The sequence below is a fragment of the Nocardia sp. NPDC058640 genome (assembly GCF_042716995.1).
In the GTDB taxonomy this organism is placed as follows: domain Bacteria; phylum Actinomycetota; class Actinomycetes; order Mycobacteriales; family Mycobacteriaceae; genus Nocardia.
On sequence record NZ_JBHXRG010000030.1, the window covers coordinates 1 to 55,504 of the forward strand.

The window sequence follows — 55,504 nt, forward strand, 5'->3', positions numbered from 1 at the left end:
CCTCAAGCAACGGTGGCTAACTCGCGGCCCCTCAGGGGCCGCGCTCGAGCGCGCCAGCGCTCCAAAAACACAGCCCCAAACAATCTGGGACGACTCAAACCCCCGGGTACTCCATGTAGAACGGCTCCCACTGGTACCCATCCGGATCGACAAACGTCCGCCCGTGCATCCCCACCTGAGCCTCCTGCGCCTTCTTGTCGTCATTGACCTCCTCGATAGCCCCCGCAGCCACAGCAGCATCGGTGAGCACATCCACCTCCCCCGCACTCCCCAACGACAGCGCATACGCCGCCCCGATCGAACCCCGCGTATCCGCGATCGGCCGCTTGCTGAACGTGGTGAAGAAGTCCTTGGTCAGCAGCATCAAGCAGATGTTGTCGTCGACCACGATGCAGGCCGCATTCTGATCGGTGAAGTCGTCGTTCACCTTCCACCCCAGCGCCTCGTAGAACCCCTTGGACCGGTCGAGGTCGGCGACGGGCAGGTTGATGAAGATCATCTTGTTGCTCATGGGAATCAGCCTTTCGGGGCGTGGTGTGCGGTCTCGTTCATGTAGACGCGGCGGCCGATCCGGATTCATCGCACCCACGCAAACTTCGCGAAATCCCGATAGTCCGCACTGACCCCTGTCAGCTGTCGGACCCCTGTGGCATCGTGAAACTATGAGCGACGCCACAACCGCGACCACGGGCCCAGACCCCGCCGTACTCGCCGAATTCGAGACGCATCGGCGCGAGTTGTGCGCGTATGCCTACCGGATGCTCGGCTCCTCGTTCGAGGCCGAGGACGCGGTGCAGGAGACCTTCACCCGCGCCTGGCGCTCGTACGATTCCTTCGAGGGTCGCGCGAGTCTGCGGTCGTGGCTGTACAAGATCGCCACCAATATCTGTCTTGACATGCTCGACCGTCCACAGAGCCGCGCCAGACCGATGGATCTGAACGGTCCCGGCCGCCCGGATTCGCCGCTGCCGATGCCGCAGCCGGACTACGTGTGGATCGAACCGATCCCGAACGCGCTGGCCTTCGGCGCCGATCCGGCCGATCACGCGTCCACCAAAGACACTCTGCGCCTTGCCTTTGTCGCGGCTTGCCAGCATCTGCCCGCCACGCAGCGCGCGATCTTGATCATGCGCGAAGTGCTGCGTTTCTCCGCGGGTGAGACCGCCGAGGCGTTGATGATGTCGCCTGCGTCGGTGAACAGCGCGCTGCAGCGGGCCAGGGCCACCATGTCGAAGGTGCAGCCGACTGTCGCGGACAGTTTCGACTCCACCGATCCCGATCAGGTCAAGCTGGTCGATGATTTCGTGAAGGCGTTCGAGGCGTACGACATGGACGCGCTCACGACGTTGCTGAAAGCCGATGTGGCACTGTCGATGCCGCCGTTCGATCTGTGGATCTCCGGTCCGGAGAACGTGGCCGCGTTCATGCTCAGCACGGGCAGCGCCTGCCGCAACTCACGAATGGTGCCGGTGCAGGCCAACGGTTCGCCCGCCTTCGGGCATTACAAGCCCAGCGACGAACCCGGCGTGTGGGTGCCGTGGTCGATCACGGTGCTCGAGCTCGAGGGCGACACCATCGCCGGTCTGAACTTCTTCCTCGACACCCAGCGCCTGTTCCCGCTGTTCGGGCTCGAGCCGGAATGGCGCGAGCCCGTCTGACGGTTACAGCAGGCGGCGTTTGTACAGCTTGCCGTTGGGGTCGCGGGGCAGCTCCGCACGGTATTCCACCGTGCGGGGCAGCTTGTACTTCGCCAACTGCCCGGCGGCGAACTCGAGCAATTCGTCGGTGAACTCGTCGGCACCCTCGACCGGCTGCACGAACGCCTTCACCTGCTGACCCCAATCCGGGTCGGGCACACCGAGAACCGCCACGTCGGCGACCTTCGGATGACTCATCAGCACGCCCTCGATCTCGGCCGGATAGATGTTCACCCCACCGGACAGGATCAGGTCCGACCGCCGATCGCAGAGGAACAGGTAGCCGTCCTCGTCGAGGTAACCGATGTCGCCGACGGTGAACAGGTCACCGACGCGCGACTCCTCGGTCTTCTCCTTCGCATGGTGGTACTCGAAGCTGGAGGCCCCCATCCGCATGTAGACCAGACCTTCTTTGCCCGCGGGCAGTTCGGTCCCGTCGGCCTCGTCGAGCACCTTGATCACCGACCACGGCCACGCTTTACCCACCGAACCGGGCTTGTCCAGCCACTCGGTCCCGTTGATCACCGTGCCGCCACCTTCGGTGGCCGCGTAGTACTCGGTGACAACCGGACCCCACCATTCGAGCATCTGCCGTTTGGTCTGCGGCGGACACGGCGCGGCACCGTGCACCATGCTGCGCAACGACGACACGTCGTAGCGTGCACGCACCTCGGCAGGCAGCGCGAGCAGCCGATGGAACTGGGTCGGCACCATATGACTGTGCGTCACCCGATGCCGCTCGATCAGCGCCAACATGTCCTCGGCATCCCACCGATCCATCAGAACGAGCTTGTGCCCCAACTGAATCGAGATGGTCGAGAAGTTCAGCACGGCCGTGTGATAGAGCGGCGACCCGCAGATATGCACGTGATCGTCATAGGGCGCGAGCTCGAACAGGCTGAAGAACGCCTTGTTCGGCGCCGGAACAACGTCGGGATCCGCACCGGTGAGCGGACGACGAACTCCCTTGGGCCGCCCCGTAGTTCCCGAGGTGTACAGCATCGGCGCACCCACCGACCGCTCCGAAGGCCGACCGGTATCAGCGGCACCCAACCACGACACCGGCCGGAAGCCGGGCACCGCACCAACAGCGAACCGCGCGTCGGCAGGCAATCCGGCCAGGTCAGCGGCTTCGGCGGCGGTTGCGGCGAACCGCTCGCTGGCCAGGAACGCCGCAGCGTCACTGTCGCTGAGAATGTAGGCGATCTCCGGCGCGGTCAGATGCCAGTTCACCGCGACGATGTACAGCCCCGCCTGGTAGGCGGCGAAGTACGCGGCGATCGCCTCGACTCCGTTGTGCAGCATGCTGACAACGACATCGCCGGTCCGCAATCCGATGCCGCGTAGTCCGTTGGCGTAGCGGTTGGCCAGGGTCGCCAATTCGCGGTAGGTGATCTGTCTGCCGTCCGGGTCGATCACGGCGATCCGCTCGGGATCGGTCGCGGCGATATTCCAGAGTCCGAGGACTTCCGTTGTCTGCTGGCTCACCCCTCGAATTTAGAACGTGTTCTACGTGGCGACAAGGGGTTGGAGCCTACGCATTTGTTCGGCATCGGAGACCGAGATCAGCATCATCGTCACCCCCGCGTCCTCCCATTCCTTCAGCCGCGACCGCACGTGGGCTTCGTCGCCGAAGATCGCGGTGTCGGTGATGAGCTCGTCGGGCACCGCCGCGGCCGCCTCGGCCTTGCGCCCCGCCTGGAACAGCGCGCAGATCTGGTCGACCTCGCTGCCGTACCCCATCCGCCGGTACACCTGCGCGTGAAAGTTCAGCTCCGGCGCACCCATCCCGCCGATGTACAGCGCACTGATCCACCGCATCCGCTCGATCTCGGCCGCCGGATCGTCGGTGATCACCACCTGCGCGCTGGCCGCGATCTCGAAATCCGCGCGCGACCGACGAGCGCCCGGCCGCGCGAACCCCTCGTCGAGCCACTCGTTGTACATCCCCGCAAGCCGCGGCGCGTAGTAGATCGCCAGCCACCCGTCGGCGATCTCGGCGGTCTGCGCGATATTCTTCGGACCCTCCGCACCCAGCCAGATCGGCAGATCAGCACGCAGGGGATGCACGATCGGCTTGAGCGATTTCCCGAGCCCGGTAGCGCCGGGACCGTCGTACGGAAGCCCGTAATGCGCGCCGTCGGAGGTCACCGGAGCTTCCCGCGCGAGCACCTGACGCACGATGTCGACGTACTCCCGCGTGCGCTTGAGCGGCTGCGCGAACGGCTGCCCGTACCAGCCCTCGACCACTTGCGGACCCGAGACGCCGAGCCCCAGAATCGCGCGCCCGCCGCTGAGATGATCCAGCGTGAGCGCGTGCATCGCGGTGGCCGCGGGCGTGCGCGCCGACATCTGCGCCACCGAGGTGCCCAGCCGCACCCGCTGCGTCGACGACCCCCACCAGGCCAGCGGCGCGAACGCGTCGGACCCCCACGACTCGGCCGCGAACACCGCGTCGAAGCCCGATTCCTCCGCCGCGATCACCAGCTCGCCGACGCCGGCGGGGGGTTGCGCACCCCAGTATCCGAGTTGCAGTCCGAATTTCATGATCGGCGCCCTTTCGGCGAATCCTTGCGAGCAGAATAAGAACCTGTTCTACTCGATATCGTGATCCAGGGGAATACCGCAGTGGAAGTATTGAGTGCACCCCTGAGGGTGCGATTCGACTACACCAGGTCCGTCGGACCTATCATCGGCGCTTTTCTGACCGGATTGCGCGAACGCCGGATTTTCGGTGTGCGCGGCAGTGACGGTCGGGTGCTCGTGCCGCCACCCGAATACGATCCGCTGACCTGCGCGCCGCTGACCGACCTGGTCGAGGTCGCCGCGAGCGGGACCGTGCAGTCCTGGACGTGGGTGGCCGAACCGCTGCCCGGCCAGCCGTTCGACCGGCCGTTCGCGTGGGCGTTGATCCAGCTCGACGGCGCCGACACGACGCTGCTGCACGCCCTGGACGTCGACAGTCCCGACCGACTCAGCACCGGAATGCGCGTCAGCGCCCGCTGGGCCGACGAGCGCACCGGCCGCATCCAGGACATCGCCTGCTTCGAGCCCGGCGAAAGTACAAGCACCGCAGACTATTCCGAGCAGGCACCGGTCACCATGCTGACCACCCCGGTCGCCTTGGACTACAAGCACACCGCCTCCCCGCAGGAGAGCGTGTACCTGCGCGGCCTGGCCGAGGGCAAGCTCATCGGCGGCCGTTCCGAAGAGGGCGGGCGCGTGTATTTCCCGCCGCGCGGCGCCAACCCCACCAACGGCCTGCCCACCAACGACCTGGTCGAACTGCCCGACAAGGGCACGGTGACCACCTTCTGCATCGTCAATGTGCCGTTCCTCGGCCAGCGGATCAAGCCGCCGTATGTGGCCGCCTATGTGCTGCTCGACGGCGCCGATATCCCGTTCCTGCACCTGATTCTCGGCTGCGAGGCGAGCGAGGTGCGGATGGGAATGCGGGTCGAGGCGGTCTGGAAACCCCGCGAGGAATGGGGCCACACGCTGGCCAATATCGATCACTTCCGGCCCACCGGGGAGCCCGACGCTTCCTACGAGTCCTACCAGCACCACCTCTAGAGAGGCGACGTTGACCACATCAGCATCGGCAGCACCCCCCGTGCCCGAGATCGCGGTGGTGGGGTTCGCCCACGCACCGCATGTGCCCGAAACCCACGGCACCACCAACGGCGTCGAGATGCTCGTGCCGTGCTTCCAGCAGCTGTACGCCGACCTCGGCATCACCAAATCCGACATCGACTTCTGGTGCTCGGGTTCCTCGGATTACCTGGCGGGACGGGCATTTTCGTTCATCTCCGCGATCGACGCGATCGGCGCCGTCCCGCCGATCAACGAATCGCACGTGGAGATGGACGCGGCCTGGGCCCTGTACGAAGCGTGGGTGAAACTACGTTCCGGGCAGGCGCAGACCGCGCTCGTATACGGCTTCGGCAAGTCCTCGGCAGGCACTCTTCGCCAGGTCCTGACGCAGCAGCTCGACCCGTATCTGGTCGCGCCCCTGGGTGTCGATGCCGTCTCGCTCGCCGGACTACAAGCGCGGGCCGGACTGGACTCGGGCCGGTGGTCCGAACAGGACATGGCGGCTGTCGCAGGCGGTGACCTCCAATCCCCTTATGTCGCAGATCCTTTCCGCGCGCACGACATCGCGCCGATTACCGACGGCGCCGCCGCCATCGTCCTCGCCGTCGGCGACCGTGCCAGGGAACTGTGCGAGCGCCCGGCGTGGATCACCGGCATCGCGCACAACATCGACGCCCAGGCACTCGGCGGCCGCGACCTGACCCGCTCCCCCTCCACCACCGCGGCGGCGAAGGCGGCGACCGGCGGCAACACCGCTTTCGACATCGCCGAACTGCACGCACCGTTCAGCCACCAGCAGCTGATCCTGGCCGAGGCGATCGGTCTGTCGGCGAGCACCGTGGTGAATCCGTCCGGCGGCGCGTTGGCCGCCAACCCGATGTTCTCGGCGGGCCTGGAACGCATCGGCCACGCCGCCGCCGCGATCATGTCGGGTGCCGCGAACCGCACTCTCGCCCATGCGACCAGTGGCCCTGCGCTGCAACAGAATCTGGTCGCCGTTATGGAGGTCCAGTGAGCTTCCCCGCCGCCGTGCTCGGCACCGGCCAAACTCATCACGTGACAAAGCGGACCGACGTGTCCATGGCGGGCATGTGCCGCGAGGCGATCGATCGTGCGCTCGAAGATTCCGGGCTGACCATCGCCGATATCGACGCCGTGGTCGTGGGCAAGGCGCCCGACCTGTTCGAGGGCGTGATGATGCCCGAGCTGTACATGGCCGAGGCGTTGGGTGCGGCCGGGAAACCGCTGCTGCGCGTGCACACCGCCGGTTCGGTGGGCGGCTCGACCGGCATCGTCGCGGCCAACCTCGTGCAGGCGGGCGTGCACAAGCGCGTGCTGGCTATCGCGTGGGAGAAGCAGTCGGAGTCGAATGCCATGTGGGCGTTGTCGATTCCGGTGCCGTTCACCATGCCGGTCGGCGCGGGCGCGGGCGGCTACTTCGCGCCGCACGTGCGTTCCTACATTCGACGGTCGAACGCACCTATGCACATCGGTGCACAGGTGGCTGTGAAGGACCGGCGCAATGGTGCGAAGAACCCGCTCGCGCACCTGCATCAGCCCGACATCACCCTCGAATCGGTGCTCGCGTCCCAAATGCTGTGGGACCCCATTCGTTTCGATGAGACCTGCCCGTCCTCCGATGGCGCTTGCGCGTTGGTGATCGGCGATGCCGAGGCCGCCGCGGTGGTCGAGGCCGAGGGCAAGAAGGTCGCGTGGATCCACGGCACCGCCATGCGGACCGAGCCCACCACCTTCTCCGGGCGTGACCAGGTCAATCCGCAGGCAGGCCGTGACGCTGCCGCGGCCCTGTGGAAAACGGCCGGCATCACCGATCCGCTCGAGGAAATCGACGCCGCTGAGATCTACGTGCCGTTCTCCTGGTTCGAGCCGATGTGGCTGGAAAATCTCGGCTTCGCCGCCGAGGGCGACGGTTGGAAGCTCACCGACAAGGGCGAGACCGAGATCGGCGGCCGGATCCCGGTCAACCCGTCGGGTGGCGTGCTGTCGTCGAATCCGATCGGCGCTTCGGGGCTGATCCGGTTCGCCGAAGCGGCCAAGCAGGTGATGGGCCGGGCGGGTGCATACCAGGTTCCCGATGCGCGCAAGGCGCTGGGTCACGCGTATGGCGGTGGCTCCCAATACTTTTCGATGTGGGTTGTAGGAAGCGAGCGTCCGGCATGAAGTTCACTCTCGGGATCGCACTGAGTCCCTTGGAACAGCTCACCGAGCTGGCCCGCACGGCCGAGGAATGCGGGTTCACCTCGATCGGCCTGCCCGACTCGCTGTTCTACATGAAGTCGCAGGCCGCGGACTACCCGTACACCCCCGACGGCAGCCGCTTCTGGGGCCCGGAGACCCCGTGGGTGGATCCGCTGATCGCCGCCGCGACCATGGCCGCGGTGACCACGAAGCTGCGGTTCTACACCAATGTGCTCAAGCTCGGCTCGCGCAATCCGCTGCTGCTGGCCCGCCAGGTCGGCTCGATCGCGAACCTTTCGGGCAACCGCTTCGGCTTCGGCGTCGGAATCGGCTGGGCGCCGGAAGAATTCGAGTGGTGCGGGGTGCCGTACGCGCGGCGCGGCGCTCGGGTCGACGAGATGATCGAGATCATCAAGCTCGTTCTCGACGGCGGCATGGTCGAATTCCATGGCGAGTTCTTCAATTTCGACGAACTGCAGATCAGCCCGGCACCCAGCGAACGGGTTCCGTTCTACATCGGCGGCCACACCGCCCCCGCCCTGCGCCGCGCGGCCCGCATCGGCGACGGCTGGACCTCGGCGATGATGAAGTTCGAACAGCTCGAAACCACCATCGCCACCCTGCGCGACCTGCGCACCGAATACGGCCGCGCCACAGATCCTTTCGAGATCCAGGCCGTGTGCATCGACCGCTTCGGCCGCAGCGGCTACCAGGATCTCGCCGACGCGGGCGTCACCGACACCATCGTGGTGCCGTGGCTGTCCGACGGCATCGGCTTCGACGGCGAACTCGCCGCCAAACAGGACTCCCTGCGCCGCTTCGCCGACAAGTACATCGCCGACCCCATCATCGCGAAGGTAGAAGCATGACCGCCGTCGAAAAGACCGCGCGCGCTGCGGGTCTGGCCTCGCAAGCCGCCGTGCGGGCCAAGGACCGTGCCGCGTGGGTCGCGCTGTTCGCCGAGGACGGGATCGTCGAAGATCCGGTCGGCCCTTCGGGTTTCGATCCCGAGGGCGTCGGCCATCGCGGGCACGAGGCGATCGGCGCGTTCTGGGACAAGGCCATCGCGATGACCGACTCCATCGAATTCCGCTTCGAGGACTCGTTCGCCTGCGGTACCGAGATCGCGTTCACGGGGCTGATCCGCACCACCCTGGCCGGCTATATCGTCGACGCGGAAGGCGTGTTCACCTACAAGGTCGACGCGGACGGCAAGATCGCGGCCCTGCGCGCGTTCTGGGAGGTCGACCGCGCGGTCGCCACCACCCGCCCCGCATCCTGACGTAATACGACAACAGCCCGGCACCTTTCGGTTCCGGGCTGTTGTCGCGTGTGAATCAGTGGGCGACAGGGCAACCGGTCGGCTTGTAGTCCACGGGCAGTTCCTTGATCCCGTTGAGCCACCCCGAACGCAGACGCTTCGGATCACCGATCTGCGTGATGTCGGGCAGATGGTCAGCAATCGCGTTGAAGATCAGGTCGACCTCGAGCCGCGCGAGGTTCGCCCCGACGCAGAAGTGCGCGCCGGTGCCGCCGAAGGCCAGGTGCTGGTTGTCCTTGCGGAGGATGTCGAACTTCTCCGGCTCGTCGAACACCTCTTCATCGAAGTTCGCCGACCGGTACAGCATGACCAGGCGCTGCCCCTTCTTGATCTGCACGCCGCCCAGCTCGGTGTCCTCGAGCGCGGTGCGCTGGAACGAGGTGATCGGCGACGCCCAGCGGATGATCTCGTCCACCGCGGTGGCCGGGCGCTCCTTCTTGAACAGCTCCCACTGATCCGGGTTCTCCATGAACGCGATCATCCCGTGGCTGATGGCGTTGCGAGTGGTCTCGTTGCCCGCCACGGCCAGCAGGATGACGAAGAAGCCGAACTCCTCGGGCGTGAGCGCCTCACCGTCGACATCGGCCTCGATCAGCGTGGTCACCAGATCGTCAGCCGGACAAGCCTTTCGGGCTTCGGCCATCTGATACGAGTAACCCAGCAGCTCCATCGACGCGGCCACCGGATCGATGTCCACGTTCTCGGGATCGTCGTAGCCGGTCATGTTGTTGGACCACTCGAAGACCTTCATCCGGTCCTCCTGCGGCACGCCGATCAGCTCGGCGATCGCCTGCAGCGGCAGCTCACACGCCACCTGCGTGACGAAATCGCCGGTGTTGGACTCCGCGGCGCGGCGCACGATGTCCTGCGCGCGCGACGACAGCTCCGCGCGCAGACCGTTGACCGCGCGCGGGGTGAACCCCTTGGCGATGAGCTTGCGCAGCTTGGTGTGCTCCGGCGCGTCCTTGTTCAACAACACGAAGCGCTGCAATTCGATCTGCTCGCGGGTGATGTCGTCGTTGAAGCGCGGGATCGCGGTGTTCTCGAAGGTGGAGAACACATCGCTGCGGCGCGACACCTCCTTGACGTCGGCGTGCTTGCTCACCACCCAGAAGCCGTCGTCATGGAAGCCGCCGACCTCGGGCGGCTGCTCGTTCCACCAGATCGGGGCCGACCGCCGCAGTTCGGCGAACTCTTCCACCGGAACACGCTCGGCGTAGATGTCGGGGTCGGTAACGTCGAACCCCTGCGGGAGGTTCGGCCGTACATTGCTCGGATCTACCACCAGATGTCTCCTTCGACAAACTGAAACACGTTCTACAATCATTCAAGCACAGGGGTAGCCGCGACGGAAGAACCACGCGGTTTTACCCTGAGCCCAATATCAGAACCTGTTGCAGTTATGAGGGAGATTCAGATGGGCACACCCGTGATCGTCGAGGCCGTTCGGACACCGATCGGCAAACGTCGAGGACAGCTCGCCGGCCTGCACGCGGCCGAGCTGCTCGGCTTGGCGCAACGCGGACTGCTCGACCGAGCAGGACTCGACCCCGCCGAGGTCGAGCAGGTGATCGGCGGCTGCGTCACCCAGGCCGGCGAGCAGTCCAACAACATCACCCGCGTCGCGTGGCTGCACGCGGGCCTGCCCTGGCAGACCGGCGCGACCACCATCGACGCCCAGTGCGGTTCGGCGCAGCAGGCCAATCACCTGATCGCCGGATTGATCGCCACCGGGGCCATCGACGTCGGCATCGCCTGCGGCGTGGAGGCGATGAGCCGGGTGCCGCTGGGTGCCAATGTCGGCACCACCGCCGGCACGCGGCGGCCCGCGTCGTGGTCGATCGACCTGCCCGATCAGTTCGGCGCGGCCGAGCGGATCGCCCGCAGGCGCGGCATCACCCGGTCCGATATCGACGAATTCGGCCTTCGCTCACAGCAATTGGCCGCACAGGCGTGGGCCGAAGGTCGGTTCGACCGCGAGGTGCTGACGGTCTCGGCTCCGGTTCTCGACAGCGAGGGCGTGGCCACCGGCGAGAAGATCGAGGTCAGCCGCGACCAGGGCCTGCGCGCGACCACCATCGAGGGCCTGGCCGCCCTGAAGCCGGTCATGGCCGACGGCATCCACACCGCGGGCACCTCCTCGCAGATCTCCGACGGTGCCGCCGCGGTGCTGCTGATGGACGAAACTGTCGCGCGCCGAAAGGGTTTGCGCCCGCGCGCGCGGATCCGCACCCAGGTGCTCGTCGGCTCGGAGCCGGAGTTCCATCTGGACGGTCCGGTGCAGGCGTGCAGTCGTCTTCTCGAGCGCTCCGGAATGACGATCGGCGATATCGATGTATTCGAGATCAACGAAGCATTCGCCTCTGTCGCACTTTCGTGGGCATCTGTACATCACCCGGACATGCAACGGGTAAATGTCAATGGCGGTGCGATCGCAATCGGGCATCCCGTGGGATCGACCGGCTCCCGTTTGATCACAACCGCGTTACACGAGCTCGAACGCACTGGTCAGAGCACTGCGATGGTGCTGATGTGCGCCGGTGGAGCACTCGCGACGGGCACGATCATCGAACGCCTGTAGAGTGGGCTTCACCGAAACCGGGCGCCCAGGTTGAACATTCATCCCAGGGCGCCTGGAACGTGTCGTACGCCACAAAGTCACGGGGAGCAGGGGGATGATGAGATGTCAGCTATCTTTGAGCTACCATGCCTTCATGGCGGAAGAACCCCACGACGGGCACGAACCCGGACACGTCCACGCTCCACAAGAGCCGTTGGCGCGACCCGCAAACACGACCACCGCCGCCCCTGCACGCAGGTGAGCGTAGGAAATCGTCGAGAAATCCCGAATCAGGCGTAGGTTTTCAGTTACTGAGCCGCTAATATCAATGATACGTATCCGAGATAACGACTGTTAGTACAGTGAAGGGAATTGGGCGGCTCACAATGGCTGATTTCGCGGCGCGGCTGAACAAGCTGTTCGAAACCGTGCATCCCCCGGGGCGCAAGCCGCACACCAACGCAGAGGTTGCGGCTGCGCTAACTGCCTCCGGGCATCCGATCTCGAAGCCGTATCTCTCGCAGTTGCGGTCGGGACAACGAACAAATCCGTCCGATGAGACGGTGGCCGCCCTGGCGAAGTTCTTCAAGGTCAAGCCTGACTACTTCTTCAACGATATCTACGCGGCCAAGATCGATCACGACCTGGAACTGCTTGCGCAGCTGCAGGGTTACGGACTTCGTCGACTGTCGAGCAGGGCATTCGATCTGTCCGAAGAATCACAGAATCTGCTCACCTCCATGGCGGAGAAGCTGCGGGCCAGCGAAGGCTTGCCCGAAATTCCGCCGGACGGCACGGAATAGGGACCACGCGGTGGTCGGCCTGACGCACCTGATGGTGTCCTGGGTACGGCCGTAACAACGTCGGATACGCAGACAACGGGCCTGAGACGGTGGGAAACCACCAGCTCAGGCCCGTTTTCTGTGTCAGCGCGTTTTCTGTGTCAGCGCGGTGTTGCGGCGTTCTGGGGTGCCGCACCCTGAGCCGCGGCGACCTTCTCGTACTCACTGGCCAACGCCAGCACCCAACCGCGCGGGCTCACACCGGTCGGGGGCGCGATCCAGCGCGCGTCGACGAACAAGTCCCCCAACGGATTTCGCGCCCACTCCGCCACCACCGCGGCGCGCTGCGGCACCGAGTTCGGCGGTTCGCCCGCGGCCGGGATAACGATGCCGCTGCCCGACAGCAGGTACAGCGCGTCCATCACCTGCGCCATGTGATCGGAAGCCTTGAGCTGTGCCGAGGTGGCGTTCTGCTCGGGGGCGACCACCTCGGGGAACCGGCCGACCATGAGCTTGTGCAGCGGCTGGATCCGGCGCAGCAGCACCTTGGCCCGCCACCAGAGTTCGATCACGATCGACACCGCGCCCAGCGCGATCAGCAGCGCGGCGATCTCCCACGCCACCCAACCCCACAGCGGTTCGGTCGGCGGAGTCGGCGCCGCGCCCTGGAAGGCGCGACCGACATTGGCGACCGCGAGCACCGCGACCAGGGCGGTGCCGGTGATATAGATGGCGATGCCGCGGCCCAGGATCGTCCAGTCCAGGTTGCGCAGACCGGTGATCACGATGAACACCGCGCCCAGCGCGACCACGATCCAGCCGAAGGTGAACGACCAGGCCAGGGTGAGCGCGATCGACACCGCGCCGATGCCGTAGACGACCATCGCGACCTGGCGCAGATTACGCCGCGAGACCACCGGCCAGGCCGCGGAGGCGACCACCGAGGTGGCGGTGGTGAACAGTATCCAGGCGGAGATCACGATGCCGGTGGACAGCCACCCGCTGTGCACGCCGCCCTTCATCAGGTTGTCCACGGCCACGGCCATGTCCGGGATCGCGACGGTCACCGCGAGCGCCACGGCGGCGACCGCCACCACGATGGCCACGCGCGAGGTCGTGGCCGGCTTCACCAGCACGCGACCCACTCGGGCGCCCGCGGCGACCCAGACCAGCAGGGCTGTCAACCACAGTGTCATCCCAGGGCCTCATCGAATCGAAGGACCGAGACGCCTGCGCCTCGGTTGCTGAATACGCGCAGTCGGGTCATGAGCATGGCCGCGAAGGTCTCGGCCTCCCATTCGGCGAGGTCGTCGCCGCCGTCGTCGACGATCTGCGCGTGCGCGCGTTGGCTGAGCATGTAGGCGATCAGGTCGTCGCTGACCTCGAGGGTCGTCTCGACCGCGGGAGCGCCCTCGTGATCGAACACGATGTGGCCCAGTTCGTGAGCCAGGGTGTGATCGCGGCTGGGCAGGGCGTCGGCGAGCACGATGATGTCGCGTTCGGGATAGAACCGGCGCTGACCGCACACGCCGGGGCCCAGGTTCGCGCTGGTGATCTCGATTTCGCGTTGCCGCTCCAGCGAGATGGCCTGCACGACCTCGTCGAGGCTGGTGGCGTCGGAGTCCGCGGCCACCGCGCACACCGCGTCGACGGCGGCGGCCACGCGGCGATAGGACCGGGAGGTGGACTGGGTCTTGCTCTTACTCATCGAAGATCCCCTCACGACCTCGGGAAGAACTGCGCGCGTGCCGCGTTCACCCGTGCTTGGGCTGCGGCGGCACCTTGGAAACTCACTGCGCCCGAACCGGTTCCGGCCAGGGTCAGCGCGATCAGGCCGCCGATCACCGACAGGAGTTCGGGTTCGGGCAGACCGCTGTTGTCGCTGGTGGGTTTGAATTCGTGGTTCGGTTTGGCGGCCGGGGCCGGTGCTGCCGCTGCGGGGGGTGCGGCGGGTGCGGGTGCTTCTGCCGCAGGGGGTGCCGCCGCCGGAACCGGTGCTGCGACAGCGATATTCGGGACGCCGGGGATCGAGGGTGCGGCGGGGGCCGGGGGGATCGCGATCGACGGCAGGGCTGGTGCGGCGGGGGCCGAGGGGATGGGGATCAGGAGCAGAAGCAGGGGCGTGGCCGAACCTACTGCGGCTGAGCCGACGGCCGCGGAGCCTACTGCTGCTGAGCCTGCGCCTGCGGAGCCCACCGCTGCTGAGCCTGCGGCGGCGGAACCTACTGCGGCAGAACCTGTTCCGAGGACTGCGGAGCCTGCGCCGAGAGCAGCCGAGCCTGTGCCCGCTGCCGCAGAGCCGACTGCGGCCGAGCCGGTACCGAGGACTGCGGAGCCTGCGCCGAGAGCAGCCGAGCCCGTGCCCGCTGCGGCGGAACCTACGGCAGCCGAGCCCGTGCCCAGTACTGCGGCGGCTCCCGCTGAACCGGTGCCGAGCACGACGCCCAGGCCTGCGGAGCCGGTGCCCAGAGCCACGCCGAGGCCGGCCGAGCCGGTGCCGAGCAGTACTCCCAGGCCGGCCGAGCCGGTGCCGAGGACCACTCCCGCGGCTGCGGAGCCTGCGCCCGCCGCGGCGGAACCTGCGCCGGCGGAGCCGGAGAGCGGGCCCGCTACTTCCTTCTTGGGGATGTCAGCGGTGGACTGGCCGGGGATGGCGAGGGGGGTCCATTCGCCTTCGTCGGCGATGGGGGCTCCCTGCTCGGGGTCGGCCGGGTTCGGGGCGGCGGGGACAGCGCCCTGGCCATTACCCTGACCGGGCAGGGCGAGCTCACCAGGCAGCGGGGTGGGAGTGCTCTGCCCACCACCCGCGCCGCCGTTGTCCTGCCCACTGCTTCCGGTTCCCGGCGCCTGCGCTGCTGGTGTCGGCGGTTTTTCGGGGGCGGCCAACGCGACCGCGGGCCCTAATAGCGCACAACCGGCCAACACACTCGCAGCGGCAAATACGCGCAACATGCGACCAATGGCCATGCGCTAGATCATCCCCTTAGTTATTTCAGCGCAGAATTACCCCCGGTCGCGACACATTCCGGGATCGACGAACAGTAGCCCATAGTAAACCCAGTCCCCCAGCCCCGCAGAGTAGAGCTAGAGTCGTCCAGCCCCCTGGACGTGTGTGACTTGCCATAAGCGCTGGCCGGGGAGCGTTCCCCGGCCGCACATCGCGCCGTTGGCTATGCGCCGTAGACCGGCTCCGGCGCGACGCCGTTGGCGATCAATTCCTTGACCACCGGACCGAGCTCGGCCGGGTCCCAGCGAGCTCCGCGATCGACCGTAGCGCCATGCAGCCAGCCCTGCGCCAAGGCGACCTTTCCGCCTTCTACCTCGAACATCCGTCCCGTCACCCCGGCGGATTCGGCGCTACCGAGCCACACGACCAGCGGCGAGATGTTCTCCGGAGCCATCACGTCGAACCCCTCGTCGGGGGCGGCCATGGTGTCGGCGAACACGGTCTCGGTCATCCGCGTGCGGGCCGCGGGGGCGATGGCGTTCACGGTCACGCCGTATCTTGCGAATTCGGCGGAGGCGGTGAGTGTGAGTCCGGCGATGCCCGCCTTGGCCGCGCCGTAATTGCCCTGGCCGACGCTGCCCTGCAGGCCCGCACCGGAGCTGGTGTTGATCACGCGAGCGTCGACCGGTCGGCCCGCTTTCGACTCCGCGCGCCAGTATTCGGCGGCGTGACGCATGGTGGCGAAGTGGCCTTTGAGGTGCACGCGGATCACGGCGTCCCATTCGTCTTCGCCGAGGTTGACCAGCATGCGGTCGCGGACGAAGCCGGCGTTGTTGACCAGGACATCCAGGCCGCCGAAGGTGTCGATGGCCTGGTGGACGAGGCGGCGCGCGCCGTCCCAGTCGGCGACGTCGTCGTAGTTGGCGACGGCCTGGCCGCCGGCGGCGACGATCTCGTCGACGACCTGCTGGGCGGGGGTTTCGGTGGTCTGGGCACCGTCCAGGGCTGTGCCGATGTCGTTGACGACGACGTTGGCGCCTGCTGCGGCGAAGGCGAGGGCGTGGGCGCGGCCGATTCCGCGGCCTGCGCCGGTGACGATGACGGTGCGGTTCGCGCAGATGGCCGGGTCAGTCATGGATGGCTCCTGTGTTCATGGGTGCTGAGGGCTAGTTGTTCGTGTTCGCGGCGTCCAGGAAGGCGGGGCGTTCGCCGCCGCCGTGGACTACCAGGGCCGCGCCGCTGATGTGGGCGGCCAGGGGTGAGGCCAGGAAGAGGGCGGCGTTGCCTACGTCGGCGGGGGTGGCCAGGCGGCCGAGGGGGACGGTTTTCGCGACTGCGGCTACTCCGTCGGCGTCGCCGTAGTGGAGGTGGCTGAGTTCGGTTTCCACCGGGCCGACTACCACCGAGTTCAGGCGGACTTTCGGGGCCCACTCGACGGCCAGGGACGCGACCAGGTTGTCCAGGCCCGCTTTGGCCGCGCCGTAGGCGGCGGTGCCGGGTGAGGGGCGGTGGCCGCTGACACTGGTGATCATCGCGATCGAACCGCCGGTGTCCTGCTTCTGCATCAGGGCGTTGGCCTGTTGGGAAATCAACAGTGGCGCAAGCAGATTCAGTTCCACGATCTTGGCGTGGAACTTGGGGCTCGCGGCGTCGGCCATGGCGAAGGGGGCGCCGCCCGCGTTGTTCACTACGTGGTCGATGCGGCCGTGTCTCGCGATGATCTCGGCGAACATGCCTGCCACCGCGTCGACATCGCGCACATCGCAGGTGAGGTGTTCGGTGCTGTTGTCCCCCACCGTGATCGGTTCGTCGGCGGGTCTGCGCGCGCAGGTCAGTACGGTCGCGCCCGCGGCGAGGAAGGCGCGGCTGATTCCGGCGCCGACGCCGCGCACACCGCCTGTCACCAGAACGATCTGCTCGGAAAGGTCGATTTCTACAGCCACCGTGTTAACCTACCAAGCAATTGCTTGCTTTGTCTCGGGTTCGCCGGGGCGCGCACGATAGGAACCGCGATGGGGATAATCCGTCACACCGAAGCCGACGGGGTCGAGGTCGTCACTGTCGACTATCCGCCGGTCAACGCACTGCCTTCGGACGGCTGGTTCGCGCTGGCCGAGGCCGTCACCGCGGCGGGACGCGACCAGTCCACCCGCGTGGTGGTACTGCGCGCGGAGGGACGCGGCTTCAACGCCGGCGTCGACATCAAGGAAATGAACGCCGACGTCGGCCACACCGCGCTCATCCGCGCCAACCACGGCTGCTTCGCCGCCTTCGCCGCGGTGTACGACTGCGAGGTCCCGGTCGTCACCGCTGTGAACGGCTTCTGCCTCGGCGGCGGCATCGGCCTGGTCGGCAACTCCGATGTCATCGTCGCCTCCGACGACGCGACCTTCGGCCTGCCCGAGGTCGACCGTGGCGCACTGGGTGCCGCCACCCACCTGGCGCGGCTGGTCCCCCAGCACCTGATGCGGACCATGTTCTACACCGCGGGCAAGCTCACCGCCCAGCAGCTGCACCACTTCGGATCGGTGTACAAGGTGGTGCCGCGCGCCGAACTCGACGCCGCGGCAATGGAAGTCGCGAAGAACATCGCGGGCAAGGACGGTCGCGTGATCCGGGCCGCCAAGCGCGCCCTGAACGGGATCGACGTGCAGGACGTGCATCGCTCCTACCGCTACGAACAGGGCTTCACCATGGAGCTCAACCTCGCCGGTGTCGCCGACGAGATCAGGGCGCGCTTCGACGACGATCTCGCCGCGCAGAAGAAGGAGACCTGAAACATCATGCGCGACAAGACAATGGCACTGGACCAGGTGGTCGGCGAGCTGCGCAGCGGCATGACCATCGGCATCGGTGGCTGGGGTTCGCGGCGCAAGCCGATGGCGCTGGTGCGCGCGCTGCTGCGTTCCGACGTCACCGATCTGACCGTGGTCACCTACGGCGGGCCCGATCTGGGACTGCTGTGCTCGGCGGGCAAGGTGCGAAAGGCGTACTACGGCTTCGTTTCTCTGGATTCGGCACCGTTCTACGACCCGTGGTTCGCGAAGGCGCGCACGTCCGGCGAGATCACCGTGCGAGAGATGGACGAGGGGATGGTGAAGTGCGGGCTGCAGGCGGCCGCGGCACGACTGCCGTTCCTGCCGATCCGGGCCGGGCTCGGGTCGTCGGTGCTCGACTTCTGGGAGGGCGAGCTGAAGACCGTCACCTCGCCGTATCCGGCTGCTGACGGGCGGGTGGAGACCCTGGTCGCGATGCCCGCGCTGAACCTGGACGCGGCGTTCGTGCACCTGGATCTGGCCGATAAGCACGGCAACGCGGCCTACACGGGCGTGGATCCGTACTTCGACGACCTGTACTGCCTGGCCGCTGAGCGCAGGTATGTGTCGGTGGATCGTATCGTCGATACCGATGAACTGGTGAAAGCTGTTCCGCAGCAAGCGATCATCCTCAACAGGATGCTCGTGGACGGTGTCGTCGAAGCCCCCGGCGGTGCGCACTTCACGTTCTCGGGCAGCTACGGGCGCGACGAGAAATTCCAGAAGCACTACGTGGCGGCCGCCAAGACTCCCGAGTCGTGGGCCGAGTTCAAGGCTCGCTACCTCGACGTGTCCGAAGACGAATACCAGTCCGCCGTCGCTACTTTCGCGCAGGAGCAGAAGCTATGAACGCGGCATCGCAGAGCACTATCACTCGGGCCGAGGTCTGTGTCGTCGCGGCGGCGGAGATCTTCCGTGGGGCGGGCGAGATCATGGCCAGCCCGATGTCGACGATCACCACGATCGGCGCGCGACTGGCCCGGCTCACCTTCGAACCCGACCTGCTGCTGTCCGACGGTGAGGCACTGTTCTTCGCCGAGGTTCCGGCTATCGGCGCGAAAGCACCTGTGGAGGGCTGGATTCCGTTCTCGCGAGTGTTCGATGTCGTAGCTTCCGGCCGTCGCCATGTGGTGATGGGCGCGAATCAGATCGATCGGTACGGCAACCAGAACCTGTCGGCCTTCGGTCCGCTGCAGCAGCCTTCGCGGCAGATGTTCGGTGTGCGTGGCGCGCCGGGCAACACGATCAACCACGCGACCAGCTACTTCGTGCCCCGGCACAACAATCGGGTGTTCGTCGACAAGGTCGACATCATCTCCGGAATCGGTTACGACAGAATCGATCCCGACAACCCCGCGTACCGCTTCCACCACCTGCATCGCGTGGTCACCAACCTCGGGGTCTTCGACTTCAACGGGCCCGATCACACGCTGCGTGCGCTGTCGCTGCATCCAGGTGTGAGCCCCGGCGAGGTCGCCGAGAACACTTCCTTCGAGGTGGCCGAGCTCGGTGAAGCAGGCGAGACCCGGCTGCCTACCGAAAAAGAGCTGCGGATCATCCGAACTGTATTGGACCCCAAGTCATTCCGCGACAAGGAGGTCACAGCATGAGCCCCACCGCACGGCTGCGAACCCCCCTGACGGAACTCGTCGGCATCGAGCACCCCATCGTGCAGACGGGAATGGGCTGGGTTGCCGGCCCACGCCTGGTCGCCGCCACGGCGAACGCGGGCGGCCTGGGCATTCTGGCCTCGGCGACCATGACGTTCGTCGAGCTCGAGGCGGCCGTCGCCAAGACCAAGTCGCTCACCGACAAGCCTTTCGGCGTGAACATCCGCGCCGACGCCACCGACGCCACCGAGCGCATCGAGCTGCTCATCCGCGAAAACGTGCGGGTGGCGTCGTTCGCCTTGGCGCCGAAGAAGGAACTGATCGCCCGGCTCAAAGATGCTGGTGTCGTGGTCGTTCCGTCCATCGGTGCGGCCAAGCACGCGGTGAAGGTGGCGTCCTGGGGTGCCGACGCGGTGATCGTGCAGGGCGGCGAAGGCGGCGGCCACACCGGCCCGGTCGCCACCACCCTGCTGCTGCCGTCAGTCCTGGACGCGGTCGATATCCCCGTAATCGCGGCCGGCGGCTTCTTCGACGGACGTGGCCTGGCCGCCGCGCTGTCCTACGGTGCGGCCGGCGTCGCGATGGGCACCCGCTTCCTGCTGACCCAGGAAAGCACCGTTCCCGAGGCCGTGAAGCAGGAGTACCTCGCGCGCGGATTGGGCGACACCATCGTTTCGGTCAAGGTCGACGGCATGCCACACCGGATGCTGAACACCGAACTCGTCGACCGCCTGGAACATTCGGGCGGTTGGCGCGGTCTCTCAGCGGCAGTCGGCAATGCGGCCGAGTTCAAGTCCATGACCGGCATGAAATGGTCCACGCTCGTGCGCGACGGCCTGTCCATGCGCAAGACCAAGGACCTCACCTGGTCACAGGTCGTGATGGCAGCCAACTCGGCGATGCTCACCAAGGCAGGCCTCGTCGAGGGTCGCACCGACGCGGGCGTGCTGCCCGCAGGCCAGGTCACCGGCATCATCGACTCCCTGCCGACCGTCGGCGAGCTGATCGATCAGATCGTCACCGACGCGGTGGCCCGCATCGCCGCGGTGTCGGCGTTGACCAGCGAACCAGCCGTCGACCAGCACTGACGGGCACCTGCAACGATCCCGGGACCGCAAGCACCGGACCATGCAGTGCGCCCGCGAAGCGCATCGCCGGTCCGGTGCTTTCGGCGGTTTTCAGCGTGGAACTACCTCGACACGGTTGTCGTGGAATACAGCGCCACCACCGAAGTCCGAATCTCGTTCGGCGACAGTGGCGTTCACGGTCGCACCGCCGGTGAACTTCGCCCACCGGCCCTTGGTCGTGCCCGCGACGCCCGGCCGCACCCGATCCGAGACCTCGGCGACCGCCTCGAACGAGCCGCGATCGTTGGAGACGACTACCGCGGCACCGTCGGCGATACCGCGTGCGGCGGCATCGTCGGGGTGCAGGGTGATCGTGGATTCGCCCGCACGACGGCGCAATTCGGGGTTCGAGCCGAAGACGGTGTTCAGGAAGTAGTGCGAGGCGGCGGAGATCAGGACCAGTCCGTCGCCGGGATCTGCGGGGGGCGTGTAGTTCGGTAGCGGGTCATGGCCCGCCAGTTCTGCACTGGCGGAATAGAACTGGAGTTTCCCTGCCGGCACGGGACCCGCTTGGACCTTCAGGAAGCCGTCGGCGCGGAGTCGCTCGAGGTCGTGGCCTTTGAGTAGTTGCTTCGCCAGCTCTTCATCGGAGTCGTAAAGGGCGGGCTCGGTCAGGCCGAGGCGACGCGAGAGTCGACGGAAAGTCTCTGTGGTGGACAGGCATTCGCCGGGCGGCTCGACGGCCGGTTCGTTCCAGATCAGGTAGAGGTGGCCATAGCCCGCGATGACGTCGAGGTGCTCGGGCTGCATCGTGGCGGGCAAGACTATGTCGGCGTAGTCGACGGTGTCAGTACCGAAATGGTCCAGGACAACGGTGAACAGATCTTCGCGTGACAGACCCTCGATCACCCGACGCTGGTCGGGATTGGAGCCGACCGGGTTGGCCGCGATCACGAACAACGCCTTGACCGGCGGATCATCGGTTTCGAGCAGCGCTTCGCCGAGCCTGGTCATCGACAACGTCCGCACCGGGTGCGGCAGCAGATCATTGCGTTCCAGCGCGGCCTCATCGAGCCGGAAATGCCCACTCGTCGAATAGTGGAGTCCCCCACCGGGAATCGCCCAGTCGCCGGTGACGCCGGGCAGGCAGCCGAGCACCCGCAACGCCATCCCGCCGCCCGCATGGCGCTGCATTCCCTGCGACGCGCGAATCGCGGTGGGCCGGGTGCGAGCGATCCGCTCACCGAGCGACACGATCTGCTCCACCCGCAAGCCGGTGATCTCGGCAACGCGTTCAGGGGTGAATTCCTCGATCCTGTCCCGGAATTCGGGCCAACCCTCGGTGTGCTCGGCGATGAATTCCTTGTCCTCCGCACCCAGCGAAACCACCACGTGCAACAGCCCCAGAGCCAGCGCCGCATCGGTTCCCGGCAGCGGCGCGAGGTGTTCGTCGCAGCGCTCGGAAGTCTTGGTGCGGACGGGGTCGATGGAAACCAGGTACGCACCACTGTCCTGAATGAACTTCCACAGGTGGTGGCCCGAAGTCATCGGGTTGGTGCCCCACAGCAGGATCAGTTTCGACTTCGCGAAATCCTCGGGGTCCATCCCGCCGGGCGTGCCGAGCGTGTACCGCAACCCGGTACCGCCCGCGACCGAGCAGATGGTCGCCGCGTGATGCGAGGCGCCGAGCAGGTTGAACATCCGGCGACCCGGATACCCCTCCAGCCCTTGGATATACCCCAGACTGCCGGTCCCGTGGAACGGCCAGATCGCCTCACCGCCGAACTCGTCGACGATCCCGGTCACGCGGGTGGCGATCTCGTCGAGTGCTTCGTCCCAGCTGATCCGCTCGAACTGCCCCGACCCCTTCGGCCCGACCCGGCGCATCGGATACCACAGCCGGTCGGGCGCACCCACCTGTTCGAGGAAGCGGTTCACCTTCACGCACAGCGCACCACGCGTGACCGGGTGTTCCTTGTTCCCGCGCAGCCCCGTGGCGACGCCGTCCTCGACGGTCACCACCCACGAGCACGCGTCGGGACAGTCGAGCGGGCAAGCACCGAGCACCTTCACTCGACTCATCGTAGGCACCCGGTCCAGCGCACGCACCGGCATATTCACGCACTTCGGCTCGTCTCAGTCAGAATTCTGATCGAAACGGCGCGAAGTGCGTGATTACGCCGGTCACTTACGCGTCGAGGCGCTCGATGATCGTCACGTTCGCCGTCCCGCCACCCTCACAGATGGTGAGCAGCCCGTACCGGCCGTTCACCCGCTCGAGCTCGTGCAGCAGCGTCGCGAACAGCTTCGTGCCGGTCGCCCCCAGCGGGTGGCCCAGCGCGATCGCCCCACCGTTGACGTTCACCTTCGCCGGATCCGCGCCGATCTCCTTGATCCAGGCCAGAACCACCGGCGCGAAGGCCTCGTTGATCTCGATGACGTCGATATCGTCGATGGTCAGGCCCGTCTTCTCGAGCGCCCACTGGGTCGCCGGGATCGGGGCGCTGAGCATGAAGATCGGGTCGGCGCCGCGGGCACTGACGTGGTGTATCCGGGCGCGTGGCGTCAGGCCGTACTCCTGCACCGCCCATTCCGACGCGAGCAGCGTGGCACTGGCGCCATCGGAAATCTGGCTCGCGACCGCGGCGGTGAGCGGGCTGCCCTCGCTCAACGGCTGCAGCGTCGCCATCTTCTCGAGGCTGGTTTCGCGCGGCCCCTGGTCGACGAGGAAGTCACCCACCGGCACGATCTCCGCCTCGAAACGCCCCTCCGCGATGGCGGCACGGGCGCGTTCGTGGCTGCGCAGTGCCCACTGCTCCATGTCCAGCCGGGTGATGCCCCACTTCTCGGCGATCAGTTCCGCGCCGCGGAACTGCGAGACCTCGCCGGTGCCGTACCGCTGATCCCAGCCGGTCGCGCCCACGAACGGGGACTCGAAGCCGTACTCCTTGCCCGCGAGCATCGCCGCGGAGATCGGGATGGCGCTCATGTTCTGCACGCCCGCCGCCACGATCACCTCGGCGGTGCCGCTCATGATGGCCTGCGCGCCGAAATTCACCGCCTGCTGGCTGGAACCGCACTGACGGTCGACGGTGACGCCGGGGACCTCTTCGGGATATCCCGCGGTCAGCCACATGGTGCGGCCGATATTTCCGGCCTGCGGGCCGATGTTGTCGACACAACCGACGATCACATCGTCGACCACGGCCGGGTCGATGCCGGTTCGCTCGATCAGGCCGCGCAGGGCTGCGGCGCCGAGGTCGGCGGGGTGCACGCCGGCGAGGGCGCCGTTGCGCTTGCCGACCGCGGTACGGACCGCGTCGATGACGAAGACGTCGCGCATCGGGGTGTAGGGCATGGTGACTCCTAGTACGTGCTCATGGCTGAGACGAACTGCTCGCGGGCACGGTGAGTCCGTCGAGCACGATCGTGAGGTATTGCTGGGCAAGGTGTTTCACGGTGATCGAGCCACCGGGGGTGTACCAGCGCACCGCGACCCACACGGTGTCGCGCAGGAAACGGAACGCCAGGTCCACGTCGAGTTCGGGGCGGAAGCTGCCGTCGGCGACACCCGCGGTGAGTACCCGGTGCCACAGGTCGCGGAATTCGATGTTGAAGTCGCGGATGTAGGCGAAACGTTCTACGTCGCGCAGGGTTTTGGCTTCGGCCTGGTAGATCGCGACCGCCGCGTGGTGACGGTCGATCGCCTCGTAGGAGGCAATCACCAAGGCCTCCAAGGTGTCTCGCGAGCTCAGGCCCGCGGCTGCGATTTCGCGGTAGCGGCCGAACAGGTCGTCGAGGAAGCCGCGCAGGATCTCGTCGACCATCGATTCCTTGGAGTCGAAGTGGTGGTAGAGGCTGCCCGAGAGGATGCCCGCCGAGTCGGCGATATCGCGCACCGTGGTGGCGCGCAGGCCGCGTTCGGCGAACAGGTCGGCGGCGAGGTCGAGCAGTTCGGCGCGGCGGGTGCGTTTCACGGTGTCGGGTGCGGTCACGACTGCCATCGTACAACCAAGCACTTGCTTGGTAGCGGTGTGGCGGTCATGCGCGCTGACTGCTCACCGAGACCACCTCGCCGGTCAGATACGACGTGTAGTCGCTGGCCAGCATAGCGATGGTCGCCGCCACCTCCCACGGTTCCGCGGCGCGACCGAAAGCCTCACGCTCGCTGAGGTTGTCGAGTAGTTCGGCCGAGGTCACCTTGTCGAGGAAAGGATGCCGGGCGATGCTCGGCGCGACGGCATTGATCCGCACGCCGAATTCGGCGGCTTCGACCGCGCTGCACCTGGTCAGCGCCATGACGCCGGCCTTCGCGGCGGCGTAGTGGGCTTGGCCGTGCTGGGCGCGCCAGCCCAGCACCGAGGCGTTGTTGACGATCACGCCGCCGTGGCCCGCGGCGCGGAAGTAGGCCAGGGCCGCGCGGGTGCATCGGAAGGTGCCGGTGAGCGTGATGTCGAGGACCTGGTCCCACTGCTCGTCGGTCATGTCGACGACGGGGGTTTCGCCGCCCAGGCCCGCGTTGTTGACCATGATGTCGATGCGGCCCAGTACAGCGGCGGCATCGGTGAGCAGCTGGTTGACCTGCGCGGTATCGCGAACATCGCAGACCACGGCACCGACCGAGCGCTCCGGGAATTCCTTCGCGAGCATTTCGGCGGTGGCGGTCAATCTTCTTTCGTGCCAATCGGATACGACGACATCGGCACCCTCTTCGAGGAGCCTGCGCGCGGTGGCCGAGCCGATACCGGTGCCCGCCGCGGCGGTGACCACGGCCTTCCGACCCGCGAGCAGACCGTGCCCGGGGATCGGGGACGGTGCGGTCGACAGCGACGTCGGCGCACCCGAATAGGTCTCCCGGTCGAAACTCTGGTCACTCACGGGCGGGCCTCTCGCGGCAGACCGAGCACCCGTTCGGCAATGATGTTGCGCTGCACTTCGTTCGAACCTCCATAGATCGTGTCGGCGCGGCTGAACAGGTACAGCCGCTGCCAGGCGGTCATGTCGTCGGGACCCAGGATCAGCCCGGTGGCGCCCTGGACGGCCATCGCGAGTTCGCCGAGATCGCGATGCCAGTTGGCCCACAACAACTTCGACACCGACGCGCCGCCCACGTCGCCTTCGCTCATGGTGCGCAGGGCGTGCGCGCGCAGGACTTTGAGGCCGACCCACGCGCGGTCGAGGCGGTGCGCGATGAGCGGGTCGTCGGCGGCGCCGGTGCGGCGGGCCAAGGCTTCGACGTCGGAGAGTTCGCGGGCGAAGCGGATCTGTTGGCCGAGGGTGGAGATGCCGCGCTCGAAGGTCAAGGTGCCCATGGCGATTCGCCAGCCGTCGCCGGGTTCGCCCACAACCAAGTCGGCGTCGGTGACGGCGTTGCCGAAGAAGACCTCGTTGAATTCGGAAGTGCCCGTGAGCTGTTCGATCGGACGCACTTCGATGCCCGGTTGGTTCATCGGGACCAGCAGGTAGGACAGGCCGTGGTGGCGGGTCGAGCCGCGTTCGGTGCGGGCGATCACGAAGCACCAGTCGGCGACGTGGGCCAGCGACGTCCAGATCTTCTGGCCGTTGATCACCCACTTGTCGCCGTCCAGGCGGGCGGTGGTGCTGACCGCGGCGAGGTCGGAGCCCGCGCCGGGTTCGGAATAGCCCTGGCACCACAGCTCGTCGACCGAGCGGACGCCGGGCAGGAAGCGTTGCTTCTGCTCCTCGGTGCCGAAGGCGAGCAGGGTGGGGCCGAGCAGCTCCTCGCCCACGTGCGAGACCCGTGCGGGAGCATCGGCCCTGGCGTATTCCTCGTGGAAGATCACCTGCTGGCGCACGCTGGCGCCGCGGCCGCCGTGTTCGACCGGCCAACCGAGGCAGGTCCAGCCCGCCTTCGCCAGGTGTCGGTCCCACGCGAGACGTTCGTCGAAGAATTCATGTTCGCGGCCGGGTCCGCCGGTTCCGCGCAGGTCAGCGAACTCGCCCGCGAGATTTTCGGCGAGCCATTCGCGGATTTCCGCGCAAAAGGCAGCGTCGGAGGACGCGGTATCGGAATCTGAGGTCTGGATCACACCCACGCCGATAGGATAACCTACCAAGCACTTGCTTTGTTAGCTGCTTCGTCAAGAACAGCGACCGCTCAACGGTGAGGACCCCGTGACACCCCCTCAGACCACCCCGCAGGCGCTGCGGCACATCGCCGCCACGCATCCGCACTCCCCCGCCCTGATCGACGGCGCGACCCGCCTGACCTGGGCGGAACTGCTCGAAGAAGTTCGAACCACCGCCCGTGCCCTGATCGCACGCGGCATCTCCCCCGGCGATCGGGTGGCGATGTGGGCGCCGAATACGCACCACTGGGTGATCGCCGCGCTGGCCGCGCATTCGGTGGGGGCGGCGCTGGTTCCGCTGAATACCCGGTATGTGGTGGCGGAGGCCGTCGATGTGTTGAGTCGGGTGGGTGCGAAGGCGGTGTTCGTGGCCGGGCCGTTTCTCGGGCGGGATCGGGCGGCGGAACTGCTGGCCGAGGGGCTCGGGATCGGGACGGTCGTGGTGATTCCTGTCGAAGGTGATGCGCAGACCTCAGCAGACGCAGCCACGGTGACGTGGGCCGAGCTGGCCCGGTACGCGGCGAGCGTGACCGCCGAAGAAGGCGAACTGCGGGCCGCGCAGGTTTCCCCCGACGACATCTCCGACATCATGTTCACCTCCGGCACCACCGGGCGCAGCAAGGGCACGCTCGTCGCGCACCGGCAGGCACTGAACGTGGTGCGCGGCTGGGTCGACTGCTCCACCCTGCGGGCCGACGACCGCTACCTGGTGATCCCTCCGTTCTTCCACAACTTCGGTTATAAGGCCGGGATCCTCGCGTGCCTGGTCACCGGCGCCACGATCGTCCCGCAGGCCACCTTCGACGTGCCCGCCGCGCTGGCCCTGATCGAGTCCGAGCAGATCACCGTGCTCACCGGTCCGCCCACGATCTACCAGACCATCCTGGCCCACCCCCGGCGCGCCGACCGCGACCTGACCTCCCTGCGGGTGGCGGTGACCGGCGCGGCGACCGTGCCGGTGGTGCTGATCGAGCGGATGCGCGACGAACTCGCCTTCGAAGTGGTCATTACCGCCTACGGCCTGTCCGAATCGGCGGGCTTCGGCACCATGTGCCTGCCCTCCGATGACGCGAAAACCATCGCCACCACCTGCGGCGGACCGATCGCCGGGTTCGAACTGCGCCTGTCCGACGCCGGCGAAGTCCTGCTGCGCGGGCCGAACGTGATGTTGGGCTACCTCGACGATCCCGACGCCACCGCCGAGGCCATCGACGTCGACGGCTGGCTACACACCGGCGACATCGGGGTCCTCGACGACCGCGGCTACCTTCGCATCACCGACCGGCTCAAGGACATGTACATCACCGGCGGGTTCAACGTGTATCCCGCGGAGATCGAACAGACCCTCGCCAGGCTCGACGGTGTCGCCGAGTCGGCGGTGATCGGCGTGCCCGACGAGCGGATGGGCGAAGTCGGCAAGGCCTTCATCGTCCGCGAGCCCGACGCGTCACTGACCGTGGACGCGGTAATCAGTTATGCCACCGCCCAATTGGCGAATTTCAAAGTGCCCAGGCTTGTCGAATTCCGCGACCAGCTGCCCTACAGCGCCGCGGGCAAAGTGCTCAAGCGTGAGCTACGTGAGGAGAAGTCGTGAGTTCTACCGAGACCGAGGTCGTCACCTATGAGGTGCGCGGGACGGTTGCCGTGGTCACCATGAATCGGCCCGAGTTCCGCAACGCGCAGAACTCGCAGATGACCTATGCGCTCGACGCCGCCTTCGTCCGCGCGGTGGAGGACCCGGCGGTCAAGGTAATTGTGTTGGCGGGCAACGGGAAACACTTCAGCGCGGGCCACGACATCGGCACGCCGGGTCGCGACCACGACGTGCACTACGAGAACAAGGCCGCGCTGTGGTGGGACCATATCGACCGTCCCGGTGGCGATCAGCGGTTCGCGCGCGAGTCCGAGGTGTATCTCGGAATGTGCAGGCGCTGGCGGGAAATCCCGAAGCCGGTGGTCGCGATGGTGCAGGGTGCGTGCATCGCGGGCGGGCTGATGCTGGCGTGGGTGTGCGATCTGATCGTCTGCTCCGATGACGCGTTCTTCTCCGATCCTGTTGTACGGATGGGTATTCCGGGCGTGGAGTACTTCGCGCATCCGTGGGTGATGGGTCCGCGTGCGGCCAAGGAGTTCCTGTTCACCGGGGACCGGTTCGGGGCGGCGCAGGCCAAGGAGTGGGGCATGGTCAACCGGGTCGTGCCGCGCGACGAGCTCGAGTCCGAAGTGATGGCGCTGGCCGAAAAGATCTCTACCATGCCGCAATTCGGGTTGGCGCTGACCAAGAAGGCCGTCAACCAGGCCGAAGATCTGATGGGTATGCGGTCCGGGATGGACTCGGTTTTCGGGCTGCACCATTTCGCACACGCGCACAATGCCGAGGTCGGGGCCGATTCGCTGGGCGGGATGAATGCCCGCTCGATGAAGGCTGCCGCTCCTGAACAGAACGGGACGAAGTAAGTGGATCTCGATATCGACCCGGCTGCCCTGCAGTTCCAACTGGAGGTGCGCGAGTTCCTCGCCGCCAATGTCCCTGCCGAACCGTTGCCCTCTATGGACACCGCGGAAGGCTTTGCCGCACACCGTGAATGGGAGGCGAAGCTGGCCGACGCGCGGTTGTCGGCGGTGTCGTGGCCGCGCGAGTTCGGCGGGCGCGACGCGTCGATCCTGGAATGGGTGCTGTTCGAGCAGGAGTACTACGCCGCGGGCGCGCCGGGGCGGGTCGCGCAGAACGGAATCTTCCTGCTGGCGCCGACGTTGTTCGAGCACGGCACGCCCGAACAGTTGGCGCGGATCCTGCCTCGCATGGCACGCGGGGACGACATCTGGGCGCAGGCCTGGTCCGAGCCCGAGTCCGGCAGCGACCTCGCGAGCTTGCGATCGACCGCGCGACGCACCGAAGGTGGGTGGCTGCTCAACGGGCAGAAGACCTGGAGTTCCCGTGCGTCCTATGCGGATTGGGCGTTCGGCCTGTTCCGCAGCGACCCGGAAGCACAACGTCATCACGGGCTGACCTATGTGATGTTCCCGCTCACCGCGGAAGGTGTGAGCGTGCGGCCGATCCCGCAGCTCGACGGCGAACCCGGCTTCGCGGAGATCTTCCTCGACGACGTGTTCGTGCCCGACTGCGACGTGATCGGCGCGGTCAACGATGGTTGGCGGGTCGCGATGGCCACCTCGAGCAACGAACGCGGCCTGTCCCTGCGCAGCCCCGGCCGTTTCAGCGCCACCGCCCAGAAGTTGATCGACCTGTGGACCGAGACCACCGACCCCAGTGACACCGCTGCACGAAACTCAGTGGTGGACAGCTGGATCGGCGCCGAGGCCTACCGCCTGCACACCTTCGGCACCGTCACCCGCCTCCAGGACGGCGGCCAACTCGGCGCGGAATCCTCGATCACCAAGGTCTTCTGGTCCGACCTCGACATCGCGATGCACGAGACGGCACTCGACCTGCTCGGCACCGAATACCGCAGCGCCTGGACCGACGGCTACCTGTTCTCCCTAGCGGGCCCGATCTACGCGGGCACCAACGAGATTCAGCGCAACATCATCGCCGAACGCATCCTTGGCCTGCCCCGCGAGAGCAAGCGATGAACGCGCACTTCATGGTCCAGCTCGAAGTGCGGACCGTGCAAGTCATACAACAGCGGTCCGCGGTCGCCACGACAACGGTTCCCGCGGTCGAGCCGCACTGTCGCGTTCTCGACGCGGACGTCGTCGGCCGCCCTCCCATCGACCGGCCCTTCGGCCCAGCCACTAATCGGCGTGCCATCGCCCTACCCGGCGACGCTCCGGGGCCTGTACACGCGCTCAGCAATCACTCGGGCCGAGTCGCCCTTCCGATCACAGGAGGTCTGCGATGAGATTCGCCCTCAGTACCGAACAGCTCGACTTCGCCGCCGAGCTGCGCAAGATCCTCGACGCCGGTCAGGTGCCTGCCGCGGCGCGCGCCTGGGCCGAGGGTGATCCCGCCAAGGGGCAGGCGCTGCTGCGACAGGTCGCCGACATGGGCGTGTTCGGCTTGATCGTCGACGAGAGGTACGACGGTGCGGATGCGACCACCGTGGACCTCGTCGTCGCGTTGATCGAACTCGGGCGCGGCGCAGTGCCGGGTCCGGTGATCGAGTCGGCTGCGGTGATTCCCGCACTACTGCAACGACTTCCCTCTTCCGACGCAGCCCAGCGATGGCTTCCGGCAATCGCCAGCGGTGAAGCCCTCGGCACCATCACCTTCGACACGCACCGCGGCATCGCTCTCGACGCCGACATCGCCACGCCGGTGCTCGTCGCCGATGTCGGCCGATTGGCAAACGGCGGTGCAGCGACCGGACTGGTCAGCTCTATCGACCCCGCTCGCAGGCTGTTTCGCCTCACAGCCGACGAGTTGGTCGCCGATGGGCCCGAGGTCGAGGCCGCCATCGATTACGCCTTCGATACAGGCGTACTAGCCTGCGCCGCAAAGCTTCTCGGTGCCGGCCGCTCGATTCTCGAACAGACCACCACCTATGCCAAGCAGCGCAAGCAATTCGGACGCGCCATCGGTGAATTCCAAGCCGTCAAACAGCAGCTCGCCGACGTGCGAATCGCCCTGGACCTGGCCGAACCACTGCTGTACCGCGCGGCCCTCACCCTGGACTCCGCCGACCGGTCCCGCGACGTCTCAGCGGCACTGGTGGCATGCGGCGACGCAGCCCACCGCGCCGCCCGCGCCGGCCTGCAGGTGCACGGCGCCATCGGCTACACCGCCGAATTCGACCTGTCACTGTGGCTGACCAGGGTCGCGGCCCTGCGCACCGCCTGGGGCACGGCCGACTTCCACCGCGGCCGGATCGCGACAGCGCTTCGCGAGCACGCCCCTGCCAACGCAGCTCACCAACGCCCCGCGTAACCGCACCACTGCGTCCAACAAGGAAACCCATGTCATCGAATGAACTGCTCGAATTCCGGACTTCTGTGCGGGCCCTGTTGGACAAGCACGCCACCTCGGCGGCGCTGCGGTCGGCGATGGACACCGAGCTCGGGTACGACCCGAAGTTGTGGCGGATGCTGTGCGAACAGGTCGGGGTCGCCGCACTCGCCATTCCGGAGCAGTGGGGTGGTGCGGGAGCTGGGTTGGTCGAATCCCTTTTGGTGGTAGGCGAATTGGGCCGTGTGGTGGCGAGCGTGCCGATGCTCGGGTCGGCCGTGCTCGGGGTGCAGGCGGTGCTGTTGTCGGGTGACGAGCAGGCGTACGCGCGCCTGCTGCCGGACCTCGCGGACGGCTCGCGGACCGCGGCGCTGTGCTGGGCCGATGCCAACGGATGGGACACGCCCGGCGTCACGGCCACGAACGAAACTCTCACCGGGACCGCGCATTACGTGCTCCACGGCGCGCAAGCCGACCTGCTCCTGATCCTGACCGACGACGGCCTCTTCGAAACCACGCCGACCTCCCCCGGCGTCACCATCACCCCAACCCCCTCCCTCGACCCCACCCGCCAACTCGCCACCATCAACTTCACCAACACCCCCGCCACCCGAATCGGCCCCGCACACGCACAGCCGAACGGCGCAGGCGACCTCACCGCCACCGGCAACCACACAACTGCAGAAACCAGCGACCTCGCAAACGCGCAGACCACCGACAACCTCGCAAACGCGCAGTCCACCGGCGCCTCACACTCCACCGCAGCCAACAACCCAGCCACCCTCCGCCAGCGATTGCGCGAAATCGCTTGGGCCGCACTCGCCGCCGAACAAGTGGGCGCAGCCCGACACTGCCTCGAGATGACCGTCGAATACACCGCCTCCCGCGTCCAATTCGGCCGCCCCATCGGCAGCTTCCAAGCACTCAAACACCGCATGGCCGACATGTACGTACTGGTCGAGTCCGCGGAATCAGCGGCACTGGCCGCAGCCCAAGCCGTCGCCGAGAACAGCCCGTCCGCCGCGGAGGACGTGTGGGTCGCCCGCACCCATTGCACCGAGGCGTTCTCCCAGGTCGCCGCCGAAACCATCCAACTGCACGGCGGCATCGCCATCACCTGGGAGCACGACGCCCACCTGTACTTCAAACGCGCCCACGCCACCGCCGAACTCTTCGGAACGCCCCGCCGCCCAGCCACCGTCGCCTAGCCCCCTAGGGCGCAGGCTGTCACTCCGCCGCCGACCGGTCCACGTCTAGGTCGAACCCGGCGTAATCGACCACTTCGTCGAGTTTCAGTCCGAATTTCGTCTGAAAGCGGCCGAAGTGGTCGATTACGCCGGGTCGTTCGGATGTCGAAGTCGCAGACGTCGCCCCGGAGTAGCGTCGAAACCATGACCGACGACCGACGCGGGCGCGTCAAGGTGGAAACCGGGCAGAAGCGGGTGCGGGCCTACCTGCGCGGGAGGCTGGTGGCCGACACGGTGCGCCCCCTGCTCGTCTGGGAAGTCCCCTACTACCCCACCTACTACGTGCCGCTCACCGACGTGCACGCCGACCTGGACCCGAACGGAATCACCGAGCACTCCCCCAGCCGCGGCGACGCGACCGGCTACGACGTCGCGGTAGACGGTCTACGCGTGGAAGGTGCGGCGCTGCGCTACCTCGACTCACCACTGTCAGAACTGAAAGATGCTGTGCGACTGGATATCGCCGCGTTCGATTGGTTCGAAGAAGACGAACAGATCTTCGTCCACCCCCGCGACCCGTACTCGCGTGTGGACATCCTCGGCAGCTCCCGGCATGTGCGGGTGGAGATCGACGGCGTCACCGTCGCGGACTCACACTCGCCGCGCATCCTGTTCGAAACCGGTTTGCCCGCAAGGTATTACCTGCCGCTCACCGATGTACGCATGGACCTGCTGACCCCGTCGGACACGCACACCAGCTGCCCGTACAAGGGCACCGCCGACTACTGGAACGTCCAGGTCGGCGACACCGAGCACCCCGACGTCGTGTGGATCTATCGCACGCCGCTGCCGGAAAGTCAGAAGGTCGCGGGCCTGGCGTGCTTCTACAACGAGAAGGTCGACATCTACCTCGACGGGGTGCTGCAGGATCGCCCGCACACGCCGTTCGGCTGATTATCGACCACCGTCTTCGATGTCGAGCAGACCTTCGTCGACCGCCCACTTGATCGACTTCTCCAGTGACGGACAGGATTCCGGACGGCCGGGCCGCGCGCCGTGCTCGGTCAGCTGTGCGAAAACGGGGCAGTGCGCGTCGGGCCGTTCGGTCCACTGCACCGAGGTCTGGTGCGCGCTGGCCTTGCGCACCAGCACCTGCGCCGAGCACGCCTGACACCGCAGCGGCGTCAAACCCGCGTCGAGGTAATGCTGTTTGTCGACCACCGTCTGCGCCCGCACCGCCGCCTGTCGCACGGGTTGGTCCGCGAAATCAGGCGCCTTGGCCCAGGCCGGAGCGAGCCGCGACGGATCGCCGGACCTTTGCGGCTCGCTCGACCTCGGGCTCATCTCACACGCCCGCTTCTTCGGCTTCGGCCTTGCGACGCAGGTTCTCCGCCACCTCGGCCTCCCACGCCTGATTGGCCTTGGTCGTATCGACCTCGAATTCGAAGCGCTGGGTCATCTTCTCGGTGACGTCGGCGACGTCGACGTAGAACTGCTCGTACCAGCGTCGCAGCTGGTAGACCGGGCCGTCCTCCTCGCACAGCAGCGGGTTCTCGACCTTGGACTTGTGCTTCCAGATCTCCACGTCCTGCAGGAAACCGTCGCCGAAGAACTTGGCCATGGTCTGCGCCAGCTTCTGCGCGGCCTCGTCGGGCAGGCCCTTGGGCTTCTCGACGGACAGGCCCCACTGCAGCACGAACGAATCCTGGCTGACCGGGTAGTGGCAGTTGATCAGCTGGACCTTGATCTCGTACCCGCTGTAGATGTTGACCAGCGGGTTGATCATGTACGACGGCCCGAAGTACGACGCCTCGGATTTCAGCAGCGTCTCACCGCCGTGCTTGGCCGCCATGCCGATGTCGGGCCTCCCCTTGGTCTCCAGGAACTGGGTCGCCACATGGCCTTCGAAGACGTTCTTGAAGTACGTCGGGAAGGCGTAGTGGATGTAGAAGAAGTGCGCCATGTCCACGACGTTGTCGATGATCTCGCGGCAGTTGGCGCCCTCGATCTTCAACGAATCCCACGTCCAGTCGGTCCAACCGCTGTCATGGGTTTCGCTGGGGTTGCCGTGTTCGTCGGTGTACGGGCCCTCGATATGCGGGATCGTCACCTCGTCGGGGGGCTGGTTGCCCTCGTGGTCGTGCCAGATGAACAGCTGACCATTGCGTTCCAGCGTGGTCCATTTCCTGGTGCGGGCCAGCGGCGGAACACGGCGCGCGTACGGAATCGCGGTGCACTTACCGCTCGCGCCCCAGCGCCAATCATGGAACGGGCAGGCGATGTCGTCGCCCTTCACCGTGCCCATGCTCAGGTCGCCGCCCATGTGCCTGCAGTAGGCGTCGAGCACGCGGATCTCGTCGGTGGTGTCGGTCCACACCACGAGCTTGGTCCCGAAGATCTCGATCGCGTGCGGCTTCCCGTCGCGGAAGGTCGACGCCAGACCGACACAGTGCCAGCCCCGCGCGAACCGCGTCGGCGGTGCGCCGACATCGAGTTCCCTCACCTTGCCTGCCATATCGAACCCTCCTCGTTCACTAGAACACGTTACAAAACGGAGCCGCTTCACGCTAGTTATCCAGCGAAGTTCTCCATTGACCCCTGTTATATCCGAGGTAGGCCGATCTTCTCGACAGAAACGAGAACCTGTTCTAATCTCAGAGGCGAATAGAACCGGTTGTCGATCCGACAAGGCAGGAGCGGGCTCCCACATGACGCAAGAAGTAATCGAACGGGTCGAGGCACTGCTGCCGACCCTGCGTGAACGCGCGCAGGAGGCCGAAGACCTGCGCCGCATCCCCGACGAGACCATGAAAGCGCTGCAAGACACCGGATTCTTCCGGCTGCTGCAGCCCAAGCAGTGGGGCGGGCACGCGGCCGACCCGGTGATCTTCTACGACACCGTGCGCAAGATCGCCAGCGCCTGCGGGTCCACCGGTTGGGTGGCCGGCATCATCGGCGTGCACAACTGGCACCTGGCGCTGTTCGACCAGCAGGCTCAGGAAGACGTGTGGGGCTCCGACACCGATGTGCGCATCTCGTCGTCGTACGCGCCCATGGGTGCGGGTCAGGCGGTCGAGGGCGGCTACATCGTGCGCGGATCTTGGGCCTGGTCCTCGGGTTCGGATCACGCCACCTGGGCTGTTCTGGGCGGTCCGGTGATCAAGAACGGGAAGCCGGTCGACTTCGGCAGCTTCCTGATTCCGCGTTCGGACTACCGCGTCGACGACGTGTGGAACGTGGTCGGGCTGCGCGGCACCGGGTCCAATACCGTTGTGGTGGAAGACGTTTTCGTGCCCGCACATCGTTTCTTGAGCTTCCGCGCGATGAGCGAGGGGCGTTCGCCCGGCCTGGCCCAGAATCCTGACACTGTGTACAAGATGCCCTGGGGGACAATCCATCCCACCACCATCTCGGCACCGATCGTCGGAATGGGCTACGGCGCTTACGAAGCGCATGTCGAGCATCAGGGCAAGCGGGTTCGCGCGGCTTACGCGGGCGAGAACGCCAAGGACGATCCGTTCGCGAAAGTGCGTGTGGCGGAGGCATCTTCGGATATCGATGCGGCGTGGCGTCAGCTGTCGGGCAATGTGGCCGACGAGTACGCGCTGCTGCTCGCGGGCGAGGAAGTGCCGTTCGACCTGCGGGTTCGCGCCCGTCGCGATCAGGTGCGGGCGACCGGACGGGTGATCGCTTCGATCGACAAGCTCTTCGAGTCCTCCGGCGCGACCGCGCTTGCCAATGGCACTCCGTTGCAGCGTTTTTGGCGTGACGCGCACGCCGGGCGAGTGCACGCGGCCAACGATCCCGAGCGCGCCTACGTCATGTACGGCACGCACGAGTTCGGGCTGCCCGTCACCGACGCCATGGTGTAGCCGATGAACCTCACTCCATGCTCGGCGCAGGTGGTGCAGCCGATGACCGCTGAACGCTTCGCTCAGGTCACCGCAGAAGGGCGCAGCCGATGACCGCGACCGCTGAACTCACGTACGAATCGACGTCACGCTTCGCGCAGGTGACTCCCGATCTGAAGCTGCACTATCACGAAGCGGGCGTCGGCAGCGGCCCCACGATCGTGCTGCTGCACGGCGGCGGGCCCGGCGCGTCGGCGTGGTCGAACTTCGCCCGCAATATCCCGGTGCTGGCGCAACATTTCCACGTGATCGCGCCCGACCAGCCCGGATATGGCAAGTCCGACAAGCCGATTGATCACCCGCAGTACTTCGTGCACAGCTCCAACGCCCTGCTCGCACTGCTGGACCACCTCGACATCACCGACCGCGTGCACCTGCTGGGCAACTCGCTCGGCGGCGGCGCGTCGGTGCGCTTCGCGCTCGACAACCCCACGCGCGCAGGCAAACTCGTGCTGATGGGTCCGGGCGGGCTGAGCACCAACCTGTTCGCGCCCGACCCGACCGAGGGCGTGCGACTGCTGTCGCGCTTCACCTACGAACCCACCAGGGACAACCTGGAGAAGTTCCTGCGGATCATGGTGTTCGACCAGTCGCTGGTCACCGACGAGCTGATCGACGAGCGGTTCGCGCTGGCCAACACCCCCGAGTCGCTGGCCGCGATGAAGGCGATGGGCAAGTCCTTCGCCGGCGCGGATTTCGAGAAGGGCATGCTCTGGCGTGACGCGTACAAGCTGCGTCAACCGGTGCTGCTGATCTGGGGTCGCGAAGATCGGGTGAACCCACTCGACGGTGCGCTCGTGGCTACCAAGGTGATCCCACGCGTCCAGCTGCACGTGTTCGGCGGCTGCGGACACTGGGCTCAGCTGGAGAAGTTCGACGAATTCAACCGTCTCACAGTCGATTTCCTCGGGGAGAAGTGATGAGCATTCGTGCCCTGGGCTACATGCGCATCGAGGCCACCGACATGGCGGCCTGGCGCGAGTACGGCCTCAAGGTGCTGGGCATGATGGAGGGCACCGGGCTCGATCCCGACGCGCTCTACCTGCGCATGGACGATTTCGCCGCGCGCCTGGTGATCGTGCCCGGCCAGCAGGACCGCCTACTGGTCTCGGGCTGGGAAGTCACCGACGCCCGCGGCCTGCAGCAGCTGCGCGAGACCTTGGCCAAGGCCGGGGTCGCCTTCACCGAAGGCACCAAAGATGAGCTCGGCGAGCGCCGCGTCGAAGGCATGATCCGGTTCCAGGACCCGTCCGGGAACACTCTCGAGGCGTTCTACGGCGCGCAGTATCTGGGCCGCCGTTTCGTGAGCCCCTACGGCCACAAGTTCGTGACCGCCGAGCAGGGCCTTGGCCACGTGGTGCTGACCTGCACCGACGATGCCGCGGCCCAGGCGTTCTACCAGGACGTCCTCGGCTTCCGACTGCGCGACTCCATGCGGCTACCCCCGCAGATGGTCGGCCGCCCGGCCGACGGCGACCCCGCCTGGCTGCGGTTCTACGGCTGCAACCCGCGCCACCACGCGCTGGCGTTCCTGCCGCTGCCCAACCCGACCGGCATCGTGCACCTCATGGTCGAAGTGGAGAACTCCGACGACGTCGGCCTGTGCCTGGACCGCGCCAACCGCAAGAAGGTGAAGATGTCGGCCACGCTCGGCCGGCACATCAACGACAAGATGCTGTCGTTCTACATGAAGACTCCCGGCGGCTTCGACATCGAATTCGGTTGCGAGGGTTTGGAAGTCGACGACCACGACTGGATCGCCCGCGAATCGACCGCGGTCAGCCTGTGGGGTCACGACTTCACCGTCGGATTTCGGCAGCAATAGCAATGGCGGCGAGGGATATGACAATCGACGGCAGACAATTTCGCACGGTACTCGGGCAGTTCTGCACGGGCATCACCGTGATCACCGCGCTGGACCCCGACGGTGAGCCCATCGGCTTCGCCTGCCAATCCTTCGCCGCCCTCTCGCTCGATCCGCCGTTGGTGCTGTTCTGCCCCACCAAAGGCTCACGCTCCTGGGCGGCAATCGAGGCCGCGGGCAAGTTCTGCGTCAACGTCCTGTCCGAAGAACAACAACCGGTCTGCGCCCGCTTCGGCTCCCGCGAACCCGACAAGTTCGCCGGAGTCGCTTGGCACACATCGGAATTGGGCGTCCCGGTACTGGCCAACTCCCTGGCCACCATCGAATGCACAGTCGACTCGGTAGTAGACGGCGGCGACCACCACATCGTCATCGGCCGCGTCCAAGCCCTCTCCGAATCCGACCCCACCGCAGGCCGCCCCCTCCTGTTCTACCGAGGCCAATACACAGGCATAGAACCAGACAAAACCACCCCCGCCCCCTGGCGAGCCGACCTGGACCACTTCCTCACCACCACCAGCCTCGACACCTGGTTGTGAGCCCCCGAGCCTGATCAAGATCACCACGCTGTGGTGGCGGGGAGCTCTCGACCGATGCCGCCACCACAGCGTGGTGATCAGGTGTTCAACAGGACGCCCCTGGCGGCCAGGGCGTGGTGGACTCGGTCAAGGAGGATGTGGGGGCGGCGGTAGAGGAGGTTCGCGCCTACTCGGATGATCTGCCAGCCGTAGTCGGCCAGGATTGCCGAGCGGTCGATGTCTTTCGTGCGTTGGGTGGGATCGGTCCAATGCTGGGCGCCGTCGTATTCGATGCCGACGCGCCATTCCGGCCAGCCCATGTCCAGGCGGGCGAAGAACCCGCCGTCACTGTGTCGAACCACGATCTGAGTGGTCGGCGCGGGCAAGCCGCTTCGGACGATCAGCAGTCTGGTCAATGATTCCGGCGGTGACTCCGCGCCCGTGTCGACCAACGGCATGACCTGGCGGACCTGTGCGCAACCGCGTTCACCGGGGTGCTCGGCCGCGAAGCCGAGAACATCCCGTGGCGTGAGCCCCGTTGTCCGACACAACGCGTCGAGCGCCGGCACCGCGCGTTGCAAGGGTAGGTGTCGGGCCAGATCGAAGGCTGTCCGCTTCGGGGTAGTCACCGGGAAGTCTTCGACGAAGCACTGTTCATGCTCGGCAATTCGCGCCTGCCGACAGCTGATCCAGTCCGGCGGCCGACGGTAGGTCGGCACCGCGATCTCGGCGGGCAGCTCGTCATCGATCCACTTGCTCCCCAACATCGCGGCAGCAGAAAGCCCGACAAGCACACCTGACCCTTTGGTCCAATGCACCGCGGCCATGGCTCGCCCCACCGCGTCGAGCCGAACCCCCCGCGCGACATAAACATCGTGCGCGACCCGCTCGAAGTCGTGCCGCAATTGCCACCGCGTCACCACCCCCGCCCCCACCGCCCACGACCCGACAAACGCCCCGTCATATACCCCCATACCCAGCCATAATGCCCCTCCCCACCGACAACAACCCCCCGCCCCCCGCTGGTCAATTGATCACCACGCCGTGGTGGCGGGAGGCTCTCGACCGATGCCGCCACCACAGCGTGGTGAACAGCGGTCCAGTTAGTGGGTGGGGCGCCAGGGGATTCGGCCGGCGCCGTCGCCGGTGGGGGTTCTGTGTTCGGACCAGTCCCAGAGGGGTTGGAGGGATTCGGCTAGGAGGGTGCCTTCGGTGGTTAGTTCGTAGGCGCCGCGGGGGGCGTTTTTGTGGATCAGGGCGGCGGATTGGAGTTGTTGGAGGCGGTCGGAGAGCATGCTCGATGAGCAGTTGCCCATGCGGCGGCGCAGGTCTAGGAAGCCGAGGGGGCCGGGTTCTAGTTCCCAGATCACGCGCAGCATCCAGCGTTGGCCGAGTAGGTCTATCGCGGCCAGGATTTTCGGGGAGGGCTCGTCGCCGGTTGCGCTTCTCATTCAGAAGCACGATAGTTGCTTCTGAATCAGAAGCATTGTGGGTGCTCGGGAGGAGATCGACGGTGGAATCGGTGGCGCGGCAGGATCGGCGAATTGTGCTGGTGACGGGGGCTTCCCGGGGGATCGGGGCGGAGGTTGCGGCGCAGTTCGGGGACGCGGGGGCGCATGTTGTCGTGAACTATCGGGAGAAGCACAAGCGGGCCCAGGATGTGGCCGACGGGATTGTGGCGGCGGGTGGGAGCGCGTCGGTGTTGGGTGCCGACGTGTCGGATCCCGAGGCCGTCGAGTCGATGGTCGAGGCGATCGGGCGACTGGATGTGTTGGTGCTCAATGCTTCTGGTGGACTCGAGCGGGACGCGGATGCGGGATACGCGCTGCGGCTCAATCGCGATGCGCAGGTGAATCTGGCGACGTCGATGCTGCCGCTCATGCCGGTAGGCGGGCGGATCGTGTTCGTCACCAGCCATCAGGCGCACTTCTTCCGCGACAAGGGTGACGTGCCGCAGGGTTATGCGCCGATCGCGGCGAGTAAGCGCGCGGGCGAGGACGCACTGCGGGAGTTGGCGCCCGAATTCCATGCGCGCGGTGTCGGTTTCACGGTGGTGTCGGGGGACATGATCGACGGCACGATCATCGTCCGCCTGCTCGAACGGCGTGACCCGAGCAGTGTCGAGTCACGCCGTGAAGCCGGTCCGTTGCCCACCGTGGAGGAGTTCGCGCGCGTGATCGTACGGGCGGCAACGGTGGACGCGGCCCCCGGACAGACGTTCTATGTCGGTGGCGACGACTATCTCGCGGTGACCGACGCTTCGCGTTGAAGTTCCAAAGCGATGTCGATGAGTTGGTCTTCCTGGCCGCCGACGAGTTTGCGTTGGCCTGCTCGGACCAGCATTTCCGCTGCTGAGACGCCGTAACGTTCGGCTTGGCGTTCGGCGTGCTTGAGGAAGCTGGAGTACACGCCCGCGTAGCCCATCATCAGGGATTGGCGGTCGAGCAGGCATTCCTGGGGCATGGCCGGGCGGACCACGTCTTCGGCGGCGTCGGCGATGGCGAAGAAGTCGACGCCGGTTTTGATGCCGAGTTTGTCGGAGACCCCGACGAAGGCTTCGACGGGGGTGTTGCCCGCACCCGCACCGAAACGGCGTGTGCTGCCATCGATTTGGGTGGCGCCTGCTCGGACCGCGTAGACGGAGTTGGCGACGGCCAGGCCCAGGTTCTCGTGGCCGTGGAAACCCACCTGGGCGTCGGAGCCGAGTTCGGCTACCACCGCGGCGACGCGGTCGGAAACCTGTTCCAGGACAAGGGCTCCGGCGGAGTCCACGATGTAGACGCACTGGCAGCCCGCGTCCGCCATGATGCGCGCCTGCTTGGCGAGGAATTCCGGCTGCTGAGTGTGCGACATCATCAGGAAGCCAACGGTTTCCAGGCCGAGATCGCGGGCGTAGCCGAAGTGCTGGATGGAGACGTCGGCTTCGGTGCAGTGGGTGGCGATGCGGCAGATGGCGGCGCCGTTGTCCTGGGAGATCTTGATGTCTTCTTTGACACCGACGCCGGGGAGCATGAGGAACGCGATCTTGGCATTGCGCGCGGTCTCGGCCGCGATCGTGATCAGTTCCTGCTCAGGTGTTTTCGAGAACCCGTAGTTGAACGAGGAACCGCCGAGGCCGTCGCCGTGGGTGACTTCGATGACCGGCACGCCCGCGCCGTCGAGGGCGGCGACGATGTCGCGGACTTCGGTGGTGGTGAACTGGTGGCGTTTGTGGTGGGAGCCGTCACGCAGCGAGGTGTCGGTGATCCGGATGTCGAGTTCTGTTGAATAGACCATGATTTCACAAGCTCCTTTACACCCGGGCCGAGAGGATCTGACCGGCGATGACTTCGCCGACCTTGGTCGCGGCGGCGGTCATGATGTCGAGGTTGCCCGCGTACGGGGGCAGGAAATCGCCCGCACCTTCGACCTCGACGAACACCGACACCTTCGCCATGCCGCCGGAAACCACTGAGGGCGGGTCGAATTGGGGTTCGTTGAGCAGTCGGTAACCGGGCACGTACTGCTGGATGTCGGCGACCATCTGGTGGATGGAGGCGGTGATCGCGTCGTGGTCGGCGTCTTCGGGAATAGCGCAGAAGATGGTGTCGCGCATGATCATCGGCGGTTCCGCGGGGTTCAAGATGATGATCGCCTTGCCGCGCTGCGCACCGCCGATGGTTTCCACGCCGCGGCTGGTGGTCTTGGTGAACTCGTCGATATTCGCGCGGGTGCCCGGCCCTGCCGAGACCGAAGACACCGACGCGACGATCTCGGCATACGCGACCGGCACGACGCGGGAGACCGCGGCCACGATCGGGATCGTGGCCTGTCCGCCGCAGGTGATCATGTTGACGTTCGGTGCGTCCAGCAGCGAGGCCAGGTTCACCGGCGGCACGACCGCAGGACCGACCGCCGCGGGCGTGAGATCCACTGCGCGGATACCGAGTTCGGCATAACGCGGTGCGGAGGCGCGGTGCACGTAGGCCGAGGTGGCCTCGAACACCATGTCCGGCTTCACATCCTGCGACAGCAGCCAGTCCACACCCTCGGCGGAGGTTTCCAACCCGAGCCCGCGCGCCCGCTTCAACCCCTCGCTGTCGGGGTCGATGCCGATCATCCAGCGCGGCTCGATCGACTCCGACCGCATCAGTTTGTACAGCAGGTCGGTACTGATATTGCCGGATCCGACGATCGCGGCGGTGACGTTCCCGTTGGACACGGTTGGCCTCCTAGGGGCGGCCGGCGTTGGCCGGCGAGAGGAACGGATCGGGTGAAAGAAGCACGGAGCCAACCGAATCGCGGTCCACGTCCGTGCGCGGTGGGCTAGGCGAAGTCGAGGCGGACGGAACCGAGTCCGGTGAACTCGGCGAGGAAGGCGTCACCCGGTCGGGCGTCGATGGCGCGAGTGCAGGAGCCGGGCAACACGATGTCACCGGCTTTGAGCCGCACGCCGAAACCGGCGACTTTGCGGGCGAGCCAGGCGACCGCGATCAACGGGTCACCGAGCACCGCGTCGCTGCGGCCTTCGGCGACGACTTCACCGTTGCGGGTGAGCACGGCGTCGATGGCGGTGATGTCGATGTCGCCCGGGGCAATCCGCTGCTTACCGAGCACCCAACCGGCCGAGGACGCGTTGTCGGAGATGGTGTCGGCCAGGCCGATCTTCCAGTCGGTGATGCGCGAGTCGATGAGCTCGATCGCGGGCGCGTAGGCGACCGTCGCGGCGAGAACATCGGCCTCGGTGCAGTCTTCGCCCGGCAGGTCCTCGCCGAGCACGAACCCGACCTCGACCTCCACGCGGGGCAGCAGGAAGCGCGAGGTGTCGACGGGGATGTCCTCGAAAACCTCCATGTCGGCGAGCAGATGACCGTAGTCGGGCTCGTCGACGCCCATCATCTGCTGCATGGCCAGCGACGACAGCCCCACCTTGTGCCCGACGACCTTCGCGCCGGACCGTAGTCGGCGCTGGATGTTGAGCAGCTGGATCTCGTAGGCATCGACCACGTCGATCCCCGGATACCGCTCGACCAGCGGGCCGACGGCCACACGGTCGGTTTCGGCGCGAGCCAGTTCATCGGCGAGCTCGGAACGCAGCGCGTCGGACAGCACGCGGACCTCCTAGGGAAATATCTGCCGATCTGCGTCGGCTGGACATCAAAACTGTAACGGGTTGCCGACACGAATATCAGCCCTTCGTCCAGACAACATAGCGCAAAACGGCGCACTTTCTGTAACGTGTTCTACATGAGTGATCGGGAATATGATGTCGTGGTCGTCGGCAGCGGCGCGGCGGGAATGACCGCCGCCCTCGCCGCGGCCCACAAGGGGCTGAGCGTGGTGGTGCTGGAGAAGGCCGCGCACTACGGCGGGTCGACGGCGCGTTCGGGCGGCGGCGTCTGGATTCCGGGCAACAAGGCGCTGCGGGCGTCGGGCCGTCCCGACGACCGCGAGGACGCGCGCACCTACCTGCACAGCATCATCGGCGACGTGGTGCCCGCCGAGAAGATCGACACCTACCTCGATCGCGGCGCCGAGGCATTCGACTTCGTCCTCGATCACAGCCCGCTCGAAATGAACTGGGTGCCAGGCTATTCCGACTACTATCCCGAAGCGCCGGGCGGTCGCGGCACCGGAAGGTCCTGCGAACCAAAGCCTTTCAACGCGAAAGTGCTCGGCGCGGAACTGGTGAACCTCGAACCGCCCTATGCGAAGGCGCCGCTCAATGTGGTGGTGACGCAGGCAGACTTCGTGCGGCTCAACCTGATTCGTCGTCATCCCAAGGGAATGATGCGAGCACTGCGAGTCGGCGCGCGCACCTACTGGGCCAAGGCCACCGGCAAGCACCTGCTCGGCATGGGTCAGGCCATCATCGCCGCGATGCGCAAGGGGCTGCTCGACGCGGGCGTGCCGGTGCTGCTCAACACCGCGCTCACCGACCTGGTGGTCACCGACGGGCGAGTCACCGGAGTCGAGGCGATCAGCGACGGCAAGCCGGTGACTTTCGCCGCGCGCTACGGAGTTGTATTGGGTAGCGGCGGTTTTGAACACAACGCCGATATGCGCGCCAAGTACCAGCGTCAGCCGATCGGCACGGAATGGACCACCGGCGCGGCGGCCAACACCGGTGACGGCATCACCGCGGGCATGGCAGCGGGTGCGACGGTCGGGTTCATGGAGGACGCCTGGTGGGGTCCGACGATTTTCAAGGGCGGCAAGCCGTGGTTCGCGCTGGCCGAGCGCAACCTGCCCGGCACCATCATGGTCAACGACCGGGGCGAGCGGTTCGGCAACGAGTCCGCACCCTACGTCGAGGCGGTGCACACGATGTACGGCGGCGAATACGGTCAGGGCGCGGGCCCCGGCGAGAACATCCCCGCCTGGCTGGTGTTCGACCAGCGCTACCGCAACCGCTACATCTTCGCGGGTCTGCAACCGGGACAACGCTTTCCGTCGCGCTGGCTGGAGAACGACTACATCGTCAAGGCCGACACCATCGAGGAGTTGGCCAACCGCATCGGCGTCCCCGCGGAGAACCTGACCACCACGGTCGAGCGTTTCAACGGCTTCGCCGCCACCGGCAAGGACGAGGACTTCGGCCGCGGCAACAGCCACTACGACCGCTACTACGGAGACCCCACCGTCAAGCCGAACCCGTGCCTGGCCGAACTGCAGCAGGGCCCGTTCTACGCGGCGAAAATGGTGCCCGGCGACCTCGGCACCAAGGGCGGCCTGGTCACCGACACCGCCGCACGCGTTCTCCGCGAAGACAATTCGATCATCGAAGGCCTGTACGCCGCAGGCAACACCAGCTCACCGGTAATGGGCCACACCTACGCAGGCCCCGGCGCCACCATCGGCCCCGCGATCACCTTCGCCTACTTGGCTGTTCTGGACATCGCGACAAAGAAGTCAGCGCAGGCGAGTGCGTGAGAATCGCCGCCACCCACCTTGCGGTGCCCGACATCGCGACAAAGAAGTTGGGGGGCGTGTGACCATCACCGTCGCCCACCTCGCGGTGCCGGACATCGAGAAGTCGCCGGAGGCGAGCACGTGAGCATCAGCCCGACCGTCACCCTCACCTATCTCGCGGTTCTCGACGTCACCACAGACGCGAGCGCCCCACTTCCGGCTCCGCCTCAGACGCGGCGCCCATCCGCACAGGAGTCGATCCATGCCCATTGATCCACAGGTCGCGCTCGGCGCCGAACTTCCCGGCCGCGAATTCAGTTGGACGCCGTCCGACGTGCAGCTCTACCACCTCGGGCTCGGCGCCGGAGCCGCGTCCACCGACCCCGGTGAGCTGCGGTATCTCCACGACCGCACCCCCCAGGTCCTGCCGACTTTCGCCACGGTCGCCCCGACCCTCGGCGAAACCGAGGCCCCCAAGGTCAGCTTCCCCGGCATCGATATCGACCTGGCGAACGTGGTGCACGGCCATCAGGAAGTAATCGTCCACAAGCCGATCCCCGCCAGCGGCAAAGCATCCAGCACCGGCCGGATCACCGAACTCTGGGACAAGGGCTCGGCGGCGGTCATCGTCCAGGAGCTCACGGTCGTCGGTTCCGACGGCGAGCCGCTGTGGACGGCGCGCTCGTCGATCTTCGCGCGCGGTGAGGGCGGTTTCGGCGGCGAGCGCGGCCCCAGCACCAAAACGCAACTCCCCGACCGCGCACCCGACGCCGAGCTCATCACCCCCACCCTGCCCCAACAAGCCCTGCTGTACCGCCTGTGCGGCGACCGCAACCCCCTACACTCCGACCCCGAATTCGCCAAGGCCGCAGGCTTTCCCGCCCCGATCCTGCACGGCCTGTGCACCTACGGAATCGTCGCCAAAGCCCTGACCGACGCATTACTCGCCGGCGACACCACCCGCGTCGCCGGGTTCCGCGCCAAGTTCGCCGGCGTCCTGTACCCCGGCGAAACCCTGCGCACCAAGGTGTGGCGCGAGGGCAACGACCTCATCGCGACCGTCACCGTGGTCGAACGCGACCACGCCCCCGTCCTCACCGACGTCACGCTACGCATCGCCTGATCTGGACCATTGATCACCACGCTGTGGTGCGAGCATCGGCCGAGTGGCCTCCGCAACCACAGCGTGGTGATCACATGTCCAGCTGGGTGGCCCCTAGTCGGCGGGGATTTGTTCGATGGTGGGGCCCTTGGTGGAGAGGCCGCTGACCAGGAGGGCGTAGATGGCGACTATGAGGATGGGGGCGGCTAGGGGGGCCCAGATGAGTTCTATGGGGACCAGGGCGGCGGTGGCGGCGGCGATGGTGAACAGGACTGCGCCGCCTACTGAGGGGATGGTGGTGGGGACTACGCCTTCGGGGGCGTGCAGGACGGCGGCGTTGAGGAGGTAGGTGGTTGCTACCAGACCTGTTGCGGCTGCGGCTATTACGCCTACGTCGGACAGGGCCAGGGCGGCGATGGTGGCCAGGACCGCGGCTACCGAGGCGGGGCGCCACCACCAGCTGGCGATGACGAAAGCCAGTGCTGCCAGGCCTGCGATCGGGTTGATCAGGGCTACGGCGGCTACCAGGAGCAGGCCCGCGAGTAGGGCCAGGAATCTTGTCATCGGCGGACCCGTACTGCTCGGCGGTGTTCGGGGAGCAGGCGCATGGCCTGGTCGAGGCGGGTGCCTTCGGGCCAGGCGATGATGTCGACGCCGACGGTGCCCATGTCGCGGTACATCGAGGCGCGTTCCAGTTGCCACATCTTGGCCATGGTCGGGTCCAGGCCCTCTTCGAAGGGGGTGCCGCGCAGGACGTCGACCGCGACGACCACGTGGCCGCGTTTGCGCAGGTCGATCAGGGAAAGCGCGAACTGGGTGTCTAGCAGGGTGGAGAAGGCGACCACGATCGCGCCGATGGGGACGGCGGCGTGGGGGGCCAGGGTGCCGGTGGTTTCGACGTGTTCGTCGCCTACGCCCAGGACCGTGTCGACGATGCGGTAGAACTGGCGGCGGCCGATGTCGGGGCGTAGCCAGCGGGGGGATTCGCCGAGGCAGACCACCGCGGTGCGGTCGCCGGATTGCAGGGTGGACTGGACCACCTGGGCGGCGCCGCGCACCGACAGTTCCAACGAGGCGCTGGCGGGGCCGGGCGCCTGCAGGGAGGTGTCGACCATGACGACCACGTCGGCGGATCGGTTGGTGAACCGTTGGGTGACGTAGAGCCTGCCGCGGCGGGCGCTGACCGGCCAGTTCACAGTGCGCAGTTGGTCGCCGGGGGCGTAGGCGCGGATGTCGGCGTATTCGACGCCGGGGCCGTGTCGGCGGGTGAGGTGGGTGCCGATGCGGTCGGGAAGTTCGGTGCGCGGCAAGCGCATTCGTTGCGGGTCGGCGATGGGGTACACGTAGAGCTTGGCCGCGGGGAGTTCCGCGGTGGCGACCGCGAGACCCGCGGGGCTGAGCGCGGAGACCTTGACCTGCACCGGATAACGTCCCCAGCGGGTGGCCGACAGGCTGAGCTCCATGCCCGCGGGCGCGCCGCCGGAATCGTGGGCTTCGTCGACCGCGAGTTCCAGGCCGTCCATCGGCACGGCCGTCATGCGCAGCAGGGCGTGGCCGCTTTCGACGAAAGCCGCTGCGTTGCAACTGATCTGCTCGTTCTCGAAACAGCGCACGGTGCCGCTGCCGTCGACCTGGATTCGGGTCGGGGCCTGCTGCCACGGCGCGGTGGCGAGCACGCCGAGCATGGGGGCGGCGAACACCACCAGCTGCCACTGCCCCAACAGCACCGCGACGACCAGGGCCGTCGCGGCGCAACCGGCCAGGATGAACACCAGCGGGGCGGGTCGCCACCGCAGGTCTACCTCGACCGTTCTCGATTCGTCCCGATGTTTCATGTGCTCGTGGCGCGAGGTACCGGTAGCCGGCGCAGCAGTTCGGTGATGACGTCCTCACCGCGGATGCGGCGCACCCACATCTCGGGACGCAACGTGATGCGGTGCGCCATCGCCGCTACCGCAAGGGCTTTCACGTCTTCGGGGATCACGTAGTCGCGGCCCAGCAGCAGTGCCCTGGCCCGTGACATCTGGACCAGGTCGAGTTCGGCACGCGGGCTGGCGCCGACCTCTACCTGCGGGTGGCTGCGGGTGGCCGAGGCCAGCGCGACGACGTAGCTGACCACGTCGGGGTGCACGGTCACGAATTCGACCGACTGCCGCATTTCCATCAAGCCCTGCGCGTCGACCACCTGGCCGACTTGCGGTGCGGTGGAACCACGTTCGAGCCTGCGCCGGATCATCTGCGTCTCGTCGGCCTCGGACAGGTAGCCCAGACGCAGCTGGATGGCGAAGCGGTCGAGTTGGGCCTCGGGCAGCGGGTAGGTGCCCTCGTACTCGATCGGGTTGTCGGTGGCCAAAACCACGAAAGGCTGTGGGAGCAGGAAGGTTTCGCCGTCGATGCTCACCTGGCCCTCGGCCATCGCCTCGAGCAGGGCCGCCTGGGTCTTGGGTGGCGTGCGGTTGATCTCGTCGGCCAGCAGCACGTTGGTGAACACGGGGCCGCGGCGGAAGTTGAAACGGCCCGACGCCATGTCGTAGATCGTGGAACCGAGCAGGTCGGCGGGCAACAGGTCGGGCGTGAACTGCACGCGGGTGAAATCGAGTCCGAGCGCGGCCGCGAAAGACCTTGCTATCAGTGTCTTTCCGAGGCCCGGCAGGTCCTCGATGAGTACGTGTCCTCCAGCCAGCACAGCGATCATGATGAGTTGCATCTCATCTCGCTTGCCGACCACGACTCGGCCCAGCTCACGCAGGACGGCGTCGGAGCGCTGGACGGTCACGTTCAACGGCATGGTCATCGGTGGCCTCTAACCCCTCACATCGTCTGCAAACGGCGCAGGATCTCGTCCAGCGCCTCTCTACCCGGTGCGCGACCGGTTTGATCGCGCAGTGCGGAGTTCGCGGGGTCGACCCAACGCCACAGTTCGGGACCGAACTGCAGCTGACCGGCTACCTCGGTAGCCCGCCGATTCTTGGAAACCCGTAAGCCAGTGGACAATTCGAACTCCTTGGCCAACAGGGGCCGCAGGTGTCGGTCCCAGTCGGCGCGGGTGCCGTCGGCGCGCGCGGTGAGCATCTCAGCACGCGCGTGCCAGCGACCCAGCATCTCCGCCGGTCCGTTGTCGATGTATTCGGTGAGCGGTTCCTCGCGGATCACGCGGTGGCGCAGCGACCAGACCAGCATCGCCAGCGCCACGGCCACCGGTAAGGCGACGGCCAGCAGTACCGAGTCGCGGTCCAGGCGCACCAGCGCCACCTCGATCACGGCGACCGCGAGCACGGCCGTGACAATCACTGAAGTCCTGCTCATGCCGTCACCAGCCTGCGCTGCAGATCCGTGAGCACGATGCGCAGCAGTTGCTCCGCGCGCATGCGCTGCCATTCCAGCATCGAGTGCGGGCTGAACCGCGCCTCCTCGAACAACGCGACCAGCTCACGAGCCGAAGCATCATGCAGCACACCGCTTTCGAACGCGCGCGCCAGCACTTCCATCGGGGTGTCCGAGGCCAGCGGGCGGGCGACGCGGTCGCTGGACAGGCCGCGTTCCATGGCCACATAGCAGGCGATGATGGCGGTGCGCGGGTCCTGACCGGGGGCGCTCATCGCGGCCAGGCCCATTTCGGCGGCGCGCGTGAGGGTGTCCACGTGATCAGCGGTCGGTGCGTCTTCGACCGGTGCGGCGGCGGTCGGTGCGCGACGTGCGGCCACCGCGACCACGACCAGGCCGACCAGGGCGACCGCGATCAGCGCGATGGCCAGCACGGCCGCGATCAGCAGGGCGGTGCCCGCGAGTTCGGTGGGGCCGGTGGTGGGGTCGGGTGCGGGGCCGACCGGGGTGGGGACCGGGTCGGAGCCCTCGGTCACGGTCTCGACGGCGGTGCGCTGCGAACGGGCGCCGGGCAGCAGGAACAGGGCGGTGACGCCGCCCGCGAAGATCAGCGCGACCGACGCGACCGCGATCGGCACCAGGATGGCCAGCCTGCGCCATTGGATGCGCGGCAGGGATTCGCGTTCGGCTTCGGGCATGGCCAGCGGGAGACGGTGTTGGCTGGCGATCACGCCCGCGACCAGGATGACGATCGACACCAGCAGCAACACCGGCATCACGGCGACCAGCAGCGGAGACGGGACGCCGGTCGAAGACGGGTCGGCGCCGGGAAGTGTGCCCTGCAACGCGATCGTCGCGCCCACGACCAGTGCGATCACGACCATCGCCCGCGTTATGGGCTGATTCACCCCGATCACAGCTGTACCACCAAACCCCAGAGACTGCACCAAACAGCCACATAGTTACATGCCGGGCAGTCCGCTCGTAAGGAAATCGATACTTTTGGAATCCCTCACTATCGATTGTCCCCCTGGGAGCAAGGGCTTGTTACGCAGGGCGAACAGTCGCCGCGCCGGTTAATGGCAACTCACCGAGGCGGCTGGCGGTGCGTGCGAGGTCGGGAATCGCCGGGACGCCCGCGGTCAGTTCCGGTGCGGGTTCTGGGGCGTAGATGGTGAGTGCGAGGTCGGCGTCGTAGAGGACGTCGATGAGGTTCACCAGGCGCATGGACCAGTCGGGTGGGACTTCGCGCAGCGGGGGGACGTTGCGCAGGGTCCAGTGGTGGTAGCGCTGGGTGAGGTGGAGGTAGTCGGCGGCGCTGGTGGCGACGGCGCAGAGGTGGTGGAAGTCGACGGTGATCGTCGGGCCGGCGGTGTGGGCGCGGATGGTTCTGCCGTTGCCCAGGTCGACGGGGTCTGCTTTTGCGGGGTGATCTGCGGTGGTGAGCACGTAACGGCCCGCCAGAAAGCCGGTGTCGCGGACGGGGGTGCGCGTGCGGTAGTCCACCGGGCCATCCAGGGTGACGACTTCGAGGTTCGCCAGGATCTGGGCGATGGTCGGCAGGAAGTGATCGTGGAACAGCGGGTTGGGCAGCAGGTCCTGCGGGCGGTAGTTCGAGGTGACCACCAGCGTGCGGCGGCCGGCGAAGAAGGTGTCGAGCAGGCGGGCGATGAGCATGGCGTCGCCGATATCGGTGACGTGGAACTCGTCGAAACAGACCAGCTCGGCGTCACCGAGCAGATCGTCGATGGCACGTTCGATGGAGCCGAGAGTGTGGGTTGCCGTGTGCAGGGCCGCGAAGAAGGAGTGAAAGTGGAAGCGGCGCTTACGTTTTGTCGCGGCGTCGGCGAAGAACCGATCCATCACCATGGTCTTGCCCCGACCCGGCCTCCCGTGCAGGTAGATGCCGGATCGCCGCGTGCGGGAGTGGCCGATGCGTGTCGCCCACCCGCGACGATGCCCGTGCTCGAACAGCTGCGCGAGGGCGTTCGCGGCCGCTGTTTGCGCGGTGTCGAACACGACGACGTCGGGTCTCATCCGAACCTCCTAGACCCCTGACAGCTTTGCCGACGCACCCGCCCCGAGCCCAGACCCGCACGCGTGCAACGCATCACACGTCTATCACTGCTGCCAGCCGAATTCGCTGTAGGGCCGAGGTGAGTCCAGGGCCGCGATGCCGAGAGCCGAGTACTCGATCAGCTCGTCCGGCAGCCTCGACAGCGGAAACCATTGCAGCTCATAGCATTTATCCGGCTCACAGTTGATCGGTTCGCCGGTCCATCGGTCGGCACGGAAGAACAGGCCGAGCCGGGCGTCATGGTGAGGGGCTGTGACGTGTGCGACGTGGATCAGGCGTAGGGCTGTGGGGGTGATGTCGATGCCGACTTCTTCGGCGGCTTCTCGGGCGGCTGCGGCTGTCGCGGACTCGCCGATCTCCAGTTTTCCCGAGGGGAGGTGCCAGTGGTTGTCGAACTCGTCGGTGCTGCGGCGCAGGCTCAGGAGGATGGTGTTGTCGCGCAGCAGGAGGAGGTGGACGTCGACGGGGTGGTGTGGGGGCACTGGTCGAGGGTACGAGGGCGCCGGATCCGTGGGGGATCCGGCGCCGGGGGGTTAGAGGGAGCGGCGGAAGGGGCCGGTTACTTCGTAGGTGATGCCGCCGGTGTCGGTGTTGGTGGGGCCGGTTTGGGAGGAGAAGTACATGCGGGTGCCGGTGGGGTTGAAGGCGACGCCTGCCAGTTCCGAGTCGTCTTGGCCTACCACCTTGACGAAGGGGGCGACCACGTCGTCGGGGGTGATCACGCAGATCTCCATGTCGCCACCGTCCTCGGCGACGAACAGGTCACCCACGTGCGGGTCGCCGGTGATGTTGTCCACGCCGGTGAGGGGTGCGTTGCCCGCGGTGTCGTTGTCGTAGACGGTGGCGAGCTGGTTGGTCGCGGCGTTGTAGGCCCAGACCTTGTCGTCGCCCTTGGTGGTGAAGTAGCAGATGTTGTTGCGGTAGTAGGCGCCTTCGCCACCGTTGAACAGGTACATGTTCTTGACCTGTTTGCGGCAGTCCTTGCCCTTGGGCTTCACCGCGGCCCAGGTCAGCTCGGTGGTCAGCACCTCGAGCTTGCCCGCGGACAGGTTGCCCCAGGTGGTGGGGGTGTAGCGGTAGAAGCCGCCGTCCGACTCGTCCTCGGTGAGGTAGACGACCTTGCGGTCGGGGTCGAACGCGGCCGCTTCGTGGTTGAACACGCCCATCGCCTCGTGGCTCACCGCGGGCTTCACGCCCCACGGGTCGGTCTCCCAGCACAGGCCCTTCGGGTGCTCTTCACACGAGATCCAGGTGTTCCACGGCGAGGCGCCGCCCGCGCAGTTGTCGGTGGTGCCCGACAGGATCGGGTACGCGCCGGTGACGTTGCCCGCGCCGTCGAACTTGAGCGCGCTCACCCCGCCCGCGCCCTTGCCCAGTTCCGCGTTGGACACGTAGATCCAGCCGGCGCCGTCGGCGAAGCAGGCGCCACCGTCGGGCGCGCCGTGCCACACGTGCTTGGTCCCGGCGACCACCTGGGCCGACCGCGCGACGATCCGGCTGGTGAAGCCCTTCGGCAGCATCAGTCCGTTGGCGTCGGCCGCCTGCAGGGGTCCGTACGGGCTGGGCCCGGCCTGCGCCGGGTAGGCCAGCGCTTCGCGTCCGAGCGTGAAGGTCAGCGCCACCGAACCGGCACCGACCACAGCCGCCTTCATGAATCCTCTTCGCTGCACAGCGTTTTCCTTCCCTCGACCCGCCTGTCATCGACAGGCAGTTCGACGGAGGCTAGGGGCCGCGGGGAACCATGCGATGACGGGCAGGCAGCCGTGCGTAGAACACGGACTACGCGGTGAGGACCAAACCCGATGTGGGAACGCCGGTTCCGGCGGTGACGAGGATGCGTTCCAGTTCGTCGACCTGGTTGACCGAGGTGCCGCGGATCTGGCGGACGGCTTCGGCGATGCCGTTCATGCCGTGGATGTAGGCCTCACCCAGTTGACCGCCGTGGGTGTTCAGCGGGAGGCGGCCGCCCAGTTCGATCGCGCCGTCGGCGATGAAGTTCTTGGCTTCGCCGCGGGGGCAGAAGCCCAGTTCCTCGAGCTGCATGAGGACGAAGGGGGTGAAGTGGTCGTACAGGATGGCGGCTTGCATGTCGGCGGCGGTGAGGCCGCTGTGGGACCAGAGTTGGTTGCCTACCAGGCCCATTTCGGGCAGGCCGGTCATGGCGTCGCGGTAGTAGCTGGTCATCACGTATTGGTCGGTGGCGCTGCCCTGGGCGGCGGCGGCGATGATCGCGGGGCGTTGCGGGAGGTCGCGGGCGCGTTCGGCGCTGGTGACGACGATAGCTACGCCGCCGTCGGATTCTTGGCAGCAGTCCAGCAGGTGCAGTGGTTCGGCGATCCAGCGTGAATCCTGGTGCTGCTCAAGGGTTATCGGCTTGTTGTAGAAGAAGGCGTTGGGGTTGACGGCGGCGTGTTTGCGGTCGGCTACTGCCACCGCGCCGAAATCCTTGCTGGTGGCGCCGGTGACGTGCATGTAGCGGCGGGCGACCATGGCTACCTGGGCGGCGGGGGTGCCCAGACCCTGGGGGTAGGCCCAGCCTGCGTCGATGCCGGACGAGGTGGGGGCGGCGGCCAGGGCCGGGGAGAATTGGCCGAAGCGGGCGCCGGAGCGTTCGTTGAAGGCGCGGTAGGCGACTACTACGTCGGCTACGCCGGTCGCTACTGCCATGGCGGCTTGTTGAACGGTTGCGCAGGCTGCGCCGCCGCCATATCCGATGTGGCTGAAGAACTTCAGGCTCGGGATGCCTACTGCTCTGGCGACCGCGGCCTGGGTGTTGGTGTCCATGGTGAAGGTGGTGAGGCCGTCGACATCGTCGGGCGTGAGGCCCGCATCTGCGAGGGCGGCGGTGACTGCTTCTGCGGCCAAACGCAATTCGCTGCGGCCGGAGTCCTTGGAGAAGTCGGTGGCGCCGATGCCGACGATGGCGGCGCGGCCGGAAAGGCCGGTGGGGGTGCTCATTTCGGCTCCGAATCAGGGATCTCGATGATCGCGGTGGCGGTGATGTGTTCGCCGAGGCTGTCTTTGCCGTGTATGTCGATGGTG

General features: G+C 66.8%; 56 protein-coding genes (1 of these 56 cut by a window edge). 25 read left to right on the top strand and 31 right to left on the bottom strand.

The window, feature by feature from the left end; all coding sequences use genetic code 11:
• Positions 1–94: 94 nt before the first annotated feature.
• Positions 95–511 (bottom strand): VOC family protein, encoded by a 417-nt coding sequence (locus ACFWU5_RS24005; RefSeq protein WP_379268989.1) that lies wholly within the window; start codon positions 509–511, stop codon positions 95–97.
• Between the two features lie 151 nt (positions 512–662).
• Between ACFWU5_RS24005 and ACFWU5_RS24010 the strand changes: the two genes are divergently transcribed.
• On the top strand, positions 663–1,658 hold the full coding sequence (locus ACFWU5_RS24010) for a sigma-70 family RNA polymerase sigma factor (RefSeq protein WP_379268991.1): 996 nt from the start codon (positions 663–665) through the stop codon (positions 1,656–1,658).
• Positions 1,659–1,661: 3 nt separating this feature from the next.
• On the opposite strand, the gene ACFWU5_RS24015 is transcribed toward ACFWU5_RS24010, so the two are convergent.
• Complete coding sequence (locus tag ACFWU5_RS24015) at positions 1,662–3,185, bottom strand: acyl-CoA synthetase (protein WP_379268993.1); 1,524 nt, start codon at positions 3,183–3,185, stop codon at positions 1,662–1,664.
• Between the two features lie 21 nt (positions 3,186–3,206).
• Entirely contained in the window at positions 3,207–4,244 is a 1,038-nt protein-coding gene (locus tag ACFWU5_RS24020) for an LLM class F420-dependent oxidoreductase (protein ID WP_379268994.1), read from the bottom strand.
• 60 nt (positions 4,245–4,304) lie between these two features.
• Here ACFWU5_RS24020 and ACFWU5_RS24025 point away from each other — a divergent pair, with 60 nt between their 5' ends.
• The 5 genes from ACFWU5_RS24025 to ACFWU5_RS24045 are packed head-to-tail and all read left to right on the top strand — an operon-like array spanning position 4,305 to position 8,772.
• Positions 4,305–5,270 carry a Zn-ribbon domain-containing OB-fold protein gene (locus ACFWU5_RS24025; RefSeq protein WP_379268996.1) on the top strand — a complete coding sequence of 322 codons (966 nt, stop codon included), beginning with the start codon at positions 4,305–4,307 and terminating at the stop codon, positions 5,268–5,270.
• Between the two features lie 40 nt (positions 5,271–5,310).
• Entirely contained in the window at positions 5,311–6,306 is a 996-nt protein-coding gene (locus ACFWU5_RS24030; protein ID WP_379269071.1) for a thiolase domain-containing protein, read from the top strand.
• A complete protein-coding gene (locus ACFWU5_RS24035) occupies positions 6,303–7,472 on the top strand; it encodes a thiolase domain-containing protein (protein WP_379268998.1) in 1,170 nt (389 codons plus the stop codon). Before ACFWU5_RS24030 ends, ACFWU5_RS24035 begins: the two co-directional genes overlap by 4 nt.
• Complete coding sequence (locus ACFWU5_RS24040) at positions 7,469–8,359, top strand: TIGR03619 family F420-dependent LLM class oxidoreductase (protein ID WP_379241147.1); 891 nt, start codon at positions 7,469–7,471, stop codon at positions 8,357–8,359. Before ACFWU5_RS24035 ends, ACFWU5_RS24040 begins: the two co-directional genes overlap by 4 nt.
• Positions 8,356–8,772: a nuclear transport factor 2 family protein gene (locus ACFWU5_RS24045; RefSeq protein ID WP_379269000.1), complete on the top strand. Its 417-nt coding sequence runs from the start codon at positions 8,356–8,358 to the stop codon at positions 8,770–8,772. Before ACFWU5_RS24040 ends, ACFWU5_RS24045 begins: the two co-directional genes overlap by 4 nt.
• A gap of 55 nt (positions 8,773–8,827) precedes the next feature.
• Here the strand turns inward: ACFWU5_RS24045 and ACFWU5_RS24050 are convergent, their stop codons facing one another.
• Complete coding sequence (locus tag ACFWU5_RS24050) at positions 8,828–10,138, bottom strand: cytochrome P450 (RefSeq protein ID WP_379269002.1); 1,311 nt, start codon at positions 10,136–10,138, stop codon at positions 8,828–8,830.
• 90 nt (positions 10,139–10,228) lie between these two features.
• On the opposite strand from ACFWU5_RS24050, the gene ACFWU5_RS24055 reads away from it, so the two are divergent.
• Together ACFWU5_RS24055 and ACFWU5_RS24060 are read left to right on the top strand one after the other, a co-directional pair.
• Positions 10,229–11,392 carry a steroid 3-ketoacyl-CoA thiolase gene (locus tag ACFWU5_RS24055; protein WP_379269004.1) on the top strand — a complete coding sequence of 388 codons (1,164 nt, stop codon included), beginning with the start codon at positions 10,229–10,231 and terminating at the stop codon, positions 11,390–11,392.
• Between the two features lie 365 nt (positions 11,393–11,757).
• The gene (locus ACFWU5_RS24060) at positions 11,758–12,174 is read left to right on the top strand and encodes a helix-turn-helix domain-containing protein (protein WP_019044759.1); all 417 of its coding nucleotides are present in this window, start codon (positions 11,758–11,760) and stop codon (positions 12,172–12,174) included.
• Between the two features lie 140 nt (positions 12,175–12,314).
• On the opposite strand, the gene ACFWU5_RS24065 is transcribed toward ACFWU5_RS24060, so the two are convergent.
• The 5 genes from ACFWU5_RS24065 to ACFWU5_RS24085 all read right to left on the bottom strand — a co-directional run bounded on the left by ACFWU5_RS24065 (position 12,315) and on the right by ACFWU5_RS24085 (position 17,043).
• On the bottom strand, positions 12,315–13,349 hold the full coding sequence (locus ACFWU5_RS24065) for a hypothetical protein (RefSeq protein ID WP_379269006.1): 1,035 nt from the start codon (positions 13,347–13,349) through the stop codon (positions 12,315–12,317).
• Complete coding sequence (locus tag ACFWU5_RS24070) at positions 13,346–13,861, bottom strand: ImmA/IrrE family metallo-endopeptidase (protein ID WP_379241142.1); 516 nt, start codon at positions 13,859–13,861, stop codon at positions 13,346–13,348. Before ACFWU5_RS24070 ends, ACFWU5_RS24065 begins: the two co-directional genes overlap by 4 nt.
• An 11-nt stretch (positions 13,862–13,872) precedes the next feature.
• Positions 13,873–15,120, bottom strand: coding sequence for a hypothetical protein (locus tag ACFWU5_RS24075; RefSeq protein ID WP_379269008.1), 1,248 nt, complete (start codon positions 15,118–15,120; stop codon positions 13,873–13,875).
• A 203-nt stretch (positions 15,121–15,323) separates the two neighbouring features.
• Positions 15,324–16,235, bottom strand: a complete 912-nt coding sequence (locus ACFWU5_RS24080; RefSeq protein WP_379269009.1) for an SDR family oxidoreductase — start codon at positions 16,233–16,235, stop codon at positions 15,324–15,326.
• 31 nt (positions 16,236–16,266) lie between these two features.
• The gene (locus ACFWU5_RS24085) at positions 16,267–17,043 is read right to left on the bottom strand and encodes an SDR family oxidoreductase (RefSeq protein ID WP_379269011.1); all 777 of its coding nucleotides are present in this window, start codon (positions 17,041–17,043) and stop codon (positions 16,267–16,269) included.
• A 69-nt stretch (positions 17,044–17,112) separates the two neighbouring features.
• Here ACFWU5_RS24085 and ACFWU5_RS24090 point away from each other — a divergent pair, with 69 nt between their 5' ends.
• The 4 genes from ACFWU5_RS24090 to ACFWU5_RS24105 are packed head-to-tail and all read left to right on the top strand — an operon-like array spanning position 17,113 to position 20,614.
• Positions 17,113–17,877 (top strand): enoyl-CoA hydratase family protein, encoded by a 765-nt coding sequence (locus ACFWU5_RS24090; protein ID WP_379269013.1) that lies wholly within the window; start codon positions 17,113–17,115, stop codon positions 17,875–17,877.
• A 6-nt stretch (positions 17,878–17,883) separates the two neighbouring features.
• Positions 17,884–18,765, top strand: coding sequence for a CoA transferase subunit A (locus tag ACFWU5_RS24095; RefSeq protein WP_379269014.1), 882 nt, complete (start codon positions 17,884–17,886; stop codon positions 18,763–18,765).
• Complete coding sequence (locus ACFWU5_RS24100; protein ID WP_379269016.1) at positions 18,762–19,526, top strand: CoA-transferase subunit beta; 765 nt, start codon at positions 18,762–18,764, stop codon at positions 19,524–19,526. Before ACFWU5_RS24095 ends, ACFWU5_RS24100 begins: the two co-directional genes overlap by 4 nt.
• Positions 19,523–20,614, top strand: coding sequence for an NAD(P)H-dependent flavin oxidoreductase (locus tag ACFWU5_RS24105; RefSeq protein WP_379269018.1), 1,092 nt, complete (start codon positions 19,523–19,525; stop codon positions 20,612–20,614). The genes ACFWU5_RS24100 and ACFWU5_RS24105 overlap by 4 nt, the downstream gene beginning before the upstream one ends.
• Positions 20,615–20,704: 90 nt before the next feature.
• Here ACFWU5_RS24105 and ACFWU5_RS24110 read toward each other — a convergent pair whose 3' ends face one another.
• The 5 genes from ACFWU5_RS24110 to ACFWU5_RS24130 all read right to left on the bottom strand — a co-directional run bounded on the left by ACFWU5_RS24110 (position 20,705) and on the right by ACFWU5_RS24130 (position 26,649).
• On the bottom strand, positions 20,705–22,675 hold the full coding sequence (locus tag ACFWU5_RS24110) for a molybdopterin-dependent oxidoreductase (RefSeq protein ID WP_379269020.1): 1,971 nt from the start codon (positions 22,673–22,675) through the stop codon (positions 20,705–20,707).
• Between the two features lie 106 nt (positions 22,676–22,781).
• Positions 22,782–23,936: an acetyl-CoA C-acetyltransferase gene (locus tag ACFWU5_RS24115; RefSeq protein ID WP_379241545.1), complete on the bottom strand. Its 1,155-nt coding sequence runs from the start codon at positions 23,934–23,936 to the stop codon at positions 22,782–22,784.
• A 34-nt stretch (positions 23,937–23,970) separates the two neighbouring features.
• Positions 23,971–24,597: a TetR/AcrR family transcriptional regulator gene (locus ACFWU5_RS24120; protein ID WP_379241133.1), complete on the bottom strand. Its 627-nt coding sequence runs from the start codon at positions 24,595–24,597 to the stop codon at positions 23,971–23,973.
• Positions 24,598–24,634: 37 nt separating this feature from the next.
• Entirely contained in the window at positions 24,635–25,420 is a 786-nt protein-coding gene (locus tag ACFWU5_RS24125; protein WP_379269073.1) for an SDR family oxidoreductase, read from the bottom strand.
• A gap of 47 nt (positions 25,421–25,467) precedes the next feature.
• On the bottom strand, positions 25,468–26,649 hold the full coding sequence (locus ACFWU5_RS24130; protein WP_379269022.1) for an acyl-CoA dehydrogenase family protein: 1,182 nt from the start codon (positions 26,647–26,649) through the stop codon (positions 25,468–25,470).
• Between the two features lie 79 nt (positions 26,650–26,728).
• Between ACFWU5_RS24130 and ACFWU5_RS24135 the strand changes: the two genes are divergently transcribed.
• The 6 genes from ACFWU5_RS24135 to ACFWU5_RS24160 all read left to right on the top strand — a co-directional run bounded on the left by ACFWU5_RS24135 (position 26,729) and on the right by ACFWU5_RS24160 (position 33,729).
• Complete coding sequence (locus ACFWU5_RS24135; RefSeq protein WP_379269023.1) at positions 26,729–28,276, top strand: FadD3 family acyl-CoA ligase; 1,548 nt, start codon at positions 26,729–26,731, stop codon at positions 28,274–28,276.
• Positions 28,273–29,139, top strand: coding sequence for an enoyl-CoA hydratase (locus ACFWU5_RS24140; protein WP_379269025.1), 867 nt, complete (start codon positions 28,273–28,275; stop codon positions 29,137–29,139). The genes ACFWU5_RS24135 and ACFWU5_RS24140 overlap by 4 nt, the downstream gene beginning before the upstream one ends.
• Positions 29,140–30,276 carry an acyl-CoA dehydrogenase family protein gene (locus ACFWU5_RS24145; protein ID WP_379269026.1) on the top strand — a complete coding sequence of 379 codons (1,137 nt, stop codon included), beginning with the start codon at positions 29,140–29,142 and terminating at the stop codon, positions 30,274–30,276.
• Between the two features lie 265 nt (positions 30,277–30,541).
• Positions 30,542–31,570, top strand: coding sequence for an acyl-CoA dehydrogenase family protein (locus ACFWU5_RS24150; RefSeq protein WP_379269028.1), 1,029 nt, complete (start codon positions 30,542–30,544; stop codon positions 31,568–31,570).
• 29 nt (positions 31,571–31,599) lie between these two features.
• Positions 31,600–32,796, top strand: coding sequence for an acyl-CoA dehydrogenase family protein (locus ACFWU5_RS24155; RefSeq protein WP_379269030.1), 1,197 nt, complete (start codon positions 31,600–31,602; stop codon positions 32,794–32,796).
• Between the two features lie 183 nt (positions 32,797–32,979).
• A complete protein-coding gene (locus ACFWU5_RS24160) occupies positions 32,980–33,729 on the top strand; it encodes a DUF427 domain-containing protein (RefSeq protein WP_379269032.1) in 750 nt (249 codons plus the stop codon).
• Here ACFWU5_RS24160 and ACFWU5_RS24165 read toward each other — a convergent pair whose 3' ends face one another.
• A complete protein-coding gene (locus tag ACFWU5_RS24165) occupies positions 33,730–34,119 on the bottom strand; it encodes a hypothetical protein (RefSeq protein ID WP_379269033.1) in 390 nt (129 codons plus the stop codon).
• A 1-nt stretch (position 34,120) separates the two neighbouring features.
• The gene (locus ACFWU5_RS24170; protein ID WP_379269035.1) at positions 34,121–35,290 is read right to left on the bottom strand and encodes a Rieske 2Fe-2S domain-containing protein; all 1,170 of its coding nucleotides are present in this window, start codon (positions 35,288–35,290) and stop codon (positions 34,121–34,123) included.
• A 193-nt stretch (positions 35,291–35,483) separates the two neighbouring features.
• On the opposite strand from ACFWU5_RS24170, the gene hsaA reads away from it, so the two are divergent.
• The 4 genes from hsaA to hsaB all read left to right on the top strand — a co-directional run bounded on the left by hsaA (position 35,484) and on the right by hsaB (position 39,089).
• Positions 35,484–36,647: a 3-hydroxy-9,10-secoandrosta-1,3,5(10)-triene-9,17-dione monooxygenase oxygenase subunit gene (gene hsaA, locus ACFWU5_RS24175; RefSeq protein ID WP_379269037.1), complete on the top strand. Its 1,164-nt coding sequence runs from the start codon at positions 35,484–35,486 to the stop codon at positions 36,645–36,647.
• Positions 36,648–36,736: 89 nt separating this feature from the next.
• Complete coding sequence (hsaD, locus tag ACFWU5_RS24180) at positions 36,737–37,606, top strand: 4,5:9,10-diseco-3-hydroxy-5,9,17-trioxoandrosta-1(10),2-diene-4-oate hydrolase (RefSeq protein ID WP_379269038.1); 870 nt, start codon at positions 36,737–36,739, stop codon at positions 37,604–37,606.
• Positions 37,603–38,511, top strand: a complete 909-nt coding sequence (gene hsaC, locus ACFWU5_RS24185; RefSeq protein ID WP_379269040.1) for an iron-dependent extradiol dioxygenase HsaC — start codon at positions 37,603–37,605, stop codon at positions 38,509–38,511. The genes hsaD and hsaC overlap by 4 nt, the downstream gene beginning before the upstream one ends.
• A 17-nt stretch (positions 38,512–38,528) precedes the next feature.
• Complete coding sequence (gene hsaB / locus ACFWU5_RS24190) at positions 38,529–39,089, top strand: 3-hydroxy-9,10-secoandrosta-1,3,5(10)-triene-9,17-dione monooxygenase reductase subunit (protein WP_379269042.1); 561 nt, start codon at positions 38,529–38,531, stop codon at positions 39,087–39,089.
• Between the two features lie 77 nt (positions 39,090–39,166).
• On the opposite strand, the gene ACFWU5_RS24195 is transcribed toward hsaB, so the two are convergent.
• Positions 39,167–40,042: a hypothetical protein gene (locus tag ACFWU5_RS24195; RefSeq protein ID WP_379269043.1), complete on the bottom strand. Its 876-nt coding sequence runs from the start codon at positions 40,040–40,042 to the stop codon at positions 39,167–39,169.
• A 129-nt stretch (positions 40,043–40,171) separates the two neighbouring features.
• The gene (locus ACFWU5_RS24200; protein WP_379269045.1) at positions 40,172–40,519 is read right to left on the bottom strand and encodes a winged helix-turn-helix transcriptional regulator; all 348 of its coding nucleotides are present in this window, start codon (positions 40,517–40,519) and stop codon (positions 40,172–40,174) included.
• 71 nt (positions 40,520–40,590) lie between these two features.
• On the opposite strand from ACFWU5_RS24200, the gene ACFWU5_RS24205 reads away from it, so the two are divergent.
• Entirely contained in the window at positions 40,591–41,337 is a 747-nt protein-coding gene (locus ACFWU5_RS24205) for an SDR family oxidoreductase (RefSeq protein WP_379269075.1), read from the top strand.
• Here ACFWU5_RS24205 and dmpG read toward each other — a convergent pair.
• From dmpG to ACFWU5_RS24220, 3 genes are all read right to left on the bottom strand, one after another.
• The gene (gene dmpG / locus ACFWU5_RS24210) at positions 41,307–42,344 is read right to left on the bottom strand and encodes a 4-hydroxy-2-oxovalerate aldolase (protein WP_379269046.1); all 1,038 of its coding nucleotides are present in this window, start codon (positions 42,342–42,344) and stop codon (positions 41,307–41,309) included. The two genes, ACFWU5_RS24205 and dmpG, sit on opposite strands and share 31 nt — an antisense overlap.
• A gap of 16 nt (positions 42,345–42,360) precedes the next feature.
• Positions 42,361–43,269, bottom strand: coding sequence for an acetaldehyde dehydrogenase (acetylating) (locus tag ACFWU5_RS24215; RefSeq protein WP_379269048.1), 909 nt, complete (start codon positions 43,267–43,269; stop codon positions 42,361–42,363).
• 104 nt (positions 43,270–43,373) lie between these two features.
• Positions 43,374–44,159 (bottom strand): 2-keto-4-pentenoate hydratase, encoded by a 786-nt coding sequence (locus ACFWU5_RS24220; RefSeq protein WP_379269050.1) that lies wholly within the window; start codon positions 44,157–44,159, stop codon positions 43,374–43,376.
• Between the two features lie 135 nt (positions 44,160–44,294).
• On the opposite strand from ACFWU5_RS24220, the gene kstD reads away from it, so the two are divergent.
• Positions 44,295–45,980, top strand: coding sequence for a 3-oxosteroid 1-dehydrogenase (kstD, locus tag ACFWU5_RS24225; RefSeq protein WP_379269052.1), 1,686 nt, complete (start codon positions 44,295–44,297; stop codon positions 45,978–45,980).
• Positions 45,981–46,221: 241 nt separating this feature from the next.
• Positions 46,222–47,082 (top strand): MaoC/PaaZ C-terminal domain-containing protein, encoded by an 861-nt coding sequence (locus ACFWU5_RS24230; protein WP_379269053.1) that lies wholly within the window; start codon positions 46,222–46,224, stop codon positions 47,080–47,082.
• A 93-nt stretch (positions 47,083–47,175) separates the two neighbouring features.
• Here the strand turns inward: ACFWU5_RS24230 and ACFWU5_RS24235 are convergent, their stop codons facing one another.
• The 10 genes from ACFWU5_RS24235 to ACFWU5_RS24280 all read right to left on the bottom strand — a co-directional run.
• Positions 47,176–47,625 carry a hypothetical protein gene (locus tag ACFWU5_RS24235; protein ID WP_379241110.1) on the bottom strand — a complete coding sequence of 150 codons (450 nt, stop codon included), beginning with the start codon at positions 47,623–47,625 and terminating at the stop codon, positions 47,176–47,178.
• A complete protein-coding gene (locus tag ACFWU5_RS24240) occupies positions 47,622–48,896 on the bottom strand; it encodes a DUF58 domain-containing protein (RefSeq protein ID WP_379241109.1) in 1,275 nt (424 codons plus the stop codon). Before ACFWU5_RS24240 ends, ACFWU5_RS24235 begins: the two co-directional genes overlap by 4 nt.
• On the bottom strand, positions 48,893–49,855 hold the full coding sequence (locus tag ACFWU5_RS24245) for an AAA family ATPase (protein WP_379241108.1): 963 nt from the start codon (positions 49,853–49,855) through the stop codon (positions 48,893–48,895). The genes ACFWU5_RS24240 and ACFWU5_RS24245 overlap by 4 nt, the downstream gene beginning before the upstream one ends.
• A 17-nt stretch (positions 49,856–49,872) precedes the next feature.
• Positions 49,873–50,367 (bottom strand): hypothetical protein, encoded by a 495-nt coding sequence (locus tag ACFWU5_RS24250; protein WP_379241107.1) that lies wholly within the window; start codon positions 50,365–50,367, stop codon positions 49,873–49,875.
• Positions 50,364–51,269, bottom strand: coding sequence for a DUF4129 domain-containing protein (locus ACFWU5_RS24255; RefSeq protein WP_379269054.1), 906 nt, complete (start codon positions 51,267–51,269; stop codon positions 50,364–50,366). Before ACFWU5_RS24255 ends, ACFWU5_RS24250 begins: the two co-directional genes overlap by 4 nt.
• A gap of 163 nt (positions 51,270–51,432) precedes the next feature.
• On the bottom strand, positions 51,433–52,422 hold the full coding sequence (gene zapE / locus ACFWU5_RS24260; protein ID WP_379269056.1) for a cell division protein ZapE: 990 nt from the start codon (positions 52,420–52,422) through the stop codon (positions 51,433–51,435).
• A gap of 84 nt (positions 52,423–52,506) precedes the next feature.
• Positions 52,507–52,944 carry an NUDIX domain-containing protein gene (locus ACFWU5_RS24265; RefSeq protein ID WP_379269058.1) on the bottom strand — a complete coding sequence of 146 codons (438 nt, stop codon included), beginning with the start codon at positions 52,942–52,944 and terminating at the stop codon, positions 52,507–52,509.
• 51 nt (positions 52,945–52,995) lie between these two features.
• On the bottom strand, positions 52,996–54,114 hold the full coding sequence (locus tag ACFWU5_RS24270) for an alkaline phosphatase PhoX (RefSeq protein ID WP_379269059.1): 1,119 nt from the start codon (positions 54,112–54,114) through the stop codon (positions 52,996–52,998).
• Positions 54,115–54,241: 127 nt separating this feature from the next.
• Entirely contained in the window at positions 54,242–55,420 is a 1,179-nt protein-coding gene (locus ACFWU5_RS24275; RefSeq protein WP_379269061.1) for a lipid-transfer protein, read from the bottom strand.
• Positions 55,417–55,504 carry the final stretch of a MaoC family dehydratase gene (locus tag ACFWU5_RS24280; protein ID WP_379269063.1) on the bottom strand. The gene runs 335 nt beyond the window's last position, so the window shows 88 of its 423 coding nt (coding positions 336–423); its start codon lies off the right edge, out of view — the gene reads right to left on this strand; the stop codon is at positions 55,417–55,419. Before ACFWU5_RS24280 ends, ACFWU5_RS24275 begins: the two co-directional genes overlap by 4 nt.

Excerpts from the sequence above, each read along its gene's own strand:
- ACFWU5_RS24005 (WP_379268989.1), bottom strand. The coding sequence starts at position 511 with ATGAGCAACAAGATGATCTTCATCAACCTGCCCGTCGCCGACCTCGAC.
- ACFWU5_RS24010 (WP_379268991.1), top strand. The coding sequence starts at position 663 with ATGAGCGACGCCACAACCGCGACCACGGGCCCAGACCCCGCCGTACTC.
- ACFWU5_RS24020 (WP_379268994.1), bottom strand. The coding sequence starts at position 4,244 with ATGAAATTCGGACTGCAACTCGGATACTGGGGTGCGCAACCCCCCGCC.
- ACFWU5_RS24040 (WP_379241147.1), top strand. The coding sequence starts at position 7,469 with ATGAAGTTCACTCTCGGGATCGCACTGAGTCCCTTGGAACAGCTCACC.
- ACFWU5_RS24045 (WP_379269000.1), top strand. The coding sequence starts at position 8,356 with ATGACCGCCGTCGAAAAGACCGCGCGCGCTGCGGGTCTGGCCTCGCAA.
- ACFWU5_RS24050 (WP_379269002.1), bottom strand. The coding sequence starts at position 10,138 with ATGATTGTAGAACGTGTTTCAGTTTGTCGAAGGAGACATCTGGTGGTA.
- ACFWU5_RS24055 (WP_379269004.1), top strand. The coding sequence starts at position 10,229 with ATGGGCACACCCGTGATCGTCGAGGCCGTTCGGACACCGATCGGCAAA.
- ACFWU5_RS24060 (WP_019044759.1), top strand. The coding sequence starts at position 11,758 with ATGGCTGATTTCGCGGCGCGGCTGAACAAGCTGTTCGAAACCGTGCAT.
- ACFWU5_RS24065 (WP_379269006.1), bottom strand. The coding sequence starts at position 13,349 with ATGACACTGTGGTTGACAGCCCTGCTGGTCTGGGTCGCCGCGGGCGCC.
- ACFWU5_RS24070 (WP_379241142.1), bottom strand. The coding sequence starts at position 13,861 with ATGAGTAAGAGCAAGACCCAGTCCACCTCCCGGTCCTATCGCCGCGTG.
- ACFWU5_RS24075 (WP_379269008.1), bottom strand. The coding sequence starts at position 15,120 with ATGGCCATTGGTCGCATGTTGCGCGTATTTGCCGCTGCGAGTGTGTTG.
- ACFWU5_RS24080 (WP_379269009.1), bottom strand. The coding sequence starts at position 16,235 with ATGACTGACCCGGCCATCTGCGCGAACCGCACCGTCATCGTCACCGGC.
- ACFWU5_RS24090 (WP_379269013.1), top strand. The coding sequence starts at position 17,113 with ATGGGGATAATCCGTCACACCGAAGCCGACGGGGTCGAGGTCGTCACT.
- ACFWU5_RS24095 (WP_379269014.1), top strand. The coding sequence starts at position 17,884 with ATGCGCGACAAGACAATGGCACTGGACCAGGTGGTCGGCGAGCTGCGC.
- ACFWU5_RS24100 (WP_379269016.1), top strand. The coding sequence starts at position 18,762 with ATGAACGCGGCATCGCAGAGCACTATCACTCGGGCCGAGGTCTGTGTC.
- ACFWU5_RS24105 (WP_379269018.1), top strand. The coding sequence starts at position 19,523 with ATGAGCCCCACCGCACGGCTGCGAACCCCCCTGACGGAACTCGTCGGC.
- ACFWU5_RS24110 (WP_379269020.1), bottom strand. The coding sequence starts at position 22,675 with ATGAGTCGAGTGAAGGTGCTCGGTGCTTGCCCGCTCGACTGTCCCGAC.
- ACFWU5_RS24115 (WP_379241545.1), bottom strand. The coding sequence starts at position 23,936 with ATGCGCGACGTCTTCGTCATCGACGCGGTCCGTACCGCGGTCGGCAAG.
- ACFWU5_RS24120 (WP_379241133.1), bottom strand. The coding sequence starts at position 24,597 with ATGGCAGTCGTGACCGCACCCGACACCGTGAAACGCACCCGCCGCGCC.
- ACFWU5_RS24150 (WP_379269028.1), top strand. The coding sequence starts at position 30,542 with ATGAGATTCGCCCTCAGTACCGAACAGCTCGACTTCGCCGCCGAGCTG.
- ACFWU5_RS24155 (WP_379269030.1), top strand. The coding sequence starts at position 31,600 with ATGTCATCGAATGAACTGCTCGAATTCCGGACTTCTGTGCGGGCCCTG.
- ACFWU5_RS24160 (WP_379269032.1), top strand. The coding sequence starts at position 32,980 with ATGACCGACGACCGACGCGGGCGCGTCAAGGTGGAAACCGGGCAGAAG.
- ACFWU5_RS24165 (WP_379269033.1), bottom strand. The coding sequence starts at position 34,119 with ATGAGCCCGAGGTCGAGCGAGCCGCAAAGGTCCGGCGATCCGTCGCGG.
- ACFWU5_RS24170 (WP_379269035.1), bottom strand. The coding sequence starts at position 35,290 with ATGGCAGGCAAGGTGAGGGAACTCGATGTCGGCGCACCGCCGACGCGG.
- hsaA (WP_379269037.1), top strand. The coding sequence starts at position 35,484 with ATGACGCAAGAAGTAATCGAACGGGTCGAGGCACTGCTGCCGACCCTG.
- hsaD (WP_379269038.1), top strand. The coding sequence starts at position 36,737 with ATGACCGCGACCGCTGAACTCACGTACGAATCGACGTCACGCTTCGCG.
- hsaB (WP_379269042.1), top strand. The coding sequence starts at position 38,529 with ATGACAATCGACGGCAGACAATTTCGCACGGTACTCGGGCAGTTCTGC.
- ACFWU5_RS24195 (WP_379269043.1), bottom strand. The coding sequence starts at position 40,042 with ATGGGGGTATATGACGGGGCGTTTGTCGGGTCGTGGGCGGTGGGGGCG.
- ACFWU5_RS24200 (WP_379269045.1), bottom strand. The coding sequence starts at position 40,519 with ATGAGAAGCGCAACCGGCGACGAGCCCTCCCCGAAAATCCTGGCCGCG.
- dmpG (WP_379269046.1), bottom strand. The coding sequence starts at position 42,344 with ATGGTCTATTCAACAGAACTCGACATCCGGATCACCGACACCTCGCTG.
- kstD (WP_379269052.1), top strand. The coding sequence starts at position 44,295 with ATGAGTGATCGGGAATATGATGTCGTGGTCGTCGGCAGCGGCGCGGCG.
- ACFWU5_RS24230 (WP_379269053.1), top strand. The coding sequence starts at position 46,222 with ATGCCCATTGATCCACAGGTCGCGCTCGGCGCCGAACTTCCCGGCCGC.
- ACFWU5_RS24235 (WP_379241110.1), bottom strand. The coding sequence starts at position 47,625 with ATGACAAGATTCCTGGCCCTACTCGCGGGCCTGCTCCTGGTAGCCGCC.
- ACFWU5_RS24240 (WP_379241109.1), bottom strand. The coding sequence starts at position 48,896 with ATGAAACATCGGGACGAATCGAGAACGGTCGAGGTAGACCTGCGGTGG.
- ACFWU5_RS24245 (WP_379241108.1), bottom strand. The coding sequence starts at position 49,855 with ATGACCATGCCGTTGAACGTGACCGTCCAGCGCTCCGACGCCGTCCTG.
- ACFWU5_RS24250 (WP_379241107.1), bottom strand. The coding sequence starts at position 50,367 with ATGAGCAGGACTTCAGTGATTGTCACGGCCGTGCTCGCGGTCGCCGTG.
- ACFWU5_RS24255 (WP_379269054.1), bottom strand. The coding sequence starts at position 51,269 with ATGGTCGTGATCGCACTGGTCGTGGGCGCGACGATCGCGTTGCAGGGC.
- zapE (WP_379269056.1), bottom strand. The coding sequence starts at position 52,422 with ATGAGACCCGACGTCGTCGTGTTCGACACCGCGCAAACAGCGGCCGCG.
- ACFWU5_RS24270 (WP_379269059.1), bottom strand. The coding sequence starts at position 54,114 with ATGAAGGCGGCTGTGGTCGGTGCCGGTTCGGTGGCGCTGACCTTCACG.
- ACFWU5_RS24275 (WP_379269061.1), bottom strand. The coding sequence starts at position 55,420 with ATGAGCACCCCCACCGGCCTTTCCGGCCGCGCCGCCATCGTCGGCATC.